Origin of the sequence: Haoranjiania flava (assembly GCF_025631005.1) — a bacterium.
GTDB classification, from domain to species: domain Bacteria; phylum Bacteroidota; class Bacteroidia; order Chitinophagales; family Chitinophagaceae; genus Haoranjiania; species Haoranjiania flava.
Window position 1 is genome coordinate 57,672 of record NZ_JAOTPL010000001.1, and the last position, 57,671, is coordinate 115,342.

General features: G+C 41.7%; 53 protein-coding genes and 6 tRNA genes (1 of these 59 only partly in view). 27 read left to right on the plus strand and 32 right to left on the minus strand.

Annotated features, from left to right (window positions below):
• The 4 genes from uvrA to OD355_RS00265 all read right to left on the minus strand — a co-directional run.
• Window positions 1–1,597 carry the 5' portion of an excinuclease ABC subunit UvrA gene (gene uvrA / locus OD355_RS00250; RefSeq protein WP_263036432.1) on the minus strand. Its footprint begins 1,205 nt before the window's first position, so 1,597 of the gene's 2,802 nt are visible here — the first part of the coding sequence; it begins with the start codon at window positions 1,595–1,597; its stop codon lies off the left edge, out of view.
• A gap of 258 nt (window positions 1,598–1,855) precedes the next feature.
• Window positions 1,856–2,338, minus strand: a complete 483-nt coding sequence (locus OD355_RS00255) for a DMP19 family protein (RefSeq protein ID WP_263036433.1) — start codon at window positions 2,336–2,338, stop codon at window positions 1,856–1,858.
• Between the two features lie 3 nt (window positions 2,339–2,341).
• Window positions 2,342–2,794, minus strand: coding sequence for a gliding motility lipoprotein GldH (locus OD355_RS00260; protein ID WP_263036434.1), 453 nt, complete (start codon window positions 2,792–2,794; stop codon window positions 2,342–2,344).
• Between the two features lie 2 nt (window positions 2,795–2,796).
• Window positions 2,797–3,672, minus strand: a complete 876-nt coding sequence (locus OD355_RS00265; protein ID WP_263036435.1) for a YicC/YloC family endoribonuclease — start codon at window positions 3,670–3,672, stop codon at window positions 2,797–2,799.
• Window positions 3,673–3,777: 105 nt separating this feature from the next.
• Here OD355_RS00265 and murA point away from each other — a divergent pair, with 105 nt between their 5' ends.
• Complete coding sequence (gene murA, locus OD355_RS00270; protein WP_263036436.1) at window positions 3,778–5,088, plus strand: UDP-N-acetylglucosamine 1-carboxyvinyltransferase; 1,311 nt, start codon at window positions 3,778–3,780, stop codon at window positions 5,086–5,088.
• Window positions 5,089–5,104: 16 nt separating this feature from the next.
• Window positions 5,105–5,671 (plus strand): guanylate kinase, encoded by a 567-nt coding sequence (gene gmk, locus OD355_RS00275; RefSeq protein WP_263036437.1) that lies wholly within the window; start codon window positions 5,105–5,107, stop codon window positions 5,669–5,671.
• A gap of 6 nt (window positions 5,672–5,677) precedes the next feature.
• Here the strand turns inward: gmk and OD355_RS00280 are convergent, their stop codons facing one another.
• From OD355_RS00280 to gltB, 3 genes are all read right to left on the minus strand, one after another.
• On the minus strand, window positions 5,678–6,814 hold the full coding sequence (locus OD355_RS00280; protein ID WP_263036438.1) for an OprO/OprP family phosphate-selective porin: 1,137 nt from the start codon (window positions 6,812–6,814) through the stop codon (window positions 5,678–5,680).
• Window positions 6,815–7,017: 203 nt separating this feature from the next.
• Window positions 7,018–8,526 carry a glutamate synthase subunit beta gene (locus tag OD355_RS00285; RefSeq protein WP_263036439.1) on the minus strand — a complete coding sequence of 503 codons (1,509 nt, stop codon included), beginning with the start codon at window positions 8,524–8,526 and terminating at the stop codon, window positions 7,018–7,020.
• Window positions 8,527–8,613: 87 nt separating this feature from the next.
• Window positions 8,614–13,164 carry a glutamate synthase large subunit gene (gene gltB, locus OD355_RS00290; RefSeq protein ID WP_263036440.1) on the minus strand — a complete coding sequence of 1,517 codons (4,551 nt, stop codon included), beginning with the start codon at window positions 13,162–13,164 and terminating at the stop codon, window positions 8,614–8,616.
• 194 nt (window positions 13,165–13,358) lie between these two features.
• On the opposite strand from gltB, the gene OD355_RS00295 reads away from it, so the two are divergent.
• Window positions 13,359–13,432, plus strand: a tRNA-Arg gene (locus OD355_RS00295).
• A 99-nt stretch (window positions 13,433–13,531) separates the two neighbouring features.
• On the opposite strand, the gene OD355_RS00300 is transcribed toward OD355_RS00295, so the two are convergent.
• From OD355_RS00300 to OD355_RS00310, 3 genes are all read right to left on the minus strand, one after another.
• Window positions 13,532–14,371, minus strand: coding sequence for an endonuclease/exonuclease/phosphatase family protein (locus tag OD355_RS00300; protein WP_263036441.1), 840 nt, complete (start codon window positions 14,369–14,371; stop codon window positions 13,532–13,534).
• A gap of 494 nt (window positions 14,372–14,865) precedes the next feature.
• On the minus strand, window positions 14,866–16,632 hold the full coding sequence (locus tag OD355_RS00305; RefSeq protein WP_263036442.1) for a RagB/SusD family nutrient uptake outer membrane protein: 1,767 nt from the start codon (window positions 16,630–16,632) through the stop codon (window positions 14,866–14,868).
• Window positions 16,633–16,644: 12 nt separating this feature from the next.
• Window positions 16,645–19,878: a SusC/RagA family TonB-linked outer membrane protein gene (locus tag OD355_RS00310; protein ID WP_263036443.1), complete on the minus strand. Its 3,234-nt coding sequence runs from the start codon at window positions 19,876–19,878 to the stop codon at window positions 16,645–16,647.
• A gap of 422 nt (window positions 19,879–20,300) precedes the next feature.
• Here OD355_RS00310 and OD355_RS00315 point away from each other — a divergent pair, with 422 nt between their 5' ends.
• The 3 genes from OD355_RS00315 to OD355_RS00325 are packed head-to-tail and all read left to right on the plus strand — an operon-like array spanning window position 20,301 to window position 22,992.
• A complete protein-coding gene (locus tag OD355_RS00315) occupies window positions 20,301–21,035 on the plus strand; it encodes a DUF4397 domain-containing protein (protein WP_263036444.1) in 735 nt (244 codons plus the stop codon).
• A gap of 57 nt (window positions 21,036–21,092) precedes the next feature.
• Entirely contained in the window at window positions 21,093–21,662 is a 570-nt protein-coding gene (locus tag OD355_RS00320) for an RNA polymerase sigma factor (protein ID WP_263036445.1), read from the plus strand.
• Window positions 21,652–22,992 carry a PorT family protein gene (locus OD355_RS00325; protein ID WP_263036446.1) on the plus strand — a complete coding sequence of 447 codons (1,341 nt, stop codon included), beginning with the start codon at window positions 21,652–21,654 and terminating at the stop codon, window positions 22,990–22,992. Before OD355_RS00320 ends, OD355_RS00325 begins: the two co-directional genes overlap by 11 nt.
• 55 nt (window positions 22,993–23,047) lie before the next feature.
• On the opposite strand, the gene OD355_RS00330 is transcribed toward OD355_RS00325, so the two are convergent.
• Together OD355_RS00330 and OD355_RS00335 are read right to left on the minus strand one after the other, a co-directional pair.
• Window positions 23,048–23,608, minus strand: coding sequence for a hypothetical protein (locus OD355_RS00330; protein WP_263036447.1), 561 nt, complete (start codon window positions 23,606–23,608; stop codon window positions 23,048–23,050).
• Window positions 23,609–23,718: 110 nt separating this feature from the next.
• On the minus strand, window positions 23,719–25,947 hold the full coding sequence (locus OD355_RS00335) for a Tex family protein (protein ID WP_263036448.1): 2,229 nt from the start codon (window positions 25,945–25,947) through the stop codon (window positions 23,719–23,721).
• 461 nt (window positions 25,948–26,408) lie between these two features.
• Here OD355_RS00335 and OD355_RS00340 point away from each other — a divergent pair, with 461 nt between their 5' ends.
• Window positions 26,409–26,954 (plus strand): transposase, encoded by a 546-nt coding sequence (locus OD355_RS00340; RefSeq protein WP_263036449.1) that lies wholly within the window; start codon window positions 26,409–26,411, stop codon window positions 26,952–26,954.
• Window positions 26,955–27,404: 450 nt separating this feature from the next.
• Here the strand turns inward: OD355_RS00340 and OD355_RS00345 are convergent, their stop codons facing one another.
• Complete coding sequence (locus OD355_RS00345) at window positions 27,405–27,932, minus strand: 3'-5' exonuclease (protein ID WP_263036450.1); 528 nt, start codon at window positions 27,930–27,932, stop codon at window positions 27,405–27,407.
• 50 nt (window positions 27,933–27,982) lie between these two features.
• Window positions 27,983–28,321: a hypothetical protein gene (locus tag OD355_RS00350; protein ID WP_263036451.1), complete on the minus strand. Its 339-nt coding sequence runs from the start codon at window positions 28,319–28,321 to the stop codon at window positions 27,983–27,985.
• Between the two features lie 24 nt (window positions 28,322–28,345).
• Between OD355_RS00350 and OD355_RS00355 the strand changes: the two genes are divergently transcribed.
• Genes OD355_RS00355 through OD355_RS00405 form a run of 11 tightly spaced genes read left to right on the plus strand, consistent with a single transcriptional unit; the run spans window position 28,346 to window position 37,152 of the window.
• The gene (locus OD355_RS00355) at window positions 28,346–30,982 is read left to right on the plus strand and encodes a valine--tRNA ligase (RefSeq protein WP_263036452.1); all 2,637 of its coding nucleotides are present in this window, start codon (window positions 28,346–28,348) and stop codon (window positions 30,980–30,982) included.
• Window positions 30,983–31,615, plus strand: coding sequence for a Crp/Fnr family transcriptional regulator (locus tag OD355_RS00360; protein WP_263036453.1), 633 nt, complete (start codon window positions 30,983–30,985; stop codon window positions 31,613–31,615).
• A 58-nt stretch (window positions 31,616–31,673) separates the two neighbouring features.
• Window positions 31,674–32,465 (plus strand): sulfite exporter TauE/SafE family protein, encoded by a 792-nt coding sequence (locus OD355_RS00365; RefSeq protein WP_263036454.1) that lies wholly within the window; start codon window positions 31,674–31,676, stop codon window positions 32,463–32,465.
• Between the two features lie 6 nt (window positions 32,466–32,471).
• Entirely contained in the window at window positions 32,472–33,092 is a 621-nt protein-coding gene (locus OD355_RS00370) for a TlpA family protein disulfide reductase (RefSeq protein ID WP_263036455.1), read from the plus strand.
• A 6-nt stretch (window positions 33,093–33,098) separates the two neighbouring features.
• A complete protein-coding gene (gene trxA / locus OD355_RS00375; protein ID WP_263036456.1) occupies window positions 33,099–33,395 on the plus strand; it encodes a thioredoxin in 297 nt (98 codons plus the stop codon).
• A gap of 19 nt (window positions 33,396–33,414) precedes the next feature.
• Window positions 33,415–34,833, plus strand: coding sequence for an MBL fold metallo-hydrolase (locus OD355_RS00380; RefSeq protein WP_263036457.1), 1,419 nt, complete (start codon window positions 33,415–33,417; stop codon window positions 34,831–34,833).
• A 17-nt stretch (window positions 34,834–34,850) separates the two neighbouring features.
• Window positions 34,851–35,321 (plus strand): rhodanese-like domain-containing protein, encoded by a 471-nt coding sequence (locus tag OD355_RS00385; RefSeq protein ID WP_263036458.1) that lies wholly within the window; start codon window positions 34,851–34,853, stop codon window positions 35,319–35,321.
• Window positions 35,322–35,338: 17 nt separating this feature from the next.
• Entirely contained in the window at window positions 35,339–35,575 is a 237-nt protein-coding gene (locus tag OD355_RS00390) for a hypothetical protein (protein WP_263036459.1), read from the plus strand.
• 5 nt (window positions 35,576–35,580) lie between these two features.
• The gene (locus OD355_RS00395) at window positions 35,581–36,150 is read left to right on the plus strand and encodes a YeeE/YedE family protein (RefSeq protein WP_263036460.1); all 570 of its coding nucleotides are present in this window, start codon (window positions 35,581–35,583) and stop codon (window positions 36,148–36,150) included.
• Window positions 36,150–36,656, plus strand: coding sequence for a YeeE/YedE family protein (locus tag OD355_RS00400; protein ID WP_263036461.1), 507 nt, complete (start codon window positions 36,150–36,152; stop codon window positions 36,654–36,656). The genes OD355_RS00395 and OD355_RS00400 overlap by 1 nt, the downstream gene beginning before the upstream one ends.
• Before the next feature lie 10 nt (window positions 36,657–36,666).
• Window positions 36,667–37,152: a GNAT family N-acetyltransferase gene (locus tag OD355_RS00405; RefSeq protein ID WP_263036462.1), complete on the plus strand. Its 486-nt coding sequence runs from the start codon at window positions 36,667–36,669 to the stop codon at window positions 37,150–37,152.
• A gap of 6 nt (window positions 37,153–37,158) precedes the next feature.
• On the opposite strand, the gene OD355_RS00410 is transcribed toward OD355_RS00405, so the two are convergent.
• The 13 genes from OD355_RS00410 to recF all read right to left on the minus strand — a co-directional run bounded on the left by OD355_RS00410 (window position 37,159) and on the right by recF (window position 43,396).
• A complete protein-coding gene (locus OD355_RS00410) occupies window positions 37,159–37,716 on the minus strand; it encodes a DUF1543 domain-containing protein (protein ID WP_263036463.1) in 558 nt (185 codons plus the stop codon).
• A 127-nt stretch (window positions 37,717–37,843) separates the two neighbouring features.
• Window positions 37,844–37,990, minus strand: coding sequence for a hypothetical protein (locus OD355_RS00415; protein WP_263036464.1), 147 nt, complete (start codon window positions 37,988–37,990; stop codon window positions 37,844–37,846).
• Between the two features lie 5 nt (window positions 37,991–37,995).
• Entirely contained in the window at window positions 37,996–38,826 is an 831-nt protein-coding gene (locus tag OD355_RS00420; RefSeq protein WP_263036465.1) for an alpha/beta hydrolase, read from the minus strand.
• Between the two features lie 57 nt (window positions 38,827–38,883).
• Window positions 38,884–39,462: a transcription termination/antitermination protein NusG gene (nusG, locus tag OD355_RS00425; protein WP_263036466.1), complete on the minus strand. Its 579-nt coding sequence runs from the start codon at window positions 39,460–39,462 to the stop codon at window positions 38,884–38,886.
• A 20-nt stretch (window positions 39,463–39,482) separates the two neighbouring features.
• Window positions 39,483–39,674 carry a preprotein translocase subunit SecE gene (gene secE / locus OD355_RS00430; RefSeq protein ID WP_263036467.1) on the minus strand — a complete coding sequence of 64 codons (192 nt, stop codon included), beginning with the start codon at window positions 39,672–39,674 and terminating at the stop codon, window positions 39,483–39,485.
• A 33-nt stretch (window positions 39,675–39,707) separates the two neighbouring features.
• A tRNA-Trp gene (locus tag OD355_RS00435) sits at window positions 39,708–39,778 on the minus strand.
• Window positions 39,779–39,900: 122 nt separating this feature from the next.
• On the minus strand, window positions 39,901–41,088 hold the full coding sequence (gene tuf / locus OD355_RS00440; protein ID WP_263036468.1) for an elongation factor Tu: 1,188 nt from the start codon (window positions 41,086–41,088) through the stop codon (window positions 39,901–39,903).
• Between the two features lie 125 nt (window positions 41,089–41,213).
• Window positions 41,214–41,285: transfer RNA gene (locus OD355_RS00445), tRNA-Thr, on the minus strand.
• A 197-nt stretch (window positions 41,286–41,482) separates the two neighbouring features.
• Window positions 41,483–41,555 (minus strand) — tRNA-Gly (locus OD355_RS00450).
• Window positions 41,556–41,562: 7 nt separating this feature from the next.
• Window positions 41,563–41,645: transfer RNA gene (locus tag OD355_RS00455), tRNA-Tyr, on the minus strand.
• 12 nt (window positions 41,646–41,657) lie between these two features.
• Window positions 41,658–41,730 (minus strand) — tRNA-Thr (locus OD355_RS00460).
• A 154-nt stretch (window positions 41,731–41,884) separates the two neighbouring features.
• Window positions 41,885–42,190 carry an HPF/RaiA family ribosome-associated protein gene (locus OD355_RS00465; RefSeq protein WP_263036469.1) on the minus strand — a complete coding sequence of 102 codons (306 nt, stop codon included), beginning with the start codon at window positions 42,188–42,190 and terminating at the stop codon, window positions 41,885–41,887.
• Window positions 42,191–42,319: 129 nt separating this feature from the next.
• Window positions 42,320–43,396 carry a DNA replication/repair protein RecF gene (gene recF, locus OD355_RS00470; RefSeq protein WP_263036470.1) on the minus strand — a complete coding sequence of 359 codons (1,077 nt, stop codon included), beginning with the start codon at window positions 43,394–43,396 and terminating at the stop codon, window positions 42,320–42,322.
• Window positions 43,397–43,745: 349 nt separating this feature from the next.
• Here recF and pdhA point away from each other — a divergent pair, with 349 nt between their 5' ends.
• From pdhA to OD355_RS00505, 7 genes are all read left to right on the plus strand, one after another.
• Window positions 43,746–44,747: a pyruvate dehydrogenase (acetyl-transferring) E1 component subunit alpha gene (gene pdhA / locus OD355_RS00475; protein WP_263036471.1), complete on the plus strand. Its 1,002-nt coding sequence runs from the start codon at window positions 43,746–43,748 to the stop codon at window positions 44,745–44,747.
• A gap of 77 nt (window positions 44,748–44,824) precedes the next feature.
• Entirely contained in the window at window positions 44,825–45,559 is a 735-nt protein-coding gene (locus OD355_RS00480) for a tetratricopeptide repeat protein (RefSeq protein WP_263036472.1), read from the plus strand.
• A gap of 6 nt (window positions 45,560–45,565) precedes the next feature.
• Window positions 45,566–46,042 carry a 6,7-dimethyl-8-ribityllumazine synthase gene (ribH, locus tag OD355_RS00485; protein WP_263036473.1) on the plus strand — a complete coding sequence of 159 codons (477 nt, stop codon included), beginning with the start codon at window positions 45,566–45,568 and terminating at the stop codon, window positions 46,040–46,042.
• Between the two features lie 396 nt (window positions 46,043–46,438).
• On the plus strand, window positions 46,439–47,284 hold the full coding sequence (locus OD355_RS00490; RefSeq protein ID WP_263036474.1) for an MBL fold metallo-hydrolase: 846 nt from the start codon (window positions 46,439–46,441) through the stop codon (window positions 47,282–47,284).
• A gap of 8 nt (window positions 47,285–47,292) precedes the next feature.
• Window positions 47,293–48,237, plus strand: a complete 945-nt coding sequence (locus OD355_RS00495; protein ID WP_263036475.1) for an N-acetylmuramoyl-L-alanine amidase — start codon at window positions 47,293–47,295, stop codon at window positions 48,235–48,237.
• 455 nt (window positions 48,238–48,692) lie between these two features.
• Complete coding sequence (locus OD355_RS00500) at window positions 48,693–49,286, plus strand: adenylate kinase (RefSeq protein ID WP_263036476.1); 594 nt, start codon at window positions 48,693–48,695, stop codon at window positions 49,284–49,286.
• 574 nt (window positions 49,287–49,860) lie between these two features.
• Entirely contained in the window at window positions 49,861–50,946 is a 1,086-nt protein-coding gene (locus OD355_RS00505; protein WP_263036477.1) for an endonuclease/exonuclease/phosphatase family protein, read from the plus strand.
• On the opposite strand, the gene cysS is transcribed toward OD355_RS00505, so the two are convergent.
• The 4 genes from cysS to OD355_RS00525 form a co-directional block, all read right to left on the minus strand.
• Window positions 50,947–52,452, minus strand: coding sequence for a cysteine--tRNA ligase (gene cysS / locus OD355_RS00510; RefSeq protein ID WP_263036478.1), 1,506 nt, complete (start codon window positions 52,450–52,452; stop codon window positions 50,947–50,949).
• 68 nt (window positions 52,453–52,520) lie between these two features.
• Complete coding sequence (locus OD355_RS00515) at window positions 52,521–53,645, minus strand: endonuclease/exonuclease/phosphatase family protein (protein ID WP_263036479.1); 1,125 nt, start codon at window positions 53,643–53,645, stop codon at window positions 52,521–52,523.
• Window positions 53,646–53,660: 15 nt separating this feature from the next.
• A complete protein-coding gene (locus OD355_RS00520) occupies window positions 53,661–54,095 on the minus strand; it encodes an acyl-CoA thioesterase (protein ID WP_263036480.1) in 435 nt (144 codons plus the stop codon).
• Between the two features lies 1 nt (window position 54,096).
• Complete coding sequence (locus OD355_RS00525) at window positions 54,097–54,402, minus strand: hypothetical protein (protein WP_263036481.1); 306 nt, start codon at window positions 54,400–54,402, stop codon at window positions 54,097–54,099.
• 82 nt (window positions 54,403–54,484) lie between these two features.
• On the opposite strand from OD355_RS00525, the gene OD355_RS00530 reads away from it, so the two are divergent.
• Complete coding sequence (locus tag OD355_RS00530) at window positions 54,485–55,075, plus strand: TetR/AcrR family transcriptional regulator (RefSeq protein WP_263036482.1); 591 nt, start codon at window positions 54,485–54,487, stop codon at window positions 55,073–55,075.
• On the opposite strand, the gene rnhA is transcribed toward OD355_RS00530, so the two are convergent.
• Window positions 55,076–55,552, minus strand: coding sequence for a ribonuclease HI (gene rnhA, locus OD355_RS00535; protein WP_263036483.1), 477 nt, complete (start codon window positions 55,550–55,552; stop codon window positions 55,076–55,078).
• A 287-nt stretch (window positions 55,553–55,839) separates the two neighbouring features.
• Between rnhA and rho the strand changes: the two genes are divergently transcribed.
• Complete coding sequence (gene rho, locus OD355_RS00540) at window positions 55,840–57,639, plus strand: transcription termination factor Rho (RefSeq protein WP_263036484.1); 1,800 nt, start codon at window positions 55,840–55,842, stop codon at window positions 57,637–57,639.
• Window positions 57,640–57,671 lie beyond the last annotated feature (32 nt).

Genomic DNA, 57,671 nt, shown 5'->3' on the forward strand with positions numbered 1-57,671 from the left:
GCAGGTCTTTTAGCACTTTTATAAGCCTTTCCGTATCTCTTGAATGCAAACCAATGGACGGCTCGTCCAGGATATACAGTGAATTGGTAAGGTTGCTGCCAAGGCTCCTGGTGAGTTGTATACGCTGGCTTTCACCGCCGCTGAGCGAATTGGCAAGCCGGTTAAGTGTAAGGTAGCCTAAGCCCACATCCAGTAAGGTTTGCAGCCTTTGCTGTATCTCTACCAGTATTCTTTCAGCAATTTCAAACTGATGCCCTGTAAGGGTAAGATTATCGAACCATTGCTTTACATCCTTCACCGGCAGATCACTCAGCTCTGCAATGTGCTTATCGCCGATTTTCACGAATAAGGCTTCCCTGCGCAGCCTGTAACCGTTGCATTCCGGGCATTCTGTGCGCCCGCGGTAGCGGCTTAGCATTACCCTGTACTGAATTTTATACAAATGCGATTGTACATCTTCAAAAAAAGCATTGATGCCGTAAGCATGCTGGTTGCCATTCCAGAGCGTGGCCATCTCTTCTTTAGTGAGCTGCGCTACGGGCTTATGTATGGGGAAAGAAAATTTATGCGCGTTTTTCACGAACTGTTCTTTCCACCAGCTCATCTTCTCTCCCTTCCAGGCCGCAACCGCACCTTCGTATACGCTCAATCGCTTATCAGGTATTACAAGGTTTTTATCTATACCCAGTACATGGCCGAAACCTTCGCAAACGGGACAGGCACCGTAAGGATTGTTCCACGAAAACAAATCTGGCGTGGGTTCTTCAAACTGTATGCCGTCGGCTTCGAACCTATTGCTAAACGCTAAAAGTTTTTCATCATTTACACTCACCAGCATTTGCCCCTCTCCTTCATAGAATGCAGTATTAATAGAATCTGATATCCTGTGGAGGTCATCTTCTTCAAAAGGTTTTACTACAAAACGGTCTACCAGTATGTATACTTCACCGTCATTAGCACGTATTTGCTTTCCGAGTTCTTCATCGCTCCATTCGAGCATGTCTTCAATGTTGGCTGTCTCTTTCTTCCCGCCAAAATAAATTCTTGAAAAACCTTTCTGCTGCAATACATTTAATTCATCGCGTATGGCCCTGTTGCGGTATTGTTTAAAAGCGGCCAGCACATAAACCTTATCTCTCTCTGCCAGTTTTTTTATTACATCTACCACATCACTGACTTCATCTTTTTTTACCTCATTGCCACTTATGGGAGAATACGTTTTTCCGGCGCGCGCATAGAGCAGGCGCATATAATCATATATCTCCGTCATGCTGCCTACTGTGCTCCGGGGAGTGCGGGTGGCCACTTTCTGTTCAATGGCTATAGCGGGTGAAAGCCCTTTGATGTAGTCTATATCAGGCTTGGCCATACGGCTCATAAACTGCCTTGCATAGGCGCTGAGACTTTCCGCATACCTGCGCTGCCCTTCTGCAAAAAGGGTATCAATGGTGAGTGAAGACTTCCCGCTGCCTGAAACGCCGGTAACGACAATGAGTTTGTTGCGCGGAAATTCTACATCTACATTCTTCAGATTGTGGGTTCTTGCACCTTTTATAAAAATATTATCCTGTGTGGATACTTCCTTTTGCTTGCTCATAAACCCTGCTAAGGTAAATTTTATTGCCTTAAGCAAAGCAGTTGACAGAAATTATTTTTTTTGGCCTTTCATTAAACATTTTGGCTTATGAGAATGTCTTATATTTGCCTAATCGTGTTACAACAACTAATATTTGTAATTTGAAAGTTTTTTAATACATTTGTTGGTAATGCTGATTTGTAAAACAGTCTTATTAAAGTAAATTACGGCAGTATATCTTTAAAAAATGTTTTCATTTTGTTTAGTTTTATAGAATATTCACTTTACGGTTCTGTTTCTACGGAACCGTTTTTTTTTGTTTACTTCAAAGTATTGATAATTATTTTCTATAAACTTTTGTATGTGTTGCAATTCATCGTCAATAATAGAGAGGTATTGTTGATGGAGAGCTTCAAAAGCAGGGAATTTGTCATATAAGCCGGAAAATTCTTTTAAAGACATCTCCCGTTCCAGCTCCTGCACATGTTTTACATAGAGTGTCTTAGCAGCAGATAAATTGCCGGCTAATTTTCCTGCGCTCATATATGCTAATGGTTCTGTCCAGGCATTTTCAAAAATATATTCCCCAAACTTATTATGTATAAGCTGGATGTAACCGCCGTTCCTGACCTGCCGGTCTAAGAGTGCCAGCGCTTGTACAGTATGTTGAAAAATATTTAATGTATCGTGATTTTCGTATTCTTTGTCCAGCAAGGAAATGAGCTCAACAGGGGAATATGTGTTGACAGGTTCAGGCAGCATAAGTTAAATTTTTTGTATGCGCAAACCCGCATGCAGTATATTTTTTAAAGAACCCTCAGGCATTCGGTGATGCAGCGAATAAGTATACGGTACAGCGCGGAATCTCACAGGCTTATCGTTTAGCCGTATACGGTGCTCAACAATTTCTTCCAAGGTTTTGCCGTACCACCCGGAGTTTTCGCCAAGTTTAAAATTGTAGCTTACCGAGGTTAATGAGTCTGCCGGAGACTTTTTTGATATATTTATGCGTATGTTGTTATAGGCAAAAGCGTACTGATGCCGCAGCACCAGGTATATATTGTAAGATGCTGCGGTATCGGCAATCTGAAATTCAAACCGCGCGGTATCGGCTGCATGCCATTCCATTTTCCTGAAGGCTTTCGTCTGCTCATACAGATCGGGCGTAGGGCTGCATGCATACAAAAACAATACTATGATTATTACAATTTTCCACATGGTTACAGCACGTTGAGTATTTGCTCTTTCATTTTTTCCAGCTCATCTTTCATCAACACTACATTCTTCTGTATGTCTACATCGTTTGCTTTAGAGCCGGTGGTATTTATTTCCCTGCCGATTTCCTGGAGCAGGAAAGATAATTTTTTGCCTTTTGCCGCTTCGTCAGCTTTCAACAATTCGCGGAAATAAGCGCAATGATTTTTTAAACGTACCTGTTCTTCTGTAATGTCAAATTTCTCAATGTAATAGATCAGCTCCTGCTCCAGCCTGTTCTCATCATAGTTTTCTACATCCACGTTTTCCTCCAGCAATTTTAGCAGGTTTTCTTTCATTTTTACTTTCCTGGCAGGCGCTATCGCAGCATTTGAATTTTCCAGTTGCTCTATATTGGCCACTCTTTGCAATATATCTTTTTCGAGTGCCGCACCTTCATTCAGCCTGTGGCTGTTAACGGCCTCCGCCGCTTCCAGTAAGGCGGCTTTAACAACCTGCCATTCCTCTTCGCTCACCTGCTCCGGATTGCCTGAAATAACATCGGGCAACTTTAATAATGCACTCAAAACATTGTCGGCAGCCAGGTTAAGTTCATCAGCCACATCTTTTACCGAATAATAATAGGATTTAAGCAGTTCTTTATTTATGTAAACCGGTTTGGCGCAGCCGTTTTGTTTGATGACAATAGAGCATTCCACACTGCCTCGCTGTAATTTTTCAGCAATGATGTTTCTTATGTCAATTTCATAAGATTTTAGTAAGGGAGAGATATTGAGCCTGAGATCGAATTGCTTGCCGTTTAAAGAGCGCAATTCTACCAGGCAGGAATTATCATTGAATGTTTTTTCAGCACGGCCGTAACCCGTCATCGAATAAATCATAAATAAATTTTTTCAAAGATAAAATTTAAGTTCGTCATCCCATCATTTGGAAACAGCTTTTAAGCAGACATTTCATTATTTTTGTCCGAAAGAAAAAAATTATACATGAATGCTTTTGAAGTTACAGGCAGCAGAAAATTAAAAGGCGAGATACATCCGCAAGGCGCCAAGAATGAAGCGTTACAGGTAATATCTGCTGTATTGCTTACGGAAGAAGAAGTAGTGATAAAAAACATTCCCGATATACTGGACGTAAGCAGGCTGATAACTTTACTGGAAGCATTAGGCGTAAAAATAAAACAACTTAACAAGCATACTTACAGTTTTAAGTCAGAAGATGTAAATACTGACTTCTTATATTCCGAAGATTTCAGAAAAAAAGGCGGCGCACTCAGAGGCAGCATAATGATTGCCGGGCCTATGCTGGCGCGATTTAAAAAAGCAGTAATCGCGAAGCCCGGCGGTGATAAGATCGGGAGGCGCGGCATGGATACACATGTTGACGGCTTTGAAAAATTAGGCGCTCATTTTACCTACAACACCCATACATTCTGCCTGGAGTTTACAACAAAAGCTTTGAAAGGCAACTACATCATGCTTGATGAGCCGTCAGTAACCGGTACCGCAAACGTGCTGATGGCGGCAGTTCTGGCTAAAGGAAATACCACCATCTACAATGCAGCCTGCGAACCCTATGTACAGCAACTCTGTAAAATGCTGAACAGGATGGGCGCAAAAATTTCCGGTATAGCCAGCAATATGCTTGAAGTGGAAGGAGTGGAAGGGCTGCATGGCACAGAACATACACTACTGCCCGATATGATTGAGATAGGCAGCTTCATAGGCATGGCGGCCCTGACGCAGAGTGATATTACCATAAAAAATGTAAGCCTTGAAAACCTGGGCGTAATACCTGATAAATTTAAAAGGCTGGGCATTGAAATGGAATTCAGAAATGACGACATTTATATACCTGAGCAAAAATGCTACGAGATACAGCCTCCCCTCAACGGCAATATTTTAACCATTTACGATCATCCCTGGCCCGGGTTTACACCCGACCTGCTGAGCATTGTGCTGGTAACCGCCATACAAGCCAGAGGCAGCGTACTGATACACCAGAAAATGTTTGAAAGCCGGCTGTTCTTCACCGATACACTTATAGACATGGGCGCCAAGATCATTCTCTGCGACCCGCACAGGGCAACGGTTATAGGCCTTGAAAGAGAACACCATCTTAAAGGTATCAGAATGAGCAGCCCGGATATCCGTGCGGGCGTAGCGCTGTTGATCGCGGCCATGAGCGCTGAAGGCAAAAGCATTATTCAAAACATTGAACAAATACAAAGAGGCTACGAAAATATAGAACAAAGGCTCAATGCGCTGGGCGCTGAAATAAAACTTATCAACGACTAATCTATCTACACTTTTTATGAACAAACTTATTATCATTACTGCGCCTTCCGGGGCAGGCAAGAGTACCATAGCAAAATATCTGATGGATAAAAATCCCGGCCTTGCTTTCTCCATATCTGCCACCACCCGCCCGCTCCGCGGCAATGAAAAGCATGGCAGGGATTATTATTTTATGAGCGTAGATGAGTTTCAACATACAATACAGCAGGATGGTTTCGTGGAATGGGAAATGGTATACGAAGGAAAATATTATGGTACGCTTAAATCTGAAATAGAAAGAATCTGGCAGGACAATAAAACGCCCATGCTTGATATTGATGTAAAAGGCGCTATACATGTAAAGCAACTTTACAGCAAAAATGCACTGACGATCTTTATAGAACCGCCATCCATCGATGAGCTGAAAAAAAGGCTGGTGGGAAGGAATACCGATACGCCTGAAAATATTGATACCCGCATCAATAAAGCATCCTATGAACTTTCTTTTAAAGAATCGTTCGACAGGATTATCGTGAATGACAACCTGAAAGATGCATGCGAAAAAGCAGAGAAAGCTATCCTTGCGTTTATACAACAGGCATAAGCAACATCAGAATCTTAGCTGGAACTGTGCGAGCAATTGATTCTGGCTGTATTTATTTGTTCCCGGCATGTTGTGCTTGTAGCGGTCAATGATACCAACCAGCGAAAACTTAGCTGCATGGTTGTCTGCAAATAAAAAACTTACCATAGGCACAACAGTTGTTCTGGGATTAGGGTTGATATCTATATTTTCCAACAGGTTTTCATACCTGCAGGAAAGCTCCACACCCTTCCACCCGGTCCTATGAATATTGTAACGCAACAATGGCAACACATACAGGCCATGCATGCGGTAATTTTTTATCTTATCAACATCAACTTTTGCATCCATAAAATCACGCAGGTTGTACCCGTATGCATAGGAGGATTCTGTTTCCAGATCCCAGTTGTTATTGAGTTTGTGGAAAGTTTGCAGGTCAAAAGTATAAGCACCTACATTTTTTCGCTTAAAGTTTGTTGTGGCGAAGTTGGCGCCTACAGTGAATCCTTTTATGATTTCCGACTCTAAACGCATGGAGAAATCTTTGCTATTATCATTGTCCAATTCTACATTTCTGCCATTGCCATTGTATACAGTAAAATAATATTTCAGCGGAATATTCACCGGTTTCAGCGATCCATAGAATGCAGCGCCAAGCTGGAAACTCATCCAGTTGCTGCGGTTAAATGCGTTGTATTGATTGCTCCAGTAATAAGATTTGTGTTGCTCAACGCCATAAAGATCTTCAATGCCAAAAAACGGGCGAAACTGGCCGAATTGCAAGTTTACGTAATCATTCAGTTTATAGCGCATGAAAGCGTTTTCAAGAACTTTGCCTTGGGGGTCATTCTTAAATTCAGACAGGTTTACCAGCACATTGGCATCGAAGCGCGGGGTAATTTGAAATCTTCCCGAAACACGCACGTAGCGCAGATTAAACCCGTTATTAATAGCGGAATCTTTTAAAGAATGTATGCCGTTTATACCCACACTATCTGTAAGAGAAACAGCATAGTTACCTACAATCAGTGCATTAACCGTGACATTTTTTTTGAATGAATTTGTGCCGTTTACAGAAGAATCTGCTGCACTTTTAGTTTGTGCCGAGACAGAAAAAAAGGTAAATAATAAACCACTAATAATAAATAAAAATATCTTTTTCATAGCACTTGTAAGAGAGGTGCAAAGTTACTTTTAATTAATATATGGTTTTATGAATTTTATCATATTTACAATGGAAGAACGTCTTAAAAACGCCATCCCATCTGCCACGAGGTATGCGTGGTTGTCATAAATAAGCATGCTAAAACTAAAGAGAGCCAATTTTTTATTTTTGGCTCTCCTCATTCAATTATTTATGTTTATGTTTAATATTCATTGGCAACGAGCAAGTTCACGTCTTTTGTTTCCAGGAAAGAATGCCCCATTAAAAATTCATCTACTTTTCTGGCACATTCCCTACCCTCACTTATAGCCCATACAACCAAGGACTGCCCGCGGCGCATATCGCCACAGGAAAATATTTTTGGAATGTTGGTTTTAAATTCTTTTTCCGTTGCCCGCACATTGCCTCTTTCATCTAAGTCTATACCCAGCTGATCCAGCATTCCTTTATGTTGCGGATGCAAAAATCCCATTGCCAGCAAAGCCAGCTCGCAAGGTATCTCTCTTTCACTGCCGGGCACCTCTACAAAATTTGCCGGCCGCCCTTCTACTATCTTCCATTCCAGATCTACTATTTTCAATGCCTTAAGGTTGCCGTTTTCATCATTTACAAATTCCTTGGTGGAAACAGCCCAATGCCTTTCTGCACCTTCTTCATGAGAAGATGTGGTTTTTAAAATCATCGGATAAGTAGGCCAGGGCATATATTCATTTCTTTGTCCAGGCGGCACCGGCATTAATTCAAATTGGGTAACTGATCTGGCGCCCTGACGGTTAGAAGTGCCCACACAATCACTCCCCGTATCTCCGCCTCCGATCACCACTACATTGCGGCCCTTCGCCCATATATTGTCTTTCACAATATTACTTTCAATATCTGCCTTTGCCAAAGGATCAAGCGCATTGTTGCGCTTGTTTTGTTGCTTTAAAAATTGCATGGCAAAATGCACATCCTTGCTCCCTTCCCTTCCTTTTACAGGAAGATCGCGCGGCACCGTAGCGCCTCCTGCCAAAACTACAGCCTGGAAATCTCTCAGGATATCGTTGATAGAAACGTTGACCCCGACGTTGGCGTTGAGTTTGAATTGAACACCTTCCTGCTGCATCACATCTACCCTTCTGTCTATTACATTTTTCTCCAGTTTAAAATCGGGAATACCATACCTTAGCAATCCGCCCGGCTTATCATCTCTTTCAAAAACAACAACAGTATGGCCGGCGTAGTTTAGCTGTGCTGCAGCAGCTAAACCAGCAGGGCCGGAACCTATCACAGCTACTTTTTTGCCTGTACGCACATGCGGCACCTGCGGTTTCACCAACCCCAAATCGTAAGCCTTTTCAATGATATGCCGTTCGATTTCTTCAATAGTAATGGGATTTTGGTTAATGCCCAATACACATGCGGATTCGCAGGGAGCAGGACAAATGCGGCCTGTAAATTCAGGAAAATTATTGGTTGAGATTAATATTTCGTATGCTTCTTTCCATTCTTTTTTATATACTGCATCATTAAATTCAGGGATCACATTGCCTAAAGGACAACCGCTATGGCAAAACGGAACGCCGCAATCCATACATCGTGCAGCCTGAGCATTTAAATCCGAAGGTTCAAAATACGCTACAAATTCATTATAGTTCTGCAGCCGTTCTGCTATTGCTCTTTTATCAGGTGTTTTTCTGTCAAACTCCAGGAAGCCGGTCTTTTTACCCATTGTTTATCAACTTAAAGTTTTATAAGTATTAATTTTTCTGGTGAGTGCATGGTTGTAATGATTCTACAGCACTAATCACCGCTTAGTTTACTGGTTGTGTACTTTTGATTTTTCGCGTTTTGCAGCCAATGCCTTCTTATATTCACTTGGAAATATTTTCACAAAATTGCTTAACTGATTTTCGAAATCATCCAGTACGAATTTTGCCACCGCACTTTCGGTATAGTTGAAATGCTTTTGAAGCTGGTCTTTTATCAGCCGCGCATCTTCCTCATCCAACGGATCAAGTTCCACTAACTCAGCATTTAACTTATGATTGATTTGTTTATTTACGTCATACACATAGGCAATGCCGCCACTCATGCCGGCGGCAAAGTTTCTGCCGATATCGCCTAAAATAACAGCAACCCCGCCAGTCATGTATTCACATCCATGGTCGCCTGTACCTTCTACTACAACAGTTGCTCCTGAGTTGCGCACACAAAACCTTTCTCCGGCTTTTCCCCTGATGTAGGCGTAGCCTGATGTAGCGCCGATAAAGGAAGTGTTACCGATGATAATATTATCTTTAGGCCTGAAGGGTGAATTTTTTGGCGGATATATAATGAGTTTTGCCCCGCTTAACCCTTTTCCGAAATAATCATTGGCATCTCCTTCCAGCTCCAGCGTTACACCTTTGGTGTTGAAAGCTGCAAAACTTTGGCCTGCAGTACCTTTAAACTTAAACCAGACGGTATTTTCAGGCAATCCTTCAGCCTTGTATTTCTTTGTTATTTCATTGGATAAAATAGTGCCCGTAGTGCGGTCAATATTTCTTATTTCAAATTCGGCTTTTACTTTTTCACCCTTATTCAATGCCGGCTCGGCCGCTTTGAGTAGCTGCCAATCTATTACATGCTCTAATGCGTGATCCTGTATTTCATTATTAAACAAGCCTACTGAACTCTCTGCAGGTTCTTTGTACAATATGGGCGAAAGGTCTATGCTGCTTAGCTTCCAGTGGTCAATGTGGTCTTTTACTTTTAAATTATCTACCTGGCCGATCATTTCATTCACTGTTCTAAAACCAAGCTCTGCCATTATCTCCCTTAAATCCTCCACCAAAAATTTAAAGAAATTTACCACGTGGTCGGGATCTCCTGAAAAACGTTTTCTTAAACGTTCATCCTGGGTAGCTACGCCAACCGGGCAGGTATTTAAATGACATTTACGCATCATGATGCAACCTTCTACTACCAATGCAGCAGTAGCAACACCCCATTCTTCGGCTCCTAACAAAGCAGCAACAGCAATATCTCTCCCTGTTTTCATTTGGCCGTCGGCCTGTACAACCACCCTGCTCCTGAGTTTGTTCTTCACCAGTGTCTGGTGCGTTTCTGCAAGCCCCAGCTCCCACGGCAAGCCTGCATGTTTGATGGAACTGATGGGTGAAGCGCCGGTACCGCCGTCATATCCTGAAATAAGTATCACGTCTGCTTTTGCTTTTGCCACACCGGCAGCAATTGTGCCTACGCCGGCTTTTGATACCAGCTTCACATTGATGCGGGCTTTTCTATTGGCGTTTTTTAAATCATAGATCAGTTGGGCCAAATCTTCAATAGAGTAAATGTCGTGATGCGGCGGAGGTGATATAAGCCCTACCCCCGGTGTAGAATGCCGAGTACGGCCTATCCAATCGTCCACTTTGTGCCCGGGCAGTTGCCCGCCTTCGCCCGGCTTGGCGCCTTGCGCCATTTTGATCTGGATTTCATCGGCTTCGGAAAGATATTCGCTGGTAACACCAAACCGACCGGAAGCTACCTGTTTAATGGCAGAGCGCATACTGTCTCCATTCTCCATAGACAGGTAACGCACAGGATCTTCGCCACCCTCGCCGGTATTGCTCTTGCCTCCAAGACGATTCATGGCAATAGCCAGTGTGGTATGTGCTTCCCAGGATATAGAACCGAAGCTCATAGCGCCGGTTGCAAAGCGCCTGTAAATATTTTCAGCCGGTTCTACTTCATCAATTGATACCGGCTTGCGGGTTGGTGCAAACTCAAATAAACTGCGCAAGGTAACAGCCTTATCCCCTTGTTCATTAATGAGTTTTGCATATTTTTTATAAATGTTGTAATCATTCATTTTAGTCGAATACTGCAACAAATGTATCGTCTGCGGATTGAACAAATGCACTTCTCCTTTGCGCTTCCACTGATATACACCGCCTTCAGGTAAGCGATCTACGGGTATGTTCTTTTTAGGAAATCCAAACTGATGCTTTAATAATGTTTCTTTGGCCAGTTCATCTAATCCTAACCCCTCAATCCGTGAAGTGGCGCCTGTGAAATATTTTTCAACCAGTTCTTTTCTTAAACCGATAATTTCAAATATTTGTGCTCCATGATACGACTGCAAAGTAGAAATACCCATTTTAGAAAAAACTTTAAGCAACCCTGCACAAACGGCATTGATGTAATTTTTTTTAAGCTGTTCGGGGGATAAGTCGGATTCTATCTTGCCAGAGGTTCTCAGGGTCCTTACCGTAGATAAAGCCAGATAAGGATTTACAGCCGTGGCACCGAAACCTATCAGGCAGGCAAAATGGTGTACCTCCCATACATCGCCGGCTTCTACAACCAACCCCACCTTGCCTCTCATACCTTTTCTTATCAAATGATGATGCACCGCAGCCACTGCAAGCAAGGAAGGTATAGCCGCATGTTCGCTATCTACAGCCCTGTCGCTGATTACCAATACTTCAAACCCATCATTCACTGCATCTTCAGCATACCGGCAAAGCCTGTCAATACCGGCTTTTAAAGCACCGGGTGTGCCGTTTGAGCGAAAATACATCTGCAATGTTTTTGCCTGGAAGCTGCCTGTATCAATAGATCGCAATTTTTCCAACTCTTTATTGGTAAGGATCGGGTGCTTCAGCGCCACCACATGACATGCTTCCGGCCGCTGGGCTAAAAAGTTATCTACACTGCCTACGAACGTGGAAAGAGACATGACCATTTTTTCACGGATCGGGTCAATGGGGGGATTGGTTACCTGTGCAAATAATTGCTTGAAATAATTGCTGATATGCTGCGGCTGGTTGCTGAGCACCGCCAGCGGTGTGTCTGTGCCCATAGAGCCGATCGGCTCTTTACCATCTGCAGCCATAGGCGCAATAATGTTTTGAATATCTTCCTGCGTATACCCGAAAGACTTCTGGTATTTGAACACCTGGTCTTCTTCCAATGAAGTAAACATCACTCTCGGGTCTGGCAACTCTTCCAAACGTATCTTGTATTTGTTAAGCCAATCTCCGTAAGGCTGTTGTGAACAGATATCTTTCTTCAGTTCCTCATCACTAATAATCTTTCCCTGCTGCATATTTACAACGAACATTTTGCCGGGCTGCAGACGGGTTTTCTGAATAACAGTAGCAGGATCTATTGGTAATGCACCTGTTTCAGAAGCCATAATGACCCTGTCATCGTTCGTGACAGTGATCCTTGACGGCCTTAAACCGTTCCTGTCTAATGTAGCGCCGATCATATCGCCGTTGGTGAATGTGAGTGATGCAGGGCCATCCCAGGGTTCCATTAAACAAGCGTGGTATTCGTAGAAGGATTTTTTTACCGGATCCATGAGCTCATTGCCATCCCAGGCTTCAGGCACCAGCATCATCATAACATGCGGCAATGACCTGCCACAATGCTGCAGCAATTCAACTACGTTGTCCAGGCATGCAGAGTCCGACTGGCTTTCTCCTACAACAGGCAACAGCATTTCCATTTCTTCCCGGCTGAAATATTCAGAAGTGAAATTTTTCTCTCCGGACTTCAGCCAGTTCAGATTGCCCTGTAGCGTGTTGATCTCACCATTATGCGCCAGATAGCGGAAGGGTTGTGCCAGTTTCCACGAAGGAAAAGTATTGGTGGCAAATCTCGAATGCACCAGACCGAAAGCCGATACTACTTTTTTATTGGATAAATCCGTAAAGTAATTACGCACCTGGTGGCTGGTAAGCTGACCTTTGTAGATCACTATTTTTGCAGAAAGTGAAGCAATATAAAAACCTATACTATCTTTCCTTACCGTATTGTTGATGGTATGCGTGGCATAGTTGCGCAATACAAACAATTTTCTTTCAAATGCCGCAGTATCTTTGATATGATCGGGGCACGCCAGAAATACATGCTCCATTTCAGGCTCAACCGACAAAGCTGTGGCGCCAATACCCGTAGTGTCTACCGGCACTTTTCTGTACATAAGAATGTCTATGCCTAAAGTTTCAGCAGCACGGGCAAATATTTCGCGGCACTCTTCGCGCAGCCTTGTTTGCTTAGGAAAAAACAATACGCCTACAGCATAGCGGCCAAAGGAAGGAAGATGCACAGATTTCTTTAAACATTCTTCGAAGAAAAATTCGTGCGGAATCTGTATCATAATGCCTGCGCCGTCACCGGTATTGTTTTCAAAACCACTGGCGCCGCGATGCTCCATATTTTCCAGCACAGTAAGTGCATCTGTAATATGTTGATGCGATTTTCTACCTGTGATGCTGGCAACAAAGCCTACGCCACAGGAATCGTGTTCAAAAGCCGGGCTGTATAGTCCTTTTTCTTGCGGTTGCACCCCATTATACTGATTTGAAATACTCATAATAGATATTCTTTTACAAATTGTAAGCAAAAATACTTATTTTCTAACAATATTTGTAAATTCTTTGAATTTTTTCATATAATATGTATAAGAATTGAATTTTTTGAAAACAACCGTTCGCTTTTTAAAAAATAAATTAATGAAAACAATTTGGCTGAAACGGATTGAATCCTTAACTTTGCCGTCCACAAAAAGGCCTCGTAGCTCAACTGAATAGAGCATTTGACTACGGATCAAAAGGTTTCAGGTTTGAATCCTGACGAGGTCACTAAAAAGCTCCTGGATTCACAGGAGCTTTTTTATTTTCAGGTTATACTTTCACTATATTATCATTTAGTGAATCAGGCGCTTAGCAATTTACGCTAATCTATTTCCACTTTACATCTGCCATCACCGGGAAGTGGTCTGAAGGGTATTTGCCCATGTAGGTATCTGTGAGTATGCCCCATTTAAAGGCTTTGAGCTGGTTGGTTAAAAAAATATGATCTATCACTCCTTCCTGTTTGATACTCCTGCCGAAGTTGTTGAAGGATGAATTGTTTTCATACGGATATTTTACGTCGTGATAGCTGTCATGCAATAGCGCGGAATTTTTAAGCAATTGGTATGGCTCACTATTCCTGTCTGCATTAAAATCTCCGGTAAGTATTGCCGGGTCTTTACCAGCAATAGCCTTGATCTTTGACAATATTAATTTTGAACTTTCTCTCCGGGCTATTTGGCCCTGGTGATCATAGTGCGTATTAAAGACATAAAATTTTTTGCCGCTTTTTTTATCCTGCAAATATACCCATGATGTAATCCTGTTGCAGCAGGTTACATCCCAGCCTTTGCCGGGTACGTCGGGTGTTTCAGAAAGCCAGAAGTCTCCTTTGTTAAGCAATGTATATTTATCTTTTTTGAAAAATATAGAAGAATGCTCGCCACCCGTTTTGCCATCATCTCTTCCCTTTCCGTAAAGTGCATATTCAGGCAGCGCATTGGAAACATCATTCAACTGATTAACGAGCGCTTCCTGTACACCCACTATATCAAAGTCATGAAAACGTATAAGGTTAGCTACGGGTTTCATCCTGTCTTTCCAAAGATTTCCGCTGTCGTTTTTATTGTCGAATCTTAAATTAAAAGTAGCTACTCTAAGAGATTGAGCTTGGCCAGCAATAATTATCAGGCTTAGGAATACAGTTATTAAAAAATGTCGTTTCATGTGTATATTTTTTATTTTTCTTAATGGTCACATGGAATAGCCTTTATTCATTCGCGGTTGGTATGCAACCTTGCTTATGGCTATTTCATGTGTGTATATAATTTATTTGTTTTTCAGTTGTCACATGGAATAATCAAAACCTTCATTCTTTATTATCATTTCTCTGTTGGTATAGATTCCTAATCTTTATGGTTATTTCATGTGTATATTTTTATTTTTTCTTTATGGTCACATGGAATAGCCTTTATTCATCTGCGGTTGGTATGCAATTTTGCTTATGGTTATTTCATGTGTTTATATAATTTATTTGTTTTTCAGTTGTCACATGGAATAGCTTCCAGTGAACTTCATTTAGCTATATATTCATCCACAGTCGGTATGCAGCATTCTTATGGTTCATTTCATTTTTTCTACTTTTACGTTATACCTTCCGCATTAGGCAAGAAAAGTACGAAATAACTTCCAGATTGTAATAAATTAATAAAACGAATTTATTACCATCCCGGGTTTTGACCCAATGCAGGATTCATGGTCCTGTCATCTTCAGGTATCGGGTATAAATATTTTTTATCAAGCCACTCTCTTATGCCGGGATTCCATAAAATTTCTCCTGATGTACCATTTGATAATTGAATCCTGCCAACCGCCGTAGAAGGTGTAACATCAACAAATGCAATGGAAGGATTGGAAACTTTCGGTTTATCGCCCTGGTAAAATACCACATCTTTTATTCCATCGCTGTTAAGATCGTATTCTCCCAAGGCAGGAATATACATACCATTCATGGGTGCTTCGGAAAATAACTCTCCAATGTGCCATCTTATTAAATCATTCGGCCTGAGGCCCTCAAAAACCAATTCAACTGCACGTTCGCGCATTACTTCTAGCAATACAGGATTAGTAAATTTATTTTTATAGTAAGCAACAAGGTAAGGATCTGCAGTGGTTGGCATAGTCGTTAAAGTTGGCCCGGTAATTCCCGCCCGTTTTCTAAGCGCTCCTATTGTTGCTGCCCAGTCATTATCGGTCATCTGCCCCAATTCTGTTAATGCTTCAGCTTTATTCAAAAGGACTTCTGCCCATCTCATGATTATGTGTGCGTTATCGTTTCTGCTTTCATCATCATAGGGGAAACGTTCGTCGTAGCTCCATTTTATAGGTTGATATCCTGTAAACGTCTGATTAAAATTTGGCGGAGCAGCTACCGGCACACTATTCTCGGTTCTTTTATAATCGCCCAATCGAATGGTCTGCTTCAACCGCAGATCCCTGTTTTGTACTTCCTGCACAAATGGTGTAGTACGATATGAAGGATTATTGGTGAATGGTGTGCCATCTAATTTTAAATAAGTATTTACAAAATTCCGCGTAAGGCTGGGCCTGTTTCCGTAGGTGGGACTTATAAATCTGCGGTTAGAAGAACTAAACACCTGCAAGCTGGCATCCAGCGCTACTGCAAGAATTGTTTCATCGGCATGGGGGCTTTTTGTTATAAAAAGTTCTCTGTACGAGCGATCTGCAATTGCTGAATTATGCAACGTAAACCCGGTGATTTCGTTGGCTGCTTTTACAACCTGCTGATACCATTTATCAGCAGTAGCCTGCATATTGTACCGTGTATGATACTTTCTCAGGGATGCTTCGTAAAGACATATTCTTGTTTTATATGCTCTTGCAACATTCTTTGTAATGCGTGTACAAGAAGGATCTGAAGTAAGAGATATATTTTCTATTGCAAAGTCAAGATCTTTTAAAACATTGTCCATTACATCAAAGCGGCTGTCACGAGGGCGTTTCAATGTAATACTGTCCTTTACATCAATTGTTTTTTCAACCCAAGGCACATCTCCAAACCTGGTCACTTTATCATAATAAAACAATGCTCTGAAAAATCGAGCAACACCTATATAATGGTTTTTTGTAGCAACTGTGCTGACTTCTGCGTTTTCAATAAAATAATTGATATTACGCAGTCCGCTCCAATTCCAGCCTGAACTTGTAACCGGGCTCAACGCTCCTACAGCGAGAAAGTTATCTACCCCGTTGCGGGCAATAAGATCAGAAACATCATCATCCTGAAAAACACCGGCATCCGTTCCCGGCAAAATATCGTAAAATGAATTTGTGTAAAGCTCCATTCCGCTGGCTGATCCAAAGATCGACTGGCGCAAAGCGGTATCAACAGGCAACTCTTTTAAGTCGCAACCGGTTACTATAATAAGTGCTGATAAAATTATAAAACAACTAATTATTTTCTTCATGATAATATAGTTTTAGAAGTTAACATTTAAACCCAAAGAGATAACTTTTAGCATTGGATAATTATATCCGTCGCCACTTGCCCCACCACTTAAATCCCTGTCCGATCCGTAAATACTTGTCACGTCTGTATCTTTTGTCCATTTGTACATAGGCGACCATGTCCATAAATTTTCGCCCGACAAGTATACCCTGAGATCTTTTGCATGAATTTTTGAAGAAACTTTTGCAGGCAAATTATACCCTAACTGAAAATTTCTCAATCTTATGTAGGCTGCATTCTGCAGATATCTATCGTTAGGAACATTCAGCGCTCTGCCTGATCCCTGCGCAATATAGCCTACCAATCTGGGCAAATATGCGTCGAAGTTTTGAAGCTCTTCCCTGAACATATTACTTTCGTGCCACCTTGGATAACTATTGTACGGCCTGTTGTACTGGCCCCAGAATCGGGCTTCGGGTGAAGGATACCAATCCTGCTTCATCACACCCTGAAAAAACACAGATAGAAATATTCCGTTCCAATCGCCATTTAAGTTTAAACCGTATGTATATCGGGGCTGGCTATTACCGATAATGGATTTATCGCCGGAATTACCAACTCTGTTTAAACCCTGATAAATTTGGTTATCGCCGTCAAGATTTTTGAATTTAATATCCCCCGGGTAATTTTTTCTGGTATTTGTATTAGGAATATTTGACTGCGAAGGCGAATTTGCGATTTCTTCTTTAGAACGGAACAAACCTTCAACCTGGTAGCCCCAAATTTCACCAATACGTTGGCCTACGTAATAGTCTGTAAGATTTTTATCGGGATTATTATACTTAGTAATGATTGCTATATAGTCAGCGAGAATAAACCTTACGCTATAGTTGAATGGTTTCTCCCTCAAAGCAAAATCATCAGCCCATTTCAGAGAAATTTCCCAGCCTGTAGTTTTAAGATCTGCATAGTTGCCCTTAGGAACCTTGGTGCCATAAATTGCAGGCACCGTAGGCCCTACGGTAAACATATCTTTCGTATTGCGCCGGTAAAGATCCCCAACAAAATCAAGTCGATTATCCAATGCAGAAAAGTCCAATCCGAGGTTTGCTGTTGTGGATGTTTCCCACGTTAAGCCATCAGGCACCACATTTGGCTGTCCTGTTCTTTGCGGGCGCACCCCATTAATAATCCGGCCCGATTGAGAAATTGAAAAATTTTCTGTAAATGAGTAGGGGGAAATATTACCATTACCTAATGAGCCATAAGACGCTCTTATTTTTACATTTGAAAATGACCTGGAACTTAGATTCCAAAAGCCCTCGTCAGATATTCTCCAGCCAATAGACGCCGAAGGGAAAAACGCCCATTGCTGATTGGTAGGAAATTTAGATGATCCGTCATAACGACCATTAATTTCTAATAAATATTTTCTTTTGAAATCATAATTTACACGAAAGAAGCTGCCGGCAATACGCCATTTGTTGTAGCCGCCGTTTGTTACAATGCTTTGCCCCAGCGCCAGATTGATATCATCAGCATCCTCATAAACTATTCCGTTTCTTCGAACTGTAAGATTCTTGTATATTGATTGTTCATAGTTATATCCCGCAAGAAAATTAAAGTTGTGTGCATCATTAAAAGATTTCAGGTAATTAGCATACACGTTGGTAGCGATATATTCAGTCGTTCTTCTCCTTTCCTCTAAATCATTTGTATTGGTACCTGTATACCCAATCACCCCCTTATACCTGCTATACGGAACCTGTACACGATTTTGCTGAGAACCTATATCATTTGTCTGAAAAGTAAAATCACCGCGCAGAATAAGCTGTTTGTTTAAGAACTCTGCTTTTGCAGAAGCCCTGTTTTTAAAAAATCGTTCAGCGAAATCAATTCCGTTTCTACCGATATACTGGTCTCCAACTGTATAAGCAGCAGGAAACGACAAGGTGCCGTCCGGATTTTTCAAAGGTGCTAAAGGATGTCCTTCGTCAGCAATATTTCTCCAGATACCACTACCTTCACCCACGTTTAAAGGCTGGCGGTAATTCATGTTTGCATATTCTGTGTTATTTTCAACCTGAAACCAACTGGTAATCCAAATACTTCCTTTTGCTCTAAAATTGTACATTGAATACTTGTCAGAATTATACCTGAACAATCCATCCTGGGCGTTATAACGTCCACTTACATAATAAGCAGTTTTATCATTTGCCCCGGACAAAATAAGGTTATGATCCTGTGCATAGAATTTATCTTTGTACAATTCTTTATACCAATCTGTACTATAATAATATTCATACTCCCCCGTTGAGGGGTTTATCTCAATTCTTGGTAATGAAGGATCCTCCCAGCGTCTTTTTATTTCTGCCAGATATGCAGTTGAAAAAGGCAGAGTTTTATTTATGGCTGTGGGTGTGCGGCCGTTATCATTCCACCTGGACCATGAATCGCTGAAGTGTTGTGCCCAAGGATAAGAATCTACAATATTATCAGGGACAGCAGTAGGCTTTTTCATGGAAATATTGGTTAAATAACTAATTGAAGCTTTACCCTTTGCAGCTGATTTTGTTGTAATGAGTATCACCCCAAAAGCTGCACGTGCCCCGTAAATGGAAGAAGAAGCTGCATCTTTTAAAACAGATATGCTTTCAATATCATTTGGGTTTAGCATGCTCGGATTACCTTCTACTCCATCAATCAAAACCAATGCGTTACCGCCTTGCCCAATAGAAGTTGTACCTCTCACATTAAAAGAGGGAGATTGAGTAGGCTTCCCGTCCAGCATTGTTAAATTGAGGTTGGGTGAGGCGCCTACAAGCGCCTGAGAGATATTTGACACAGGCCTGTTATTAATCATTTCAGGTGTAACCTGGTCAACCGCTCCGGTTAGATTTACTTTTCTTTGTACACCATAACCAACTACTATTACCTCATCTAATGTTTGTCCTGAAGGTTCGCTGAGTTCTACATTTACAAATGCGTTTCCAGGAGACAGATTCCCAACAACTTTATTTTCAAATCCTATAGATGATACTTCTAATGTGTAATTTCCGGGCTTTAATCCTGAGAAAATAAAATGGCCATCCTGATCAGTGACTCTACTTTGCCGATAGTTTTGATTAACCGAAGAGAGCTTTACCGTTGCTCCTGCCACTGCTTCTCCTCCTGCCGATACTTTGCCATTTATTTGATCAATAATCTGTGCATTAGTATTTCTTGTGATGAAACATAAGAAAAAGAAGATAAATAATTTTTTCATCCTTATATTTTTTAGTTTTTAATAATTAGCTTTATTTATCCAGGAAACGCTATAATTACACACGTGCATGCAGCATGCTTATGGATAGTGAATCCGTAAATCTTTTGATATTTTGAATGGCCGGATATAGCCATGGTTTTTCCTACTTGTTTCATCTCTATATTTTTAGTTTGCGGCTGTTTTATTGTTTGGATAATTATCGCGATCTTTTCCTGATTTTGAGGTGCAAAAGTAGCGTTACAATATGTCCTTAAAATCAGCAGATCATTAACTTTATGTTAGCGATAAATTAGCAGTTACCTCTTTTTCGTTTACTTGTAGCGATTTAATGGTTTTTTGCGTATAGTGTAATAAAGGCTGGCAATCTTTAGCCAGCCGCGAGTTAGTTTTGAATATAAATTTAACATAAAAAACAAATACACATGGAAAAATATTTTTACAGGCCGTTTTCGATTGCCGTTTTGCTGTTGTTAATGATGGTATCCTTCAGTGCCTGCCTGAAAGATACCGAGCGCTCCGAAATTCCTGCCGCAGGTATTGCATTTATACATGCGTCACCAAAAACAAGCTTACTGGATTTTGTAAACTACAACAGCTACAACAATTACCTCCTGGCCACACTACCCTACAACACTTCGGCAGTATACCCCAAAACCGACACCAGCACAACGCCCTACCGCGCTTTTCTTCCAGGATTAAGGACCATAGGCATTACTCATGCAGGCACCAACTATTTTCTGAACATAAAGCAATTCAATTTTGAACCCAACAAACTGTATTCTGTCTTTGCTGTAGATACAGCGGACAAAACGATGCTTGTCCAGGTTGAGGACAGTTTGAAAAGCATTGATGAAAGCAGGGCTGTAATTCGCTTCATCAACTTCAGCCCTGATTCTAAAAAGCTGGAATTGATTGTAGGTACGGCAACTACACCGCTATCTGGAGCAAAAGCATTTAAAGAATACAGCGGATACTATGCAGTAGAACCTGGCGATAATTATACCCTTACTGTACGCGAAGCCGACAACCATGCCAAATTTGCCAAACGCGAAAAGGTAGCTCTGAAGAAAGGTGGCATTTACAATATCTGGGCAAGAGGCCTGGAAACAGCAACAGATAGCACGCAACTGAACGTATCTGTAATGCGGACAAAATAATTTATGTAAATTAATTAGGTTAATTTTATAGATGAGTTCATCAAACGACGGTAACAATTGAGGGTTGAGGAAACTATTCAGGGATGTATTAAAAACGACATCAGGAGTAAGGAGCTGGTATACAAATCGTTTTACGGCTACCTCAAGGCTGTGCTATTGCGATACGTATACAATGATGCTGATGTAGATGAGCTGGTGAATGACTGTTTTATGAAGATCTTCAACAATCTCATCAGCTTTAACCCCGGAAAAAACAATGATGAAACCATAAAGATTTTTAAAGGCTGGATTGCAAAGATTGCCTGCCATACCGCCATAGACCACCTGAGGAGAAACAAGCAAAACCTTTATATAGAAAAGATCGAAGATAAGGAAGCTGAGTACATACCGCAATACATCTCTACAGAATTGGAAACAGGAGACATACTTGCACTGCTGAATAAGTTGCCCAAAATGCACAGGACTGTGTTTAATATGTATGAGATTGAAGGATATAATCATGAGGAGATAGCAGAGCAATTGCAGATATCACAAAGCACCTCAAGGGTTTTTCTCAGCAGGGCTAAAAACAAATTAAAAAATTTATACTTAGATAATCAGTTAACAATGGTGAAAGATGAAAGATAGAACTGATATAGAACTTATTGAACAAATAAAAAATGTATTGCATTCTCACGAAGAGCCTTACAAGGAAGGCAGCTGGGAAAAGTTTGCAATGCATTCTTTACATATACCACCTGTCAAAACAGGTAAGCGGCATTTTCGCTATTGGATTGCTGCTGCCTGCATACTGCTATTGGCAGCCGCCGGCACCTTTATACTGTTTAACAATACAAATAAACCAGAGCAAAAGGTAGGAATACATCAGCATAAACCAGCAACAGCAGTGACCCCGGACACAGACCGCCACATTGATAGTATGCTACATAGTCATATTGATAAAACCTATGCGGTACAAATACCTGAAGAGAAAATAATACAGACCGAAAAAAGATCAATCTTTAGGGAATTTATAGATAAAGTATTTCCCGAAAAGGATAACAACCTTACTGTAAATAATCAACCGGCTAACAATACTCCGGAGAAAATCCAGAAGCAAGATGCAGCACCGCTGGCTAATGTTACACAAAACCAAAACATGGCATCTGCCGATGTAGCGAACAATAATGCCGCACCCGAAAATAATATCGTAAATAATAACAATATCCGTCAACAAAACCAGCCCGTTTATACGCCCGACAATATCTATGCGCGCAACAATCCGGTATTAGAGCATGATGCCGGCTATGCTAAAAAGTGGAATCTTGCAGCAGAGGTAGCCTCATCCATGAGCAATAACAAAAAGATGAATTTATCTTACGGTATAAACATCGGATATGCATTAAACAATAAACTTTCCATTCATTCAGGCGCTTCTTTTTCGCAGCTTAATTCGGCTATCGACAACCCTGCATCAGCTGCTTTCATGAACGGTTATGATGGATATGCAGATATAAATATGGATCTGAAAGTGTTCGCCCGCTCTGCCAGCACTGCAGAGACAACTGTAAAATCTTCTGAATTAAGGCTCGCCGGCATTGAGATACCGTTGGAGATGAGATACAACTTCAACAAAAAACTTTATACAAACATTGGCATTTCTGCGATGGCGCTGGTAGAAAACAAACAGCTCAATACTTACGTAACCGAAAGCTCCAAACAGGTTGGTTTTGCAGCGGGAAATAAAAAATCTACATCCACCAAAGAGATTGTTGAGACAAAAGTAGAAAGCGTACCCGGCACAGGCGTTGTGAATGATAAGTTCCTGGAATTTTTCAATATGTCAATAGGGTACAAACAGCCCATTACACCCAAAAGAAATATACGCATAGAACCTTTTGTGAAAATTCCCATTAATAATACCGGCGTCAAAGTGCCATTGAGCAATGCAGGCATCAGGTTGGGTATTGACCTGTAAACAAGAAAAGCGCCTTGTTTTTTAAGACGCTTTTCTAATAATACTTTCTTTAAAATTATTGTCCTAAAGGCAGGTTGTAAGCCACGCCAAGTCCAACACTTCCTGCATTAAACTTCTGGTCGCCGATACGGCCTGCATCGCCTGTAAATACTTTAGTGTAATGCGCAAAAACATTCCATTGCTTATTGTGCCAACCTAATTCCGGCTTTAAATATAAACCGCCTGAAGGCATATCAACATTACTGTTAGATGCCACTTTATCAGCACCGGTAATGATACCATAACCAAGGTCAGTTCCTAAGTAAAAACCTTCTGATTTAGGATAATACCTTACCAGCCCTGCAACAGGCACCACACCAAAGCTATTGTTCTTAACGGAACCATTCTCTTTACCAAAGAAGTGATTGTAACCCGTAGCAACACCCAATCCTACATGTGGCGTTACCAGGTTTTGATAAGCCACATCAAGACCAACATTAGCCGTGGCATTTTCAGAGGGAACTGAAGCACCGCCCACAACGCCCAGTTTAAAAGTGTTTTTATAACTCTGTGCGTTTACTGCACCCGCTGCAAATAAAAATATAGCAGCCATTAATGTCATTCTTATTGCTTTCATAAATTCAATTTTTGGTTATACTCTATACAACAACAAAACTGTGCCAAATGCTCCCAAGGCTATTGAATTAACAATATGTATATTGACAATTGTTAGGTATCTTACTTTATTTATTTGCCGAATTTCTTTTTTAACAAACTCAGTGCATCGTGCATATTGTTGCTTGCCTGGCCTTGTTTCTTGCTGCTTGTGTTCCTGACGGATGTTTTATCCTTGTTTTCCTGAGTTTGTTTAATAGATAAAGAGATGCGCTTACGCGCTGTATCTACTTCCAGTACTTTTACTTTTACTTTATCATTCAGCTTGAGAACTTCGTTGGGATCTGAAATATATCTATTGGCAATCTCAGATACATGTACCAACCCGTCCTGCTTTACTCCAACGTCAACAAAAGCTCCGAAACGTGTAATATTGGTAACTATTCCGGGGAGGATATCACCAGGTTTAACGTCTTCTATAGCGTAAACGTCGGCATATTCAAATTGCTCCAGTTCACTCCTTGGGTCCAGGCCCGGCTTCTTTAATTCATTTAAAATATCGCGGATAGTAAGTTCACCAAACTTTTCTGAAATATATTTTCGGGCATCAATAGCATTTACAAGCTTTTCATTTCCTATCAATTCGCTTACATTCGTATTTATATCCTGTGCCATTTGCTCTACAAGCAGGTAAGATTCAGGGTGCACAGCGCTTTCATCCAAAGGGTTTTGCCCGGATTTAATCCTTAAAAATCCTGCGCACTGCTCATAAGCTTTTTCGCCCAGGCGTGGCACTTTCAACAATTGTTTACGGTTTTCAAATTTACCGATCTCGTTTCTCTGCCTGATGATATTCTCAGCCAGGGAAGGACCAATGCCGCTGACATAGCTAAGCAAATGTTTACTTGCAGTATTGAGATTCACACCCACCGCATTCACACAGCTCACTACGGTCTGATCCAGTTTTTCTTTCAATCTGAATTGATTTACATCGTGCTGGTACTGGCCCACACCAATGCTTTTAGGGTCAATCTTTACCAGTTCAGCAAGGGGATCCATCAGCCTTCTGCCGATACTTACGGCCCCGCGAACCGTTACATCCTGGTCCGGAAATTCTTCCCTGGCCGTCTCCGAAGCCGAGTAAACAGATGCACCGTCTTCATTCACCAGGAATACAGGAATCCCTGCATTTAACTTTTTCACAAACTGTTCCGTCTCTCTGCCTGCTGTACCATCGCCGATAGCAAAAGTCTGGATATTGTATTTTTGAATAAGGTTTAAAATAGTGCTCTCTGCCTCTGGTAGTTTATAATTTTTCTCATGAATAAAGATCAGCGCAGTTTCCAGCAGCTCTCCTTTTTCATCTAACACCACCACTTTGCAACCGGTTCTGTATCCCGGGTCAATTGCCAGTATCCTTTTACTGCCCAATGGCGATGAAAGCAACAGCTGGCGCAGGTTTTCAGCAAAAACATTTATAGCTTCCTCGTCTGCTTCCTGCTTCAGCTGAGACCGGAATTCGGCTTCCAGGCTTGGCTGCAGCAACCTTCTGTACGCGTCTTTTACAGCACGCTTAACCTGTTGGGCTGATTCGTTGTTATAATATCTTACATAAACCTTTTCTATATTTTCCAGCGCCCTTTCTTCGTCTGGCAGTATAGACATTTTTAAAAAACCTTCCAGGAACCCGCGTAAAATTGCCAGCACCCTGTGGGAAGGAATTTTTTTAATGGGCTCTGAAAAATCAAAATAGTCTTTGTACTTATTGCCTGCTTCTTCTTTGCCTGTGACCACCTTGCTTACCAGCATGGCTTCATCCATAAACAGCTTGCGCAGCTTTGCGCGTACTTCCCCATCTTCATTTATGGTCTCTGAAATTATATCACGCGCACCCTGCAATGCCTGTTCTGCAGAAGTTATATGCTCATTGAAATATTTCTCTGCTTCGGCTGTTATATCTATATCTTTTTGCTCTAATATCAGCACTGCCAAAGGTTCTAAACCCTGCTCTCTTGCTATCTGTGCCTTGGTTCTTCGCTTGGGCTTGTAAGGTAAATAAATATCTTCCAGCGCGGATAATGTTTCGGCTTTATCTATTTTATCCTGTATTTCCCCGGTCATTTTACCGCCATCAGTAATGCTTTTGATGATAAAGGTTTTTCTTTCTGTAAATTCAGTGAGAAATTTTGCAGTATCCTGTATTTGCTGAATCTGTACCTCGTCAAGCGCGCCGGTTTTATCTTTGCGGTAGCGCGCTATGAATGGTATGGTTGCGCCTTCATTCAATAAAGAAAGCACGGCTTCAGTTTGAAAGCTTTTGAGATTAAGTTTTAATGCAATGTCATTTGCAAATACCGTCATGTGATTCAATTTTAGGATGGCGAATGTAAGAAAATATCAGATATGTTATTTCTGAAAGAACGTGTCAATGATACATTAGAAGATTTCATCCGTTAGGAACGCGCCTCGAGGATGTATGCAGAATTGTACCCATTACAATATATAGACTTCCCGTGGGCACGCGCCTCGAGGCGCGTGCCCACATTAAAAACAAAACATGATGGTTAAGATTGAATATTGTTGATTTCTCAGATAGACCAATAGAATGTTGAATGCAAATACCAGGGGATAACCGTGGGAACGCGCTTCGAGGCGCGTTCCCACATTAAAAACAAAACATGATGGTTAAAGATTGAATATTGTTGATTTCTCAGAATAGACCAATAGAATGTTGAATACAAACACCAGGGATAACCGTGGGAACGCGCCTTGAGGCGCGTTCCTACAACACATCAAATTCAAAAAAACATATAAATTTACATATGTATAAAAAACATAAACAGCACAGGCTTTATGGCTATGACTATTCCTCCAATGGATACTACTTTGTAACCATTGTTACAAATGGAAGAATACATTACTTTGGTAAAATAGTAACCCATGAAATGCATTTATCAGACATTGGCCGGCTTGTACAAAAAAACATCAAATTATTCCATAGGCTGAAAAACGGAGAGCCTGATTCAGCAAACCCTTATCTACAAAAAGAATCTTTATTAATCATGATCACCGAACATGTGATAATGCCTAATCATATTCATATGATTGTGGAAATATTGAATAAGAACACTCTTTCGCAAAATAAAGCTGTAACAGGTCTATCACCTCTGACCAAAGGTTCGCTAAGCTCTTTTATAAATCACTTTAAGGGAAAAATTAAAAGACAGTGCAATGAAAACGGTTATGAGTTTAATTGGCAATCCAGATTTCATGACAGGATAATAAGAAATAATGAAGAGCTTAACAGAATCATTATTTATATACAAAATAACATAATTAACTGGAAGGTTGATAAAGAAAATATTTAATGAATCAAGGATATAAATTATGAAACTCAAACAACCAAAATTTCATTCCGTTAGGAACATACCTCGAGGCCCGTTCCCACATTAAAACAAAACATGATATTAAAGATTGAATATTGTTGATATGTTTCTCAGAATAAACCAATAGAATATTGAATGCAAATACCAGGGATAACCGTGGGAACGCGCCTCGAGGCGCGTTCCTACATTAAAAACAAAACATGATATTAAAGATTGAATATTGTTGATTTCCCAGGATAAACCAATAGAATGTTGAATACAAATACCAGGGATAACCGTTAGGAACATGCCTCGAGGCTCGTTCCCACATTAAAAACAAAACATGATGGTTAAGATTGAATATTGTTGATTTCTCAGGATAGACCAATAGAATGTTGAATACAAATACCAGGGATAACCGTGGGAACGCGCCTCGAGGCATGTTCCTATAAATTATTTCTCAATCATAGATTCTATCAGCCTGCTGCCGCCATGCTTCACAATCAGATCTAAAATCAGGGTTGTAGCCATAGCATCGCCGCCTGCCCGGTGGTGGTTATCAAGATGTATGTCCAGCTCTTTCGTTAAACTACCCAGTCCGTGTTTGGGAAGATTGGGAAATGCTTTTTTGCTCAACTTAAATGTGCACAGCCTTTTTTCTTCAAGAATAAAGCCATGCAGCGCCAGGAAATATTTGATGTAGTTGTAATCAAATTCTACGTTATGCGCTACGAACACACGCCCCTTTAAAAGATTATAGATTTGCTCGGCCACATCTTTAAAAAAAGGCGCTTCAAGCACCATTTTATTGGTAATGGATGTAAGCCTTACCACATAGGGCGGTATCTCAACTTCAGGATTAATCAGGGTTTCATACTTGCCTTCAATTTCTGTACCGTTATACAATACAATAGCAAGCTCCATGATCCCGTTTGTGCTCACGGGGCTGCCGGTACTTTCAATATCTACAACTGCATACATCGCCGCGAAGATAAATATGTTTAAGGAAATTACAGAAGCGCATTTTAGATTTAAATAGGTTCACTATATAAAGGAATAACTTTTACCATGGCTGCACAAGGAAGGTAAGCAATGAATGGAAGCCTATCTGCGGTATAGGTGCAAACTGCTGCCAGCAATTTGTAGCTGGCAAGTGTACCAGCGTAGCAACAACCTGCAACAGAATGCAAACCACATTTGCCATGTTGCATGAGGAAAAAATTCAATTGCAATTTAATGTAAGCGTTGTCCTTGCAGCAGATTAAGAATTTGCTAACCCGGCTCATTCCCGGAGAGGGTCTATAGTCAAGAAATAAAAAATCAAAGGAAAATTTTCGGGCAAGTAATATAGTGCATTCATCAATATCCACATCAATTATTTATCTTTGCTGGTTATGGAACTAAGCAAAAATTACCTCCCTGCACAAACTGAGATAAAGTGGAATAGTGCCTGGAAAGAAAAGAAATATTTTGAGAGTAAACCTGATAACAGGCAGCCGTACACGATTGTAATACCTCCACCCAACGTTACAGGCGTGCTGCACATGGGGCATACTTTAAACGAAACCGTACAGGATATTCTCGTACGCCGTGCCCGCATGAGCGGCTACAACGCCTGCTGGGTGCCTGGTTCCGACCACGCTTCCATTGCTACCGAAGCCAAGGTAGTGCAGATGCTGAAAGAAAACGGCATAGATAAAAATGCGCTTACAAGGGAAGAATTTCTAAAGTATGCTTTCGAATGGAAAGAAAAATACGGAGGCATTATTTACAACCAGATCGAAAGATTGGGCTGCAGCGTTGATTGGAGCAGGGTGACTTTTACGATGGATGATCATTATTACAAAGCAGTTATAAAAGTATTTATTGACCTGTACAACAAAGGCCTGATCTATCGGGGCGCAAGAATGATCAACTGGGATCCTGTAGCTAAAACGGCGTTGAGCGATGAAGAAGTGGAATACAGGGAAGTACAAAGTAAATTGTACTATGTACAGTATAAACTCATAGGCAGTGACGGCTACGTAACCATTGCTACCACACGCCCCGAAACGATCCTTGGAGATACCGCCATTTGCGTAAACCCAACAGATGAAAGATATACACACCTGAAAAATGCAAAAGTTTACGTACCGCTTATCAACAAAGAAATACCCGTAATTTTTGATGAATATGTAGATAAAGAGTTCGGCACCGGCTGCCTCAAAGTAACGCCAGCTCACGACATCAACGACTATAACCTTGGGCTGAAGCATAACCTGGAGGTTGTGGATACGCTGAATGATGACGGCACTATGAGCAAGGCTGCACAACTATATGTTGGTGAAGACAGGTTTGAAGTGCGCCGGAAGATAGCGCTTGACCTGGAAGCAGCAGGCCACATGGTAAAAACAGAAGACATCACCAACAAGAATGGTTTTTCTCAAAGAAGTAACGCTGTTGTAGAGCCGAAAATTTCTACACAGTGGTTTGTGAAAATGAAAGAGCTGGCAGAACCGGCGTTGAAAGCTGTGGTTGAAGGAGACATTTCCATTCATCCCGGTGATAAATTTTTAGCTACTTATAAATACTGGTTAGAGAATGTAAAAGACTGGTGTATCTCGCGCCAGCTTTGGTGGGGTCAGCGAATTCCAGCGTGGTATGATGATCTTGGAAATGTTTATGTTGCACAAACAGAAAAAGAAGCTTGGATCCAAGCACGTAGGAAAGCACGAAAGCAAGGAAATTACCCTGGAAAAATGACTCAGGATAAAGATGTACTTGATACATGGTTCTCTTCCTGGCTATGGCCTATGGAAGTTTTTAAAGGCATTACTGATCCGGGAAATGAAGAAGCTACCTATTATTACCCGACATCTGTGCTGGTTACCGGGCAGGACATTATTTTCTTCTGGGTAGCCAGGATGGTCATGGCCGGCTTGCAATACGAAAACCAAATACCTTTTAAAGATGTTTATTTTACGGGCATGGTGCGCGATAAGCTGGGACGAAAAATGTCTAAATCGCTGGGTAACTCACCTGACCTGCTGGAGTTGATTGATAAATACGGCGCTGATGCGGTGCGCTTCGGCATCATGATCTCTGCGCCTGCCGGCAACGACCTTTTGTTCGATGAAAGCTCACTTGAACAGGGAAGAAACTTCAACAACAAGCTTTGGAATGCGCTGAAGCTGGTAAAAATGTGGGAAGCGAAAATTGAAGATGAAAGTGAGCCAACTGTACAAAGTAACAATTTGTTTGCAGTGCAATGGTTTGAAAACAGATTGAACCAGGCTAAGAGAGAAATCGCTCAACTACACGATCAGTTTAGGCTGAGTGAAGGCCTCAAAACCTTGTATTCATTGATCTGGGACGACTTCTGCTCCTGGTATCTTGAATGGGTTAAGCCCGGCTATGAAGAAAATATATCAAAACATATCTACGATAAAACGGTTTATTTCTTTGAAGAATTATTGCATCTGTTGCATCCGTACATGCCGTTTATTTCAGAAGAAATTTATCACTTACTGAAAGATCAAAACGATGACCTTGCTGTAAAACAACTTGCAGCACCGCAGGAAAGCGATGCTGCTGTAATTGCACAGGGTGAGCTCCTCAAGAAAGTTATTTCCTCCATCAGGGATGCCAGGAACAAAAGCAATCTTAAGCCTAAAGAAAGCATCACCGTTTCTATTCAAACTAATGAAGCAGATAAATACCAGGGCATAGAGCATATCATCTGCAAGCAGGTAAATGCGGAAACAATTCTCTTCGGTGAAAATAAAGACAGCAATGCAGTGGTAGTGACACTCGAAACCGACAAGCTCTTTATCGGCATGAACAAAGAGATTGATAAAGAAGCACTCAAAGCTGAATTACTGAAAGACCTGGAATACCAGCAGAAATTCCTGGAGAGCGTACAGAAAAAATTGAGCAATGAAAAGTTTGTTCAGAACGCCAAACCGGAAATTGTGGATGTGGAAAGAAAAAAACAGTCCGACTGTGAAGCAAGGATTAAAACCATTGAAGAAAGCCTGAAAGGACTCGGATAATTGACAACGACACATACATACATCAGCAGGATTTTTCCCACTTTCGATGATGAACTTATTGAGTTGCTGTCAGATAAGGCAACACTGAAAGAGGTCAGCAAAGATACAGTGATCATCAACCCCGGCGAATACCTGAAATATACAGTATTGCTGGCTGCCGGCTCTATCAAAGTTTACCGCGAGAGTGAAGAAGGCAATGAAGCGTTCCTGTATTTTTTAAATCCGGGAAACGCCTGTGCGCTATCCATGCTATGCATTGCGCATCACCGTAAAAGCGAAATGCTGGCAGTTGCAGAAGAAGACAGTATACTTTTACTGATACCGGTGCAGTACACAGACGAACTGTCAAAATATGCGGCCTGGAATAAATTTGTGATAGAAACATACCGTGCAAGATTCGAAGAATTGCTGGAAGTATTTGACAACCTTGCTTTCAGAGGTATGGATGAGCGGCTTGAATTTTATCTCAAAAGACTTACAAAGAACAGCAGGTCAAATTCTATTGAGATCACGCACCAGCAAATAGCGAACGACCTGTCTACTTCCAGGGAAGTTATTTCAAGGCTGCTTAAGAAACTGGAACAGCAGGGCATGCTGCGGTTGAACAGGAAATATATAGAATGGTTAAAATAGCAGCGTTGTAACTTTTGTTACATTTACACAAATATCCAATGCCGATATTTGTAAACTTATGCTGGAAATTATTGGCTATATACTTGCTGTTTTAATAGGCGTATCGCTCGGGCTGATCGGTAGCGGCGGCTCCATCCTCGGCGTGCCCATACTGGTATATTTCTTTGCCATTAGCCCGCAGACAGCTACCACACACTCTCTTTTTATTGTAGGCATTACATCTGCCATAGCATCTTACAAACACCACAGGATCGGCAACCTGAAACTTAAGCCTGCCATTGCTTTTGGCATACCATCACTCATAACATTGTTGCTTACAAGAAGATACCTTCTACCTGAAATTCCTGAAATAATCTTCCAGGTAAACGATTTTACGCTGGACAAGCAAACGTTTATAATCGTATTTTTTGCCATGCTGATGGTATTTGCTTCTTTCTCCATGATAAAAAAGCAAAAGGTAAAAAAAGCACAAGAGGCTTCTGTCATTACACTTGTGCTGATGGGCGTGCTGGTAGGGCTCATTATCGGAATCCTGGGAGCTGGCGGCGGCTTCCTCATTATTCCTGCCCTGGTAATATTCGGCAAGCTAGAAATGAAATATGCTATTGCAACTTCGCTTTTTATTATTACCATAAACTCTTTATTAGGATTTGCAGGCGACCTGATCAACAAAGTATCTATCAATTATTATATACTCATCACCGTTTCTGTTTCTGCGATCATTGGCATGTTTGCAGGCCTGCATCTTTCAAAAAAAATAAACGGAAAGAAGTTAAAGCCGGCGTTCGGGTGGTTTGTGTTATCAATGGGCATTTTCATTATCATCAAGGAAATATTTTTTAAAAGTTAGTATATCATGAATCAGCAAAAAAAGAAGTGGTACGCATTGAATAATATTCTCACCGGCATACTGGCCCTATTTATTATATTGATGATTGTGAACCCGGTTGTGAAAGGCAGGGTAATACAAGGGTTGATGAAAGTAGGTTTATTCCAGCCAAAAATATCAAACGAGAAATTAAATGCTTCCCCTGAAAACGAACATAATTACCAGGTAAATTTTGTGGATAACCACGGAAAAGTTATTGAAGGTAATTCGCTCAGCGGAAAAGTAGTGTTCATCAACTTTTGGGCTACGTGGTGCCCGCCGTGCATTGCTGAAATGCCGTCAATTAATGAGCTCTATAATGAATACAAAGATAACCCGGGCATCATCTTCCTGATGGTGGATGCTGATAACGACTTACAGAAATCAACTGCATTTATGAAAGACAAAAAATTTCAAATGCCTGTTGTTACAGCAAAGGGAAATATTCCACAGGCTTGGTACAGCGGTACCCTGCCTACCACAATTGTTTTAGATAAAAACGGAAATGTTGCCTACAGGCAAACAGGCGCGGCTGAGTATACCAATAAAAAATTCAAAGATTTTATTTTAAATTTAATAAACAATAACCAAGGCTCTAACCAAAAATAAAGCATTATGTCACAATTTTCAGAAATTATCCGTTCCCCAAAACCTACACTGGTAGATTTTCATGCTACCTGGTGCGGACCGTGTAAAATGCTCGCTCCGGTAATTGTCGATCTTAAAAAAACTGTAGGCGATAAGCTCACTGTTTTAAAAATTGATGTTGACAAAAACCAGGAAGTAGCCGCAACCTACGGCATACAAGGCGTACCCACATTGATACTTTTTAAAAATGGTAACATTGTATGGCGGCAATCGGGCTACCTTACATTAAATCAGATACAAAATGCTATTAACCCTTTTATTTAATTTACTAAACTTACAGATCATGCATATAGAGCAAATTTACACGGGATGCCTCGCCCAGGGAGCTTATTACATCACTTCGAAGAACGAAGCAGTGGTGATTGACCCTTTGCGTGAAGTGGCGCCATACGTACAGCGTGCAGAACGAGACAATGTAAAGATCAAATATATTTTTGAAACCCACTTTCATGCAGACTTTGTTTCCGGCCACCTTGACCTGCAAAAACAAACCGGCGCCACAATTGTATACGGGCCAAATGCCAACCCCGGATTTGATGCGCATATTGCCGAAGACGGAGAAACATTTAAAGTAGGAGATGTAACGTTTACGGCTGTGCACACGCCCGGCCACACTATGGAGAGCACCTGCTACCTCCTGAAAGATGAGCAAGGCCGCGGTAAAGCAATATTTACCGGAGATACGCTGTTTATTGGCGATGTGGGCCGCCCTGACCTTGCTCAGAAAGTAGCTGAAGAATTAACACAGGACAAACTTGCCGGCCTTCTGTATGATTCACTTCAACAAAAAATAATGCCATTGGCAGATGATATTGTTGTATACCCTGCACATGGCGCCGGCTCCGCATGCGGCAAGAACATGAGCAAAGAAACCTACGATACCTTAGGCAACCAGAAAAAAACAAACTATGCGCTGCAGCCAATGCCCAAAGAAGAATTTATTAAAAAAGTCACTGAGGGCCTTACTGCGCCTCCGGCTTATTTTCCGCTGAATGTAATGCTGAACATACAAGGTTATGAAAGCATTGATACCGTTAAGGAAAGAGGCCTTAATCCGCTGTCGCCAGATGCATTTGAGCAGGCTGCGAATGAGTCCGGTGCATTGCTCTTAGATACGCGCAATGCAGATGCATTTGAGAAAGGTTTTATTCCTAATGCTATCAACATCGGTATAGACGGAAGTTTCGCTCCCTGGGTGGGCGCATTGATAACTGATATAAAGCAACCCATTCTCATCATTGCCGATGCAGGACGCGAAGAAGAAGTGATTACGAGGCTTTCGCGCGTGGGCTATGACAATACCATTGGTTACCTCGCAGGTGGATTTGAAAGCTGGAAAAAGGCCGGTAAAGAAATTGACACTATTGAATCCATCACTGTAGATGAGTTTGCAGAAAGAACCCGGCAAAATAAAGAGGCTGAAATCATTGATGTACGTAAGAAATCTGAGTATGATTCCGAACATATCAAAAATGCAGGCAATGTGCCGCTGGATCATGTGAATGAAAACTTTCAGCAACTGGATAAAGAAAAAACTTACTTCATACATTGTGCAGCCGGCTACCGCTCTATGATCTTTACATCCATACTAAAGGCAAGAGGATACGATAAGCTCATCAACATCAAAGGCGGCTTTAAAGCTATCAAAGAAAGCCAACGTTTTGAACTTACAGATTATGTATGCCCCTCAACACAACTATAATAAAAAATTGCAAACACATGCAGACTAATAAAACTTACGCCGTGATATGGCGTCTTGTGCTGGCAGCTGTGGCCATATACCTTTTCTTCTACTATGGCAAAGAGGGCGCCATGGCTTACATGGCGCTGGCAGCCGGCATACTGATGCTGTTAACAGCCGCTATAAAAGCAGGTTTGCCGAACTCGTCAGGTGCCAATAAAAATGTAGAAGCTTCGAACAATACAGGTTTAAAAGAAGAGCTTAAAAATGGCGTAATCATTGACGTGCGCACGCCAAAGGAGTACGCATCGGGCCATATCCCCGGCAGCATCAACATTCCGCTGAACACATTATCAGCCAGGAAGAGTGAGCTTACGCGGAAATATAAAACCATTATCACCTGTTGCGCTTCAGGTATGCGCAGCGCTTCTGCAAAAAATATTTTATCCGGCACCCAAGCCAGAATTATTGATGGCGGAGGCTGGAGGAGTTTACAGAAACAAATCTAAATATTAATATGATACTAATGATAAAGAACTATCTGAAACAATGGAATGTTATGCGGCTGATAAGGCTTTTATTGGGCTTAGCCATCATTGTACAGGGTATTTGGACAAAAGAAAATGCATTCATCATGCTGGGTATATTTTTTACCGCGCTACCATTGCTCAACATAGGATGTTGTTCAACCGGCGGTTGCAGTGTTAATACACAAAAAACACAGAAACCAGCTAGTGACGTAACTTTTGAAGAAATAAAATAAATGATATGGACCTGATTAACTGGATATCTTCCCCATGGCCGTGGTATGTTGCTGGGCCGTTGCTGGGGTTAACTGTGCCGCTTTTGCTGATCCTGGGAAATAAAACTTTTGGCATATCATCTTCCCTGCGGCATATTTGCGCATCCTGTTTTCCGAAGGATATTCCATTCTTTACATACAACTGGAAGAAAGAAGCATGGAACCTGTTCTTTGTAGCAGGTATATTTTTCGGCGGCATCATTGGCTCCTATATTTTTGGCAATGCCGGCCAGATACAGGTGGAGCCTGCGTTAGCAAATGATCTTGCCCCATACAACATTACAAACTTTAATGGCATGGTGCCGCAAGACCTGTTCAGCTGGCAATCTTTATTCACCCTTCGGGGAATTATTTTAATGGTGGTTGGCGGCTTTCTGGTGGGCTTCGGCACACGCTATGCAGGTGGCTGCACCAGCGGGCACTCCATCATGGGATTATCCAATTTACAGTGGCCTTCACTAATTGCTACCATTTGCTTTATGGCAGGCGGCTTCTTTATGGCAAACATTATTTTACCATTCATACTTTCTTTATAATGCAACAGTATAAAGACGAATTTGAAACAGAAGATCTGGAAAAACGCAGGCAGGACGCCATGTGTGTAAATGAAAGTAAACAGCATACCCAATGGTACAGCTATTTTACATATTTATTATTAGGCACCTTCTTCGGTATTGTACTGGTGAAAGGTGAGATCGTAAGCTGGTTCCGCATACAGGAAATGTTCAGGCTGCAATCTTTTTACATGTACGGTGTAATCGGTTCGGCAGTTATGGTAGGCATCTTGTCTGTTTACCTGATTAAAAAATACAACATCAAAACCATCAGCGGAGAAAAGATTGTATTAACGCCAAAAAAGTTCAACAAAGGCCAGGTATACGGAGGCTTGCTGTTTGGCTTCGGCTGGGCTATGACAGGCGCTTGCCCGGGACCATTGTTTGCGCAAATAGGTACCGGCGCTACAGTTATCATTGTTACCTTACTCAGTGCAATTGCAGGCACATGGGTGTACGGGAAATACAGGGAAAGGCTTCCGCATTAATTTTTACGGTATGATAATTAAAGCTACTATTGCAGACATTCCTGCCATACAACAGATAGCCTGTGAAACCTGGCCTGAAACGTATGGAGGCATCCTATCGCAGGAGCAAATCGACTACATGCTACAATGGATGTATGATGCAGCATTTATTCAACAACAAATGCTCGAAGGACATCAATTTTATCTTTTAAAAGAGAACAGCGAAGCAACTGGTTTTATTGATGTACAGATGATATCCGTAACCGAAACGAAACTGCACAAGATCTATTTATTACCTGCTATGCAGGGTAAAGGCTATGGGCAATTACTGATCAATAAGGCAAAAGCATTTGCGGCAGCGCATCATGCCGAAACATTGATTTTAAACGTAAACAGGCATAATGCTGCATTAGGATTTTACCAAAAAAACGGCTTTGTAATTATCGAAGAAAAGGATATCCCGATAGGTAACGGATATTTTATGAACGATTATATCCTGGAATGGAAGGTTAAATAACAGCAGCTATTCAATGCTGCTCAATTTTAAATACCCGATATGCAATTCATCAGCTACTGCATGGGCCGAAGGCGTAATTACAAGGCGGTATTGCTGTTTCTGATGCTGCGGTAATATATCCTGTACATTCAGAACTTCATCAATATCTACACCATATTTATCATCTATATGTGAGGCGCCGCCTTTATCTGAAGTACTGAAAGTTTTATAGAAGGCAGTATTTTTGGCAGCAGCCACGGCCCCGGAGATGGACGCGCACACATGCAATAATTTATAATGATACTCTTCAAAATCTCCCTGCCGGTAACCTCCTAAATTTATAAAGTAAAGATTTACATCCTTCCCGGCTACAGGCGTGCGTTCTTCAACAGCAATGGAGAAGCCGTTCACAGTATTTACTTCGCGCCAGGCGTCAATATGGATTTTACCATTCGCTTCCGGCCAGAATTTTTTTATTTCGGGTACAATTTCACTAAGCGTTCTTCCTATGCAGAAGAACACATCATGTTGCTCTGTGTGCCTGTTTGCAGGTGTACACCCAAGGATAAGGTAGAACAGCTTCATGTATATATTTTCCAGTTCGCCGCTTTGCGGCTAGTTTTATTTGTCCGATGGAATTACTTGTAGTGCACTTCGTTTCGCCAAATATACATTACTGTTGGTTAGAAGTATACTCATGGCGCATTTGATCTTATTGCCGGGGAAAGATCTGGTCAACAGCGCCGCTGATCATCGGGAATTTTTCTTTTACATACTCTGCAATAACGTTTACCGCCTGCTTAGCCTGCGCTTCTGTAAGCGCTGCTTCTTTTATAAGTTTATCTATTAACTCCTGCATGTTTATTAATTTTTATGATTGTTTTTATCAAAATATTTTTTGAGATAATACATCTGGTAGCCTATAGCATTGTTCCAGTAATTCCAATCGTGTTTACCCGGCCTTTCAGTGTAGTCGTGAGCAATCTTTAATTCATTCAGTGTTTGGTGCAATATCCTGTTTACTCCAATAAAAAAATCATCCACGCCACAGTCTATGGCTATTTGTAGTTCATTGCCGGCAAGTGCTGTATGCGCCAGGTGTTGCACGGTATGTGCTACCCATCTGTTTTTATTGCTTGCATATTCACCAAGCAATAAGGGCAGGCCCCAGTTGTTTGGGAATGGGGTGAAATCCACGCCGGCGCTCAGCGCTACACAAGCGCCGTACACTTCTTTATGTTTTATGGCAAGATACATAGCGCCGTGCCCGCCCATACTCAGCCCTGCAATAGCGCGGCCGCTACGGTTCTGAATGGTACGGTAGTTTTTATCTATGTAGTTTGTTACTTCCTTGGCCACATGCGTTTCATATTTCGATTCGGGCAACTGTGGCGCATCTAAATACCAGCTTGCTTTTCCGCCATCAGGGCACACCACGATCATTCCCGTTTCGTCAACAGATTTAATGAGATCGGGCGCTTTAATCACCCACTCTCGAAAAGAACCGCCATGCCCGTGCAGCAGGTATAACACCGGAAACTTCCGTGCATTTTTACTATAGGTATCGGGAGTAATTACCACACAGGAAATATGCTTCTGCATGGCAGCGCTGTAAATGTTTACAGTATCTACCTTTGCAGCAGTTGCGGCAAAAGCTGTAAAGCAGGATATAATTATAATGAAGGTCTTACGCATAAAAAAGTCTCTGTAGTTTTTACAGAGACAAATATAAAATGTTTTTCAGTATTATGCTTAGCTTACTTTTTCAACCTGGGTGTAATTGAGCTCTACAGGGGTTGAGCGGCCAAATATCTTCACAGTTACTTTCAGTTTTTTCTTGTCTTCGTTTACCTCTTCAATCACACCGTTGAAATCGTTGAACGGGCCTTCAATGATCTTGATAGTTTCACCCACAATGAAAGGTTCGCTGATCACTACACCCTGGTCGTTCATTTCATCTACCCTGCCCAGCATTTTGTTTACTTCGGCTTTGCGCAGGGAAATAATGTTTCCTTTGCTTCCTTTGCCATCTGTAAGAAAATGCATGATGTCTGTAATGCCTGTAATATGCACTACAATGTCATCGGTAAGTTTGCCGTCTGCTACTTCCATCATTACATAACCCGGGTAGTAGTTTTTTTCGCGCATTACTTTTTTACCATTCTGTACGCGAAACACTTTTTCCATGGGCAAAAAAACCTGTTTAATGATATCTGTCCATTCATTGCGGACAATATCTTTATCAAGGTATTCTTTTACTTTCTTTTCCTTACCACTTACCACACGCAACACATACCATTTGGTGTCTTCTTTTTGAACTTCTTCTGCCATTTCGCGATTTTTTTATCTCTTTAAAACAGAGAATAGATAAAATTAAGAGCTCCGCTGCTAATAAAGTCCATGAGCCATACAACAAGCGTGATGATGATTGTAGCAACTAAAACGATGATAGTAGATTGCTGCAAATTATTCCATGTGGGCCATGTAACTTTTTGCGTCAACTCATGATAGGAGTCTCTAACGTAATTCGTGAACTTACTCATCTTAATTTTTAAATGAATTTATAACTTCATTTGCACGGGCACTAGGATTCGAACCCAGATCAAAGGTTTTGGAGACCCGTATGCTACCATTGCACCATGCCCGTAAAAAAATTGTAGTACAAAGTACAAAGTACTCAGACGTATTGCCCAAGTACTTTGTAATATGTAAGAACCTTTGTAACTCAATACTTATTATTCTCTTAGTACTTAGTACCTGGTACCTGTACTATTTTAAAATCTCAGTAACCTGTCCTGCGCCTACTGTACGTCCGCCTTCACGAATAGCGAATTTAAGACCTTTTTCCATAGCGATAGGCTGGATAAGTTTTACATTCAGGTTGATGTTATCTCCCGGCATTACCATTTCAGTACCTTCAGGAAGTGTTACTTCACCAGTTACGTCAGTTGTACGGAAATAGAACTGAGGACGGTATTTGTTGAAGAATGGAGTGTGGCGTCCGCCTTCTTCTTTAGAAAGTACGTAAACTTCACCGTTAAATTCAGTATGCGGAGTAATAGATTTTGGCTTACAGATTACCATACCGCGGCGGATATCTTTTTTCTCAATACCGCGCAACAGGATACCTGCGTTATCACCTGCCTGACCTTCGTCCAATAATTTTTTAAACATTTCCACACCAGTACAAGTTGATTGTAAAGGCTCATCCATTAAACCAACGATCTCAACCGGCTCACCCACTTTGATGATACCTCTTTCGATACGTCCTGTAGCCACTGTACCACGACCAGTGATGGTGAATACGTCTTCTACGGACATAAGGAACGGAAGGTCAACAGCTCTTGGAGGCAAAGGAATGTACTCATCCACAGCTTTCATCAATTCTTCTACACCAGGCACCCATTTTTCGTCGCCTGCTAATGCACCTGCTGCAGAACCCTGGATGATGGGAGTATTATCGCCATCAAACCCGTAAGAAGATAAAAGATCTCTGATTTCCATTTCAACCAGGTCTAATAATTCCGGATCGTCAACCAAATCAACTTTATTCATAAACACAACGATACGGGGAACGCCTACCTGGCGAGCCAAAAGAATGTGTTCTTTAGTCTGAGGCATTGGACCGTCTGTAGCAGCAACCACAAGAATAGCACCATCCATTTGAGCAGCACCGGTAATCATATTTTTTACGTAGTCAGCGTGGCCGGGACAGTCAACGTGTGCATAGTGACGGTTAGCTGTTTGATATTCTACGTGTGCAGTATTGATAGTGATACCTCTTTCTTTTTCTTCAGGAGCGCCATCAATATCATCATATTTTCTGATTTCTGAAAGACCCTGCTTAGCCAAAACAGTAGTGATAGCAGCAGTTAGTGTGGTCTTACCATGGTCAACGTGACCTATAGTACCAATGTTTACGTGGGGCTTATCCCTCTTAAAGGTTTCTTTTGACATTTTTATCGGTTTTTTGTTGTGGTTTTTAAAATGTAACAGTCTACAGTCACATCGACCACAGACCATATTTAAAAGTTAAATATATTTTTTTTGTTGTCACCGGAATTCGCTTCTTAAACAGTGTGAGCTGTTGATGAGATTTGAACTCACGACCTCTTCCTTACCAAGGAAGTGCTCTACCCCTGAGCTACAACAGCTTTTACAAAGTTATTGTGTCAGTGGAAAAGTTTTTTTTGAACAACGTTGCGAATATACAAAATTTCATTTGTATTCTTTGCATTGTTGGCGATGAAATATCCTTTCATTTACAACTAACGGATCCGCTGAAGGAATCCGGCTCTTAGCTTTCTGGGATATTACATCAAAAACATGTTTTTCGATGACAACCTTTGAGAGCGGAAGACGAGTCTCGAACTCGCAACCTATAGCTTGGAAGGCTATCGCTCTACCAATTGAGCTACTTCCGCGTTGTTGTGGGCAGGAGTGGATTCGAACCACTGAAGTCGAAAGACAGCGGATTTACAGTCCGCCCCATTTGGCCGCTCTGGAACCTGCCCCTACATTACCGGAGCCGAAGACGGGAGTCGAACCTGCGACCTACTGATTACAAATCAGTTGCTCTACCAACTGAGCTACTTCGGCTAAAAAAAAGAACTATTCCCATAATTTGGGATTGCAAAGTTAAAAGAAAAGTTCATTTATCAAAATTTTTTTAATCTCTTTTTTGAAATTAGGGCAAAAATTAAAGCTGCCTGTATTGCGGCAGCTTTAATTAAACTAATGTTTGCCTGAAATGTTATGCCCGTAAAGCCATTTTCTGTTTTTTACGTTTTATCTGGGTAGCCATTGAATCCAGCGCCAGGTCAAATGACTCTTCAAAAGATTTGGAAGTAGATTTCACGAAATAGCTTTGCCTAGGCACATGTATGGCTATCTCCACCGTTTTATCCTTAATAGCATGCACCACGTTGTCAAGCTTCAGATATACATCTGCCTTAATAATACTGTCATGAAAAGTGTTCAGCTTATCAATTTTCCTGTTCACATAATCAAGTAATTTGGCATCTGCATTAAAACGCACAGTTTGGATGTTCACGTTCATAGCTTATTCATTTTTTAGTTAGCAATTGGTTTTTAGATCCCTTTTACAGAGTTAAGGTACAACTTTTTTACTACTAAAATCACGGCCAAAAAATATTAAAAGCATTATAACAGAATGGCTAAAAATTAACTAAAGCCCTATCAGTTCAAAGTCGGCAGCGAGCGCCGTTAAGGCTGCGCTAAGCCTGTGTTGATGCGTATCTGTAATAAATACCTGCGTGTGGGCATGTAAACATATGAGCTCCAGCAGGTTGCCCATCCTGTTCTCATCCAGCTTTTCAAAAACATCGTCCAGCAGCAGTATGGGCGTGTTTGGCATTTTGCCTTTTAAATAAAAAAATTCTGCCAGTCGCATGGCAAACAACAGGCTCTTGCGCTGGCCTTGCGAAGCAATATTCTTAAACTGATCACCGTCCATCAGAAACAATATATCGTCTTTATGTATACCGGTGTTTGTCCTTTGCAATAGCAGGTCTTTGCTCCTGCTTTCCCGCAACAGTTCTGCAAAACGCTTGTCAGTATGGAGCTGCGAGTGATAGCTTACAGACATGTTATCATCCCTGCCTGCTATTGTATTGTACTGTTTAATGGCTTCGGGAATTATTTCGCTGAAAAACACGGCTCTTTTATTGTATATTTTTTCACCTGCATCTGCCAGTTGTGCGTCAAAGATCTCCAGTAAGCTCTCGTCTGTGAAACCCGCATCTGCGGAATTTTTCAACAGGCTGTTTCTCTGTTGCAACACCTTGTTGTAGCGAATAAGCTGCTGCAAATATCCGGCATCAGACTGCGAGAGGATAGTATCTGTAAACCTGCGTCTTTCCTCGCTTGTTCCTGTCACCAGTTGTACATCATCGGGAGCGATCATCACGCAGGGGTATTTGCCCAGGTGCGCTGAAAATTTTTTGTACTGTTCCTGGCCAGCATAAAATTCCTTCTTTCCTGTTTCGCGGTAAACGCAGGCAACCCGGCTCCCGTCCTGCATGACGCCTTCAATCCTGAAGCCTTCACATCCCTGCCTTACACTCCTGGCATCAGGACGCGAGAAATAGCTTTTCGTAAAACAGAGGTAATAAATGCCGTCCAGCAGGTTGGTCTTGCCGCTACCGTTTTCTCCGTATATGCCTACAATTTTTTTATGGAAATTAAACTTTTGAAAGTCGTAATTCCGGAAACGTGTAAAAGCAATTTCGGAAAGCAGGTTCATGCAGGCAAAAGTCTGTAAAAATATTGATAATGGAAAGTAGTGATGGGTAAATGGGTGAGCTGTGAAAAGTGAGCTGTGAAAGGTGAAAGGTGAAAGGTTGAGAGATTGTATAATTTGAATTTGTAATCTGTAATCTGTAATTTGTAATTTGTAATCTGTAATTTGAAATCTGTAATTTGTAATTTGTAATCTGTAATCTGTAATCTGTAATTTGCAATTTACCGCAACACTCACCTCCACAATTAAACAAATCCACAACTACACAACCATAACTCCACAGCCTTCCTTTGTTTTGATTTTTGCGCAAATATTACTTACATTTGCTCCCTAAAATATAAATTTATATCGCGTGGCAACAGAACAAAAATACACCAAAGAAACCTACTTATACTGGTATGAGCTAATGCAGCTTATACGCCAGTTTGAGTTAAAAGCTGAAGAGAAATATAAAATGGCCGGAAAAATACGCGGATTTTTCCACGCCTATGTGGGCCAGGAAGCTATTGCTGCCGGTTGTATGACGGCAACCAGGCAGGAAGACCCTTTCATTACGGCTTACCGCGACCACGGCCTTGGCCTGGCAAAAGGCATGTCTGCCAACGCATGTATGGCTGAACTGTATGGTAAAGAAACCGGATGCGCCAAAGGCAAGGGCGGAAGCATGCACTTCTTCAGCAAAGAGCATTATTTCTTCGGCGGCCACGGTATTGTGGGCGCACAGATAGGCGTAGGCGCAGGCCTTGCATTTGCAGAGCAGTACAAAGGCACAGACAACGTAGCATTGGTTTTCTTCGGAGATGGCGCTGCACGCCAGGGCATACTGCATGAAACATTTAACATGGCTATGCTGTGGAACCTGCCAGTAGTATTCATCTGTGAAAACAACCATTATGCAATGGGTACTTCCGTACAAAGAACTTCTAACGTAGTAGATATTTATAAAATAGCTGATGCTTACGATATGCCGGGCGATAAAGTAGACGGCATGACCCCTGAAACCGTTCACGAAGCAGTAGCGCGCGCTGTAAAAAGAGCCAGGGAGAAAGGCGGCCCTACTTTACTGGAAATTAAAACCTACCGCTACAAAGGACACTCTATTTCCGATCCGGGTAAATACCGCACCAAAGATGAACTGGAAAAATACAAAAGCCAGGATCCTATTCAGCGTGTATTGGCTACCATTAAGGATAATAATTTTGCTACAGATGAAGAGATACAGGCAATTGATCAGAAGATCAATGACATTGTAGAAGAAAGCGTGAAGTTTGCTGAAGAAAGCGCATTCCCTTCTGAAAGCGAACTGCTGAAAGATGTATACGTAGATCCAAATTACGAATTCATTGTAGATTAATGATAATTTAAAAAAACACGATACATCTACCGTATCGTGTTTTTCTCTATAGCGGATTATTTTTTAAATGATAACAAATGTCAAAATCAAAGACTAAGCAAACTGTTCCTAATGTAGATCAGGAATATGCTATGCAACAGGACAGAACACTTCACTGGTTGCAAAAAAACCAGAAAACACTTCTCTACACTTTATTAGGCCTTGCGTTAATTATCGGCGGCTACTATGCTTACCAGCAGTTTGTGGTAAAGCCCAATACAGAAAAGGCTCAAAATGACCTGGCAGGCGCACAGCAATTGTTTGACCGCGCTGTAGCAAACCCTGTTACCGATACCGCCGCATTTAAAGCTGTTTTAAATGGCGAAGGCGCTACAAAAGGCGTATTGTCCGTTATAAAAAACAACAGTGGCAAGGTTGCTAACCTCGCAAAATATTACGCTGGTGTAAGTTATTTAAAACTCGGAGATTTTAATAATGCAGTTAAATACCTGAAAGAGTTTTCTACAGATGCCAAACAGATCCAGATGATGGCATATGGCGCACTGGGCGATGCTTACAGCGAGCTCGGCAAAAATGATGATGCAGTGAGCAGCTACAAAAAGGCAGCCGCTACTTTCGAGGCCGATGCTGTAAACGCAGGCGAATATTTATTCCGGGCTGCGCTACTATGCGAGGTTACCGGTAAGAACACAGAAGCTGTACAATTGTACAAAGAGCTGAAGGAGAAATTTCCCCAGACGCAACGCGGTGCGGAAGCAGATAAATATATTTATCGCTTAAGCATTGAGGACAACGATTTCACCGTAAAATAAAACTTTATGTCTACACAAGGCAACAGCAACTTTTTACAAGGCATCCCCTCTCCAAAGGATGCCTTTATTATCATTGTAAAAACCGAGTGGAACAGCGATATCGTTGATGAACTGGAAAGAGGCTGCCTGAACATACTGCACCAGGCCGGGGCAACCTATGAGATCATCACGGTGCCGGGCGCAGTGGAAATACCGTTTACCATTGCTGCTTATAAAAGAAGCGGCAGGCCAAAGGCAGATGCATTTATCACGCTGGGCGCTGTTATTCAGGGTGGCACCCCTCATTTCGATTATGTTTGCAAGTTCGTTACCGAAGGTGTACTTCAACTTAATCTTACTTTAACCGAGCCTGTGGTTTTAGGCGTACTTACCTTAAACAACAGGGTACAGGCCGAAGAGAGAACCGGGGGCATCCACGGCCATAAAGGCGAAGAAGCTGCCATCACTGCGTTGAAGATGATAGAAGTAAGCCGGTCTCTGTAGCTTACATTTGTACTTTCTTTTTTAATTGAAACCTTATACCCTTTTGCTGTAATGACGTACACTGTATGCTTAAACCTGGCTGTAACATCGGGCCATGCTTGCTTTCCAAAGCGCAACTATACGCCTGAGGCAGTTTATTTTCCAGCATAATTTATTTATATAAACTTTGGCGCTGTGCACGTAACCTGTACAGGTGAAGCTAAGCGGTCTGATATAAATACCTGCTGTCTACCGTCGTGAAGCAGCGTCATGATCACGTTAGCCTCCTTATTGCTGCCCTGTTATTTACAGAAAAATATTTCAATTAAAAGTTAAACATACAGGAAAATCTTCATTGCTGTATAATTATTGTAGTATCTTTCTGGCTATAATAAACTGGTTTGTAAAAACAACAGTATGCAGCTTTTTTCAATCGACACTGAGACTTTTAAATTAGATGGAGGAGCCGTTTTCGGCGTAGTGCCAAAAGTATTGTGGAGTAAAAGAATACAACCGGATAAAAATAACCTGGTACGCATGGCCATGCGCCTGCTACTGATCCAGGATGGCAGCAGGCTGATATTGATTGATACCGGCATCGGCAATAAGCAAAGCGAAAAATTTTTCAGCCACTATTATCTTGATAAATCCAATAACCTGGAGAAATCTCTGTCTAAGCACGGCTTTACCAAAGAGGATATTACAGATGTATTTCTTACACACCTCCACTTTGACCACGCAGGAGGCGCGGTAGAGCTTACTGATGGCAAGTTAACACCCGCTTTTAAAAATGCTGTTTACTGGAGCAACGAAGCACAATGGAATTGGGCAATAAAACCCAATGCACGTGAAAAACCCTCTTTTCTGCAAGATAACTTTTTGCCCTTACAAGAGAGCGGCCAACTGCAGTTTATATCCACACCGGAAAAAGGTTTGGCAAGATTCACAGATGATGTAACTATCCGGTTTGTTTCGGGTCATACAGAATCTATGATGATTCCGCAGGTAAACTACAAGGGCAATACTATTGTATTTACGGCAGACCTTATTATATCTGCGCATCATCTTCCTGTAAACTACGTGGCTGCCTATGATGTACAGCCCCTGAAATCTATGCAGGAAAAGGAATTGTTTCTTCAAGAAGCAATTGATAACGATTATATACTGTTTTTTGAACATGATACAGACACTGAATGCTGCACACTTGAAAGAACGGAAAAAGGTATTGGTGTAAAAGACAGTTTTAAATTGTCGGAAATTTAAACAGAAGCATGAGTAAGAATATATATTTTGGTTTAATAATGATCTTAACGTTTGCCTGCTCACCCAAGGTAGTCACGGTAAAGTCTCCGCCGGAGGTTAAGATAGTAGAAAAAGAGGTAATAAAATACGTTGAGCGACGCGTGCCATTGAGTGCAAGAGATCAGAAATACCTGGATGATGCGCTCAGGACAGACTCACAATACAACAACCGAAACTGGGAATATGCACGCCAGGCAAAGGACCTGGCAAACATTATTGCACGTCCGCCGGCTATTGTACACCTGGATAATGTGAACTTTGGACAATTTGAAGGAACCTATAATTTTAATTTAAGGCGCCCCAACATGGTGATCATTCACCATACTGCGCAGAACAGTTGCGAACAGACCATCAGAACATTTCAGCTTACACGCACGCAGGTAAGCGCACACTATGTTATATGCCGCAACGGCACCATCTTTCAGATGCTGAACGATCATTTGCGTGCATGGCACGCTGGTAATGGCTCGTGGGGAAATATTACAGAAATCAATTCCAGCTCTATTGGCATTGAACTGGACAACAATGGCACCGAACCCTTCCAGGAAGCGCAGATACAGTCATTGATAAAGCTGCTGGGTCATTTAAAAAAATCATACAACATACCCGCAAAAAACTTTATAGGTCACAGCGATATAGCCCCTACCAGGAAAAATGACCCCAGTACCAAATTTCCCTGGAAACGGCTTGCAGAAGCAGGTTTTGGCATCTGGTATGTAGATAATCCGTACCTGGTGGTACCTCCCGATTTCAATGAGCTGCAGGCTTTAAGGATTATCGGCTACAATATTGATGATCCAGGCGCTGCTATTATTGCCTTCCGCCGGCATTTTTGTGCAAGTGAGTCTAAATCCAATACCCTCACCCCGACTGAAAAAAGAATTTTATTCCAGGTTTACACGAAATTTATGTAGGATAGCTGTTCTACCCTGTTCAAGAATATTACATTGAAAAAGCCGGAAGGAATGCGGCTGGTTTGCATGTTGGTATAAAACCAACCGTTAACAGGTTTTCTTTCTAATAAATTTTACGGTTTTCATACAAGATTTCCTTCACCACTCAAATTATCCTGCACAATATTAAAAACACAATTATAAAACAATTTCTGCTGAAAGCGCCTCAGCGTTTGTGTTTCAAGCAACCTGTCATCAAATGAATACGGCTGCCTGTGACTATACTTTGGGCAGCAGGTACAGCAACGCGGTTATCAAATTAAAATAGAATTATGTGAAGAGAAATTTTGATGTAACAGAAGTGCAGCATTTCCTGAAACACAACTGTTAGCAAGCATAAGTATAAAAAATAATCTTTTTAAAGTCCATAGTCCTTAGATGATTTGGACTATCTTTGCATTTGAAATTTTTTATTAATGTTCAACATCATCATATTTGGCCCACCGGGTTGCGGTAAAGGAACTCAAAGTGAGAAAATAATCAAGAAATATGGCCTGAAGCATTTAAGCACAGGAGAGATACTGCGCGACGAGATTTGTGCCAAGACACCGCTGGGCAGAGAAGCACAAAACTTCATGGACAAAGGATTGTTTGTGCCGGATGAAGTTGTGATAGGCATGATCAGCACCGCGCTGGAAAAAAACCGTGATGCAAAGGGCTTTCTGCTCGACGGCTTTCCACGTACGGTTTCCCAGGCTGAGGCTTTGGATAAATTGCTAAAGCTAAATGCTATGGACATTGATGTGGTAATACTGTTAGATGTGGAAGAGGAAGAATCTGTAAGAAGGATCTTAAAACGTGGCGAAACTTCGGGAAGAAGCGACGATACCAGCGAAGAAATTATTCGCGAAAGAATAAAAATATACAAGAATAAAACAGCCCCTGTTGCTGATTATTACCGTGCGCAAAATAAGGTGAAGACTGTAAAAGGCACCGGAGAAATAGACGATATTTTTGCCGCGATCTCCCAAACGGTAGACATACTGCAAGGCGCAAAGCAAGCCAGCTAACAGCAATAAATAATTTTATTTTAAACATCCGCAGCCACCCGCTTGCGGATGTTTTATGCCAGTTCTGACCAATAAAAAATTAATCATGTTGTTATATGAAGCGGCTTCGCCTCATATAGTAATTCTACTGTCCTCGGCGATGGCCTTTTGATTACATTATTCTCCAAATAATCTTATCTGTAATTCACTATTCACTACATAGAAAAGACTATTGACCATAACGTACACAACAATTGTAGAAGGGTTACCGGTAAGTTTGCTGGCAGAAGCAGGATAACTAATAAGAAAATGGCGCGGGCTTTGAGATTCATTTTTTCATACGCTTGCAAGCTGACTGACTAAAGATATTTGATTCTCTGCAAGCTATAATTATCAGTTGCTACTGGCCCATTCAAAGAACTGTGGCATCTTCGAAGTTTCTATAAAATCAACATGATATAATCTTTTGAACTGTGGTACAGTGCAAAGACTTTATTCAATTAAAAAACTTATGCCAATAACTTTTGTTCTGATTTTATTTTAAAAATTCTGCGGCCATCATGTTGTGGATTTTTTTATATTACTTTTGCCCGCAATGAGAAAAGCAATAAAATACTCATGGCTGATAGCGCTGTGCTGCCTGTTTGCAGCTTATCTTCTGTCCTGTGCCAGCGCCTTTCTTTCTCCGCAAACATTTAGCTGGAGCAATTTTTTCTCCATCGGGTTTCCCTATTTGTTTGCTGCAGCGCTGGTGGCTGCTGTGTTCCAGGCTGCTATTTCACGCAAAGGAATGTACCTGGTACTTTTTGTTCTGGCGGCAGGGGCATACAATATGCTCAACCTGATCGGCACAGGGAAATCAAACTTCAGCATAGAAAAAAATATAAAAGACCTGCGGGTTCTTACCTGGAACGTGGAAACTTTTAAGTCTGAAAACCATTCCGGCGGAGACAGCTCGGTAATAAGCCAATACCTGGAAGTGATAGAGCAGTATCTGCCCGATGTAATTTGCCTGCAGGAATATACAGAAGATTTTTCGCCGGGCAGCGCTGCCAACTTTTTTGAAAAGCGCCTTGCGAAAAATGGTTACACATTTAAGGAAACCATTGCGGATAGTACAGTTACGGAAAATGGTACTGTGCCCAATGGTGCAGGACTGGCAATTTATTCCAGGTTGCCCGTTAAAAACAAACAGGCAGCGGCCTTTTACTCCGGTGAAGGCATCAGGCATATGCTTTCGGTCGATATTGCATACAGGGGGCAAATGGTAAACGTAAACACACTGCACCTGCTCTCTTACCAGATCGATAAGCATAAGGAAGCCTTTCAAAAAGAGTCAACACTGAAGTATACACTGCGAAGGCTGATCAATGTATCTAAAGGACAGCAACGGCAGGCAGAAGAATATATGGCCTCTATGCATACGAAACATCCAAAGATCATCTGCGGCGATTTTAATAATGTGCCTACGAGCTACATCTACAACATGGTGAAGAAAAATATGCAGGATGTATTCCTGAAAGGAGCAAGTGGCTTCGGCATTACGTTTCCGAACTTCCTTAGGACGCTGCGCATCGATTTTATTTTTGCAGACAAGCGCATACAGGTATCGCAAACGAAGATCATTGCCACATCTGTGTCTGATCACTATCCGCTGGTAACAGATATTTCCCTGCGATGATTACTGAATGGTATAGCTCATTTCACCGCCTTTCTCATCTTTCAGCACAATGCCTATGGCTGCCAGTTCATTCCTGATCTTATCGCTTGTAACGTAGTCTTTATTTGCTTTAGCCTGCTTACGCATATCAATCAGTATTTGCACCACGCCATGCAGATGCTCGCCCCTGTTTTCAGTTAACGGTTGCAATCCCAGAATATCTTCGATAAATGTTTTTACTTTGTGCTGAAGCAAAGCAAACGTCTGTGAACTCAATGCATTTGCGGGAATGTGTTTATCTTTAATACTGTTGATCACCGGTACTATTTCAAACAAGCCGGCTATAACTTTTGCGGTATTAAAATCATCATTCAGAAATTCATCCAGTTCAGCCAGCAGTTGTTGTATTTTGCTGTCAAGCCCGGTATCAGTAGCTTCTGAAACTTCTGAAGCTGGAAGTTTCTGTAAAGCTTCATTGGCATCCAGCAGCCTCTTCAGGCCTTTCTCCGAAGCTTTTAAAGCATCATTGCTAAAGTCAAGTGTGGAGCGGTAGTGTGTCTGTAAAATAAAGAAGCGGATGGTCATGGGGTGATAAGCCTGTTCCAGTTCAGGATGATTGCCTGTAAACAATTCGGTTAGCTTGATCACATTGTTGTAGCTCTTGCCCATCTTCCTTCCGTTGATAGTGATCATGTTGTTGTGCATCCAGTAGCGCGCAGGCATCTCGTTGTTGCAAACTACGCTCTGTGCTATTTCACACTCATGGTGCGGAAACTGTAAATCCATACCCCCGCCGTGAATATCAAATTGCTTCCCCAGATATTTACTGCTCATAGCGGAGCACTCAATATGCCAGCCGGGAAAACCTTCTCCCCAGGGGCTTGCCCAGCGCATGATGTGCTCAGGGGGTGCACTTTTCCACAAAGCAAAGTCTACGTTGTTGCGCTTCTCTTCCTGGTTGTCGAGCTCACGCGTACCTTCCACAACATCTTCCAGCGTGCGGCCGCTGAGGATACCGTAAGGCAATTCCTTTTGAGAAAAATCCTCGTTGTATTTCATTACATCAAAATAAACTGAGCCGTTTACTTCATACGCATAGCCGTCTGCCATGATTTTTTTGATCATTTCTATCTGCTCTACAATGTGGCCCGTGGCTGTAGGTTCTATGTTGGGCGTTAGCGTATTAAACTCCTGCATACCCCAGTGAAAAAGATCGGTATACTTTTTTACCAGCTCCATAGGCTCCAGCTTTTCAAGAAAAGCTTTGGACGAAATTTTATCTTCGGCTTCCCTTCCCTCTTCTTCAAAATGCCCGGCATCCGTAATGTTGCGTACATAACGCACCTTGTAGCCCAGGTGGCGGAAATACCTGTTTACCACATCGAATGTGATGTAAGGACGTGCATGTCCTAAATGCGACTCGCCGCTAACCGTAGGCCCGCATACATACATGCCTACATAGCCCGGGGTGATGGGTTCAAAAACTTCTTTATTTCTTGTGAGTGAATTGTATATTTTCAGTTCCATAAAATCATTTACCGCTGCTGTTTACGGCTTATTGCGAAGATAAAATTTTTATCAGGATACGCGGCTAATTATTTTACCAGGTTCACATCGCATACCAGCAACAGGTGATCGCTGAGATCTTCATCAACCATATCAAACTGGTTGATGATAAAATTGTCATCCGGCAAAATGTAATCAATGCGCAAAGTGGGCGCAATGGAATAATAGGTCCTGCCCACGCCCCAGCTCTTCTTTAAAAAAGCATCCTGGTGCTTTCCGCGAATGGTAAAGTATGTATAGGAGCCGGGCACATCATTAAAATCGCCGCAGATAATGTTGGGCAATTTTGTACTGTCAACGCTGGCACGGATAATGTCTGCCTGCGTGCCGCGCTTCTGAAAGGCGCGCTTCATTTTTTTAATGATCCCAACGGAAGCATCCAGCGCCGAGTCTGAACGGTTTTGTATTTTATTAATGCCTTCATAGTCTTCTCGGGAGAATTTATAAGATTGCAGGTGAATGTTGTACACCCGCAATGTATCGAGATTGTAAAGAATATCCGTATAAATAAAACTCTCGGAAATGCCCGCCGGGTAAGCTATTTTGCCTGAATCAACAAAGGGATATTTTGAAAAAATTATGCTGCCGGCCTGGTAAAAGCCATTGCGCTTATCAAGGTCTTTGGAGAAGAAGTAGTAAGGATATTTTTCCGTGAACAGGCCTATGTTATTGGCTTGCTCTCCCTGCGTTTCCGAGTGGTTAAATTCCTGCAGGCAAATAATGTCCGGGTTTAAATCCACAATGGTTTGGGCAATCTCTTCGCGGTCGCGCAGGCGCGTCTGTGCATTGCTGGTAGTGCCGTACATGCTGCCCACATTCCAGCTTACGATTCGCAAGCCTTCTTTTTTTTCAAGGTCTTTGGTAAAAATGGTTTTAAAACGAAACGCAAAAGCGGCATCAAGCTGCTGCCAGCCGATCAAAAGACTGATCAGGGGTATCAGCGACAGCCTCGGCTTCATAGCCAGCCAGAAAATAAACGCAAAAACCAGCAATATAGCCAGGTATGGTATAGTAAGGCTTAAAAAACTGCCGGGCCAGAACTTGCCGGGGTTGATAAATGAAGCCACACATGCCAGCAGAAACAAAAGCGCTATCGGCACAGTAAGAAAAATAAAAAAACCTTTTACAAACTTCCTGATAAATCTGAATATCATGCAAGTAAAGATAACTTATTTAATCAAACCATCTTTATCCTCTGCAAAATAAGGCAGCAACGCGCTGTACATTTCGCCTGGCATCTGCGTCTTGCTCCAGTTGCCTTTTTTCAAAAAAAACAATGTGACCTTTCCCACAGTGAGCAATTTTTGCTGCTCGTTAAATATTTCCACATCAAAAACAATCTTATGATCTTTCGGCAGGTTTCTGATGCTTGTGTTGATGGTGAGCAGCTCATCATACTTGGCAGGCCTGATGTATTTTATATTCAGCTCGGTCACAGGCAGCATGATGCCCTGCTCCTCTATCTTCTTATAGCTGAAACCCAGCGCACGTATAGCTTCTACCCTGCCAACCTCAAAGTACTGGGCATAGTTTCCGTAATAGACCACGCCCATTTGGTCAGTCTCTGCATAGCGTACGCGTATTTGTGTTGTTGATGTGTACATATTACCATTTTTCTGCGTTAGCCTGGTCCGAGAAATTTTTAAAACTATCCCGGCTTATGGCTTTTTGTTTTTCTCTTTCCAATATCATTTCTGCCATGAGCCTGCCGGCATCTTCCTTATCCCTCAGCCGTTGTTTTAATTGGTTTTCATCAATATCCAGGCGGTAAAGTATATGCAAAAGTTTTTGAAAGTCTGTATGTATAAGCATGTTAATCTCTGCCGCCAGAAATGCTGTAAGCCACTGTTCATCTGGGTTTTCAAAGGTATTTTGTATTTGAAAAGCCTCAAATATCTTTGCTGGATCCATGCTAAGTTTTATAATTTCAGCAAGATAGGTCAAAATACTAACGAATTTCGTATTTTTGCCTAACAAAAGTTAGAGAAAAATTATGGCTAGGATCAAAACCGACAAAGACGTTACAAAAAAAGATGTGATACTTATGGCTGCTGCCAGCTTGTTTCGTGAAAAAGGCTATAAAGCCGCAAGCATGCGCGACCTGGCTGAAAAAGTAGGAATTGAAGCGGCCAGCTTATACAACCACATTCGTTCGAAAACAGAACTGCTGCATGATATATGTTTTAACTCCGCTAATCTGTACTGGGAGCACATTATCCAGGTAGAGCGTTCAGACATGAGCCAGTTGCAAAAAGTAGAGACCATCTTACGGTTCCAGATCAAACAAATGATTGAGCATTTTGATGAAAGGCTGGTGGCAGACAGGGAATGGAACCATCTTACTGAGCCCTACCTCACTAACTATGAAACCCAAAGGCACAATTATCGCAAGCGTTTGAACGAGATCATCACACTGGGCGTAAAAAACGGCGAGATCAAAGAAGTGAATGTACCATCCACGATATGGCTGCTGCTGCATGCTATCAGCGGTATTGAATCCTGGCACCGCTCAAAAACCAAGATTGAACCCGAATTGCTGGAAGAAAATATGATCGCGATCCTGATCGGCGGATTGAAGAAATAATCACAGCGAAGTTAACCCTAAAGTAGCTTCAAATCCTTCATCTGGCAACAGGTTGCTGCCATCGGCAGCTTTAGTAGCCAGCTCATCGCATCGGTTGTTGTAAATGTTATCTGCATGCCCTTTTACCCAATAAAAATGTATGGAAAAAGGTTTGGCAATTTCATAATATTGCATCCAAAGGTCCTTGTTTTTCTTTCCGCCTGCAAAGTTGGTATCTATCCATTTTTTAAGCCAGCCTTTTTGTACAGCATTTACCACATATTGAGAATCTGTGTAAAGATGCACTGCTTCATCGGTTCTTTTCAGCGCTTGCAAAGCTTTAATGACTGCCAGCAACTCCATACGGTTGTTGGTAGTAAGCCGGTATCCCTGCGATAATTCTTTCCTTACATTGCCATACAGCATTACCACGCCATAACCGCCCGGGCCGGGATTTCCGCGGGAAGCGCCATCTGTATAGATCATCAGTTTTGCCATAATTTATCCACCAAAAATATAAACATTATGGCACACAATGAAAATCAGGATGACATACGGCATTGATTTTATATATCCTTAAAAAATAAATTTGTGGTTTTTAAAAAATGGTGTAACATTGCACTCGAAAACATCTTTGACAATATATCGACTTGTAAAAAGCTTCGCTAAACAGTTGTTTTCTCAAAAAAAATCAACCGAAATTTATTAAAATTTTATCTCCTTAAAAAATTTCCCTTCCGGGAAAATTCATTTGATGACTTAATCAAACAAGCACTAAGAAATTTATGTACGACATCCTACAATTGAACGACATGTTGGTTCCTGAACTGATAGACGTCGCTGAAAATTTGAAGATTCCTGTGAAAAAAAATATCGACAAGCAGGAACTGATCTATAAAATACTGGACAAACAAGCCATACAAGACAACGATAACAAAGCCTCCGGCGATGCTGAAAAAGAAAAACCAAAGAGGAAAAGAACGGTGAAAGCTACTACAGGCAATACTACCGAAGAGGCTATTGTGATGAGCGATGCCAACAAAAAAGAAGAGCCTGCCGACACGACCCCAACTGAAGAAAAACCTGCCGAAACAGAAGATGTAGCCAAAGAAGAAAGAAAACCGCGCAAGAGAAAGCCTATCAAAAAAGCTGTTGCCAAGGCCACTTCTACATCTGTAGTTAAAGATGATAATAATGCTGAACCTGTAGAAGAAAAAAGCGAAAAAATAAAACCGGCGCAGGCCGAAAAAACAGCAATAAAAAGCAATCCGGAAGAAGATATAGCCGAGGAACAGGACCAGGAAACCAATGATGATATTCCCCAGATTTCCGAGCAATTCCTGGCATTGCTGAAAGACGATGAAGATAATATTTCAGTGGAAGAACTGGAAAAAATGACCGATGAGGAAATCATTTCTCAGCAGCCTGTACACCACAAGCACAAGAAAGAACATGCTTTCAATATTGAGTTCGACGGCGTGATAGCTTCTGAAGGCGTACTGGAAATGATGCCCGATGGTTACGGCTTCCTGCGCTCATCGGATTATAACTATCTCTCATCTCCGGATGATGTATATGTATCGCCATCCCAGATTAAATTGTTCGGCTTAAAAACCGGCGATACGGTTACAGGTGCGGTGCGCCCGCCCAAAGAAGGCGAAAAATATTTTGCACTATTGCGCGTAGAAAACATCAACGGCAAGAGCCCCGAAGAAGTGAGAGACCGCGTGCCCTTTGACTATCTAACACCTTTATTCCCTTTTGAAAAACTAAACCTGTTCACTTCTCCCGCTAATTATAGCACCAGGATCATGGACCTGTTTACGCCGATCGGTAAAGGCCAGCGCGGCCTGATCGTGGCGCCGCCAAAAGTGGGTAAAACAGTTTTACTGAAAGATGTGGCCAACGCCATCGCCAAGAACCACCCGGAAGTATACCTGATGGTTGTATTGATAGACGAACGCCCCGAAGAGGTGACAGATATGGAAAGAAGTGTAAGAGCAGAAGTGATTGCATCTACTTTTGACGAACCTGCCGAAAAGCATGTAAAAGTTTCTACCATTGCTTTACAGAAAGCCAAGCGCCTGGTAGAATGCGGCCATGATGTAGTAATACTTTTAGACAGCATTACCCGTCTGGCACGTGCACACAACACAGTAGCGCCTGCATCTGGTAAGGTATTGTCCGGTGGTGTGGAAGCCAATGCCATGCAAAAGCCCAAGCAGTTTTTCGGCGCTGCGCGTAAAATAGAATTCGGCGGATCGCTTACTATCCTGGCAACCGCGCTTATTGAAACAGGCAGCAAGATGGACGAGGTGATCTTTGAAGAATTTAAAGGTACCGGCAATATGGAACTGTTGCTCGACAGGCGCCTCGCCAACAAACGTATTTACCCGGCCATTGACCTGGTACAGTCATCTACGCGTCGCGACGACCTGTTGTTAGATAAAGATGTATTGAGCCGCATGAATATCCTGCGCGCTTACCTCAGCGATATGAAACCTGAAGAAGCAATGCCTGACCTGCTTAACCGTATGAGAGGCACTAAAGACAATGAAGAGTTTCTGATCAGCATGAACAGATAATTTTTAAACAATTATAATAGCAAGGCGGACTT

Excerpts from the sequence above, each read along its gene's own strand:
- OD355_RS00260 (WP_263036434.1), bottom strand. The coding sequence starts at position 2,794 with ATGTGGAAAATTGTAATAATCATAGTATTGTTTTTGTATGCATGCAGC.
- OD355_RS00490 (WP_263036474.1), top strand. The coding sequence starts at position 46,439 with ATGCAGCTTTTTTCAATCGACACTGAGACTTTTAAATTAGATGGAGGA.
- OD355_RS00530 (WP_263036482.1), top strand. The coding sequence starts at position 54,485 with ATGGCTAGGATCAAAACCGACAAAGACGTTACAAAAAAAGATGTGATA.
- OD355_RS00335 (WP_263036448.1), bottom strand. The coding sequence starts at position 25,947 with ATGACGGTATTTGCAAATGACATTGCATTAAAACTTAATCTCAAAAGC.
- OD355_RS00385 (WP_263036458.1), top strand. The coding sequence starts at position 34,851 with ATGCAGACTAATAAAACTTACGCCGTGATATGGCGTCTTGTGCTGGCA.
- OD355_RS00370 (WP_263036455.1), top strand. The coding sequence starts at position 32,472 with ATGAATCAGCAAAAAAAGAAGTGGTACGCATTGAATAATATTCTCACC.
- OD355_RS00365 (WP_263036454.1), top strand. The coding sequence starts at position 31,674 with ATGCTGGAAATTATTGGCTATATACTTGCTGTTTTAATAGGCGTATCG.
- OD355_RS00405 (WP_263036462.1), top strand. The coding sequence starts at position 36,667 with ATGATAATTAAAGCTACTATTGCAGACATTCCTGCCATACAACAGATA.
- nusG (WP_263036466.1), bottom strand. The coding sequence starts at position 39,462 with ATGGCAGAAGAAGTTCAAAAAGAAGACACCAAATGGTATGTGTTGCGT.
- OD355_RS00280 (WP_263036438.1), bottom strand. The coding sequence starts at position 6,814 with ATGAAAAAGATATTTTTATTTATTATTAGTGGTTTATTATTTACCTTT.
- OD355_RS00315 (WP_263036444.1), top strand. The coding sequence starts at position 20,301 with ATGGAAAAATATTTTTACAGGCCGTTTTCGATTGCCGTTTTGCTGTTG.
- OD355_RS00505 (WP_263036477.1), top strand. The coding sequence starts at position 49,861 with ATGAGAAAAGCAATAAAATACTCATGGCTGATAGCGCTGTGCTGCCTG.
- OD355_RS00495 (WP_263036475.1), top strand. The coding sequence starts at position 47,293 with ATGAGTAAGAATATATATTTTGGTTTAATAATGATCTTAACGTTTGCC.
- gmk (WP_263036437.1), top strand. The coding sequence starts at position 5,105 with ATGAACAAACTTATTATCATTACTGCGCCTTCCGGGGCAGGCAAGAGT.
- OD355_RS00285 (WP_263036439.1), bottom strand. The coding sequence starts at position 8,526 with ATGGGTAAAAAGACCGGCTTCCTGGAGTTTGACAGAAAAACACCTGAT.
- OD355_RS00310 (WP_263036443.1), bottom strand. The coding sequence starts at position 19,878 with ATGAAAAAATTATTTATCTTCTTTTTCTTATGTTTCATCACAAGAAAT.
- OD355_RS00390 (WP_263036459.1), top strand. The coding sequence starts at position 35,339 with ATGATAAAGAACTATCTGAAACAATGGAATGTTATGCGGCTGATAAGG.
- OD355_RS00340 (WP_263036449.1), top strand. The coding sequence starts at position 26,409 with ATGTATAAAAAACATAAACAGCACAGGCTTTATGGCTATGACTATTCC.
- trxA (WP_263036456.1), top strand. The coding sequence starts at position 33,099 with ATGTCACAATTTTCAGAAATTATCCGTTCCCCAAAACCTACACTGGTA.
- rnhA (WP_263036483.1), bottom strand. The coding sequence starts at position 55,552 with ATGGCAAAACTGATGATCTATACAGATGGCGCTTCCCGCGGAAATCCC.
- OD355_RS00410 (WP_263036463.1), bottom strand. The coding sequence starts at position 37,716 with ATGAAGCTGTTCTACCTTATCCTTGGGTGTACACCTGCAAACAGGCAC.
- OD355_RS00465 (WP_263036469.1), bottom strand. The coding sequence starts at position 42,190 with ATGAACGTGAACATCCAAACTGTGCGTTTTAATGCAGATGCCAAATTA.
- OD355_RS00525 (WP_263036481.1), bottom strand. The coding sequence starts at position 54,402 with ATGGATCCAGCAAAGATATTTGAGGCTTTTCAAATACAAAATACCTTT.
- cysS (WP_263036478.1), bottom strand. The coding sequence starts at position 52,452 with ATGGAACTGAAAATATACAATTCACTCACAAGAAATAAAGAAGTTTTT.
- recF (WP_263036470.1), bottom strand. The coding sequence starts at position 43,396 with ATGAACCTGCTTTCCGAAATTGCTTTTACACGTTTCCGGAATTACGAC.
- OD355_RS00515 (WP_263036479.1), bottom strand. The coding sequence starts at position 53,645 with ATGATATTCAGATTTATCAGGAAGTTTGTAAAAGGTTTTTTTATTTTT.
- OD355_RS00355 (WP_263036452.1), top strand. The coding sequence starts at position 28,346 with ATGGAACTAAGCAAAAATTACCTCCCTGCACAAACTGAGATAAAGTGG.
- murA (WP_263036436.1), top strand. The coding sequence starts at position 3,778 with ATGAATGCTTTTGAAGTTACAGGCAGCAGAAAATTAAAAGGCGAGATA.
- ribH (WP_263036473.1), top strand. The coding sequence starts at position 45,566 with ATGTCTACACAAGGCAACAGCAACTTTTTACAAGGCATCCCCTCTCCA.
- OD355_RS00305 (WP_263036442.1), bottom strand. The coding sequence starts at position 16,632 with ATGAAGAAAATAATTAGTTGTTTTATAATTTTATCAGCACTTATTATA.
- OD355_RS00500 (WP_263036476.1), top strand. The coding sequence starts at position 48,693 with ATGTTCAACATCATCATATTTGGCCCACCGGGTTGCGGTAAAGGAACT.
- tuf (WP_263036468.1), bottom strand. The coding sequence starts at position 41,088 with ATGTCAAAAGAAACCTTTAAGAGGGATAAGCCCCACGTAAACATTGGT.
- OD355_RS00255 (WP_263036433.1), bottom strand. The coding sequence starts at position 2,338 with ATGCTGCCTGAACCTGTCAACACATATTCCCCTGTTGAGCTCATTTCC.
- secE (WP_263036467.1), bottom strand. The coding sequence starts at position 39,674 with ATGAGTAAGTTCACGAATTACGTTAGAGACTCCTATCATGAGTTGACG.
- OD355_RS00520 (WP_263036480.1), bottom strand. The coding sequence starts at position 54,095 with ATGTACACATCAACAACACAAATACGCGTACGCTATGCAGAGACTGAC.
- OD355_RS00420 (WP_263036465.1), bottom strand. The coding sequence starts at position 38,826 with ATGCGTAAGACCTTCATTATAATTATATCCTGCTTTACAGCTTTTGCC.
- OD355_RS00400 (WP_263036461.1), top strand. The coding sequence starts at position 36,150 with ATGCAACAGTATAAAGACGAATTTGAAACAGAAGATCTGGAAAAACGC.
- OD355_RS00265 (WP_263036435.1), bottom strand. The coding sequence starts at position 3,672 with ATGATTTATTCGATGACGGGTTACGGCCGTGCTGAAAAAACATTCAAT.
- gltB (WP_263036440.1), bottom strand. The coding sequence starts at position 13,164 with ATGAGTATTTCAAATCAGTATAATGGGGTGCAACCGCAAGAAAAAGGA.
- OD355_RS00300 (WP_263036441.1), bottom strand. The coding sequence starts at position 14,371 with ATGAAACGACATTTTTTAATAACTGTATTCCTAAGCCTGATAATTATT.
- OD355_RS00415 (WP_263036464.1), bottom strand. The coding sequence starts at position 37,990 with ATGCAGGAGTTAATAGATAAACTTATAAAAGAAGCAGCGCTTACAGAA.
- OD355_RS00380 (WP_263036457.1), top strand. The coding sequence starts at position 33,415 with ATGCATATAGAGCAAATTTACACGGGATGCCTCGCCCAGGGAGCTTAT.
- OD355_RS00480 (WP_263036472.1), top strand. The coding sequence starts at position 44,825 with ATGTCAAAATCAAAGACTAAGCAAACTGTTCCTAATGTAGATCAGGAA.
- OD355_RS00325 (WP_263036446.1), top strand. The coding sequence starts at position 21,652 with ATGAAAGATAGAACTGATATAGAACTTATTGAACAAATAAAAAATGTA.
- rho (WP_263036484.1), top strand. The coding sequence starts at position 55,840 with ATGTACGACATCCTACAATTGAACGACATGTTGGTTCCTGAACTGATA.
- OD355_RS00330 (WP_263036447.1), bottom strand. The coding sequence starts at position 23,608 with ATGAAAGCAATAAGAATGACATTAATGGCTGCTATATTTTTATTTGCA.
- OD355_RS00345 (WP_263036450.1), bottom strand. The coding sequence starts at position 27,932 with ATGTATGCAGTTGTAGATATTGAAAGTACCGGCAGCCCCGTGAGCACA.
- OD355_RS00395 (WP_263036460.1), top strand. The coding sequence starts at position 35,581 with ATGGACCTGATTAACTGGATATCTTCCCCATGGCCGTGGTATGTTGCT.